Raw genomic sequence first — 57,671 nt, 5'->3', positions numbered from 1 at the left:
TCCATCCACCGGCGGCTGTCCCCCGCGAATGCTGGCTATCGTCGTTTTTAGTCCGGCATCTTCCAGTACTTTCAGCGGATGCGTAAGCTCGGCCAGGAAAAAACCGGTTGGTACACCGGATGCGCCTTTAATCGGATGGCTGGAAACGACACACAGCACGGGTTTATCTGCAGGTTTCATATCGGGCCTCACTCTTTATTTTTAAATTCAGCGGCGAAGAGATTTTCCCAGTTAATAAAGGAGCCAAGCGGGATGCACTCGAAGCTTAATAAACCTGCTTTTGCCAGCGGGAATTCAGCCATTACGTTCATCGCTTCCTCGACAGAGTCACATTCAAGAAAAATAGCAACACCAGGTCTATCCTGACGGAAGTAGATGTCGCGGATGAAGCCTGATTTATACAACCCCCAGGCGTGCAGCGCTTCAGCGTTAAGGTGTGGAGCATATTTTTCCAGCGATGCTCCAGGTGCGGGGATATCCAGACATAAAATTCGCATCATAGTCTCCTGAATTCAGGTCGTTGTAGAAAGAGATTAAAGTATAAGAGGCATATTTCAGGAAGATTAGAGGGGCATTGACTTAAGCATCTTTAGACTGTACTTAATAATCAGGCGGAGATTGCTAAAGGAACACATTATGAATAACGCCCTGTATAACCAGATACGCATCTTTCAGAGCATTGCACGTGAGGGCAATATTTCGGCAGCCGCAAGAAAACTGGAAATTACGCCTCCCTCCGTAAGTAATGCCCTAAAGCTGCTGGAAGAGCATATTGGCCATCCGCTTTTTGTGCGTACGACCCGCCGTATTGAGCTGACGGAAACCGGGCAGCTGTTGCTGGAACAGACCACTGCGGCGGTGGAGTCGCTGGAAAGTTCGCTTGAAAGCATACGCGACCAGAATCAGGAGCCCTCTGGTATCGTGCGAATCACGCTCTCGCGTTTTGCCTATCTGTTAATTCTTAAGCCTGTAATGGCGAGATTCTGTCAGCAATATCCGGGTATACAGCTGGAAATATCGCTTTACGACGGTACCGTTAATATTATTGAAGAGCGTTTTGATCTTGGGATCCGTTTTGGCGATATCCTCGAAGGTGGGGTGGTGGCTCGACCGTTAATGAAACCCTTTCGTGAAGGGTTATATGCATCCTCAGCATATATCAGCGAGCATGGAATGCCTGAGGTGCCGTCAGACCTCAGTCAACATAAGCTGATTGGGTACCGTTTTATCACCAACAACCGCATCCTTCCGTTGATCCTGAACGATCGCGGAGAGCAGTTGACGGTTGAGATGCCCGGGCAGTTAATCAGTAACGATATTGACGTTATGGCTGACGGGATCCGTAACGGGATGGGAATTGGACGTTTGTTTGAACCCATCTGGCAGTTACAGCCCGACAGGGAGCTCTTTATACCCGTGATGGAGAGCTACTGGAAAACCTACCCGCCAGTGTATCTCTATTACCCCAAAAACGCGGGTAAAACGAAAAGAATGAAGGTCCTGATTGATTTTTTGATAGCCACTTCAATGGGGTGACTCACAGGCTTACCCTGACGTCCGCCTCTCGCTCTTGAGGGACAACCATACTCAAATCTCCCACACTGCTGGAGATTTGAGTATGAACACGTCACCGTGGAACAAAGACCGTATCATCGGCCAAAAAAGACCGCTTCAGATATCTCATATCTAAGGGATCCGAATCAGACTTGAACTGGAGGGGAAAACGCGCGATCTGGCCCTGTTCAACATGGCTTTGGACAGTAAGCTACGTGGCTGTGATCTAGTTAAACTCAAAGTATCAGATGTTGCATATGGCAGTTCTGTTTCAAGCAGAGCGACGGTGTTGCAACAGAAGACCGGTAGCCCAGTGCAATTTGAGTTAACTAAAGGGACAAGAGAAGCTGTTGCCGCATTGATAAAGCTTGGCAATCTGCACAGTAAAGACTACTTATTCAAATCCCGGGTCGGTTCTTGCCAACATATATCAACCCGGCAATACAACCGAATTTTTCATGGGTGGGTAGCAAAGCTTGGTCTCGAAGATTCGCTGTACAGCACACATTCCATTAGAAGAACAAAACCTTACCTGATCTACAAGAAAACCAAGAATCTTCGTGTGATACAACTCCTGCTAGGTCATAAGAAACTGGAAAGCACAGTCCGATATTTGGGCATTGAAGTCGATGATGCGTTAGAGATCTCTGAGTCGATTGAAGTTTAAGATTGTCGGGGCTGCAACAGCAGCCCTGTGCCAGAAGCGGACACTGAATTTTCAGCGGCCTTTCTCGTTCACCGTCATGGTAAACACGGCCACGCCAGCGTCGTTGTTCATGTAGGCATGCGGCGCATCCGTTCTCGCAACGGCTGCACTTCCCTGGTTAATCACGTAAGTAGTGTCGCCGACGACGAGTGTCAGGATCCCTTTTGCGACATGGAGCAGTTCGCTGGTGCCTTCTGGATGTCCGGGAGATTCAAAGTTTTCCCCTGGGTAAAGCGTCCACTCCCAAAGTTCGACCATGTCCGGTCCGCTGGTACCGGCCAGCAATCGCGCACTGCCACCCTTTTCTCCTTTCCAGAGCACCGGGATATCACGAGAATCAATAAGATGAACGGCGGGCTTACCGGCGACATTAACAAAATCGGCCACCGATACGTTCATAGCAGACGCCAGGCGGCAGAGTAGTGCAATGCTGGGGTTGGCCCTACATCCTTCTATCTCTACCAGCATTCCCTTACTAACGCCTGAACGGCGGGAAAGCTCATCAAGCGACATTTTTTTCTGGCTGCGGTAGAGCTTTACGTGCGCGGAAACGGCCTTGTTTACCCTGGCTGCATCGGCGTCGGTCGTTATGTTGACTTTTTTGGTCATCGGTCATTATCATGTAATAAATCAGTCATTACAGGATTATCATATGCCAGCCGTGTCAACGTCAATCAGCTCCGAAATTTACCGCATCGCACCAGGATTTCGTGCACTTAGTATCAGCGTGGAAGCTACACCCGTGGCTGATGAACGGGTTGGAGAAGTCGCGCTGCGGGAAGCCTGCGAGTCAGTTCAGGCAGGGCAGCCTGCCTGGGCAGAGGCGCACCTGAACGCATGGGCGGAGGTATTTCGCGCCTTTGGGGCAAAACCAAAACGAACACCCTGTTCAGCGGAAGCTTTGCGCAAGCGGGTTCTTAAAGATGGCACGATGGCCTCTCTCGATCCGGTGGTCGATCTGTATAACGCCGTCAGCATCCGATATGCCGTTCCGGTTGGCGGAGAAAACGTTGCGGCATACACAGGAAGGCCACGGCTGGTGGTTGCAGAAGGTACAGAAATCTTTGACACCATGAAGGACGGCCAGCCGGGAAGCGAGTCACCGGACGCGGGTGAAGTTATCTGGCGTGATGATACTGGCGTAACTTGCCGCCGGTGGAACTGGCGACAGGGCATTCGGACACGCCTGAGCGTGGCAGATAGCAGAATGTGGTTCATCCTTGAGAGTCTGCCGCAAATGCCGCTGGAAGATCTGCATGCTGCCGGCAGGATGCTGACTGATGGCCTGGAAAAAATGATGCCGGGTGCGCATTGTCATACTGTTCTCATCAGCGAGCAGCTCTGAAATCGCCAGAACTGATTTGCGTGCCTGACTGGTTTTTGAAGTCTGTCTGACTCCGCAAGTTGGGAATAGAATTCATGTAGTTAAAGGGTAACAGGAGAGCGCTGAGGTGCTCTTTTCCATTTGCACGCTCCAACTTTGTTCACCATTTCAGATTACAAGTCACGACGTCCGCTTTTCGCTCTTAGCTGCTGTACGAGTTCCTCTAGTGGACAGCACTGTGCCAGGAGCGGACTTCAAACACCTTAGCCGCCCTGAGGGCGGCTCTCAGTCCAACTCATTTCTCAGAGTGAAAGGCCCAGTCAGCTGCTGTCGCGAGCGACACAAACGGGCCAGCTAGTGTGACGTTATGGTGGCTGATGATTTCATTTGCGGACAGGTAATTGTTATCCATTGTCGTGTGCGCATCTGAAATCAGCACGGTACTGAATCCCAGTTCCGGTGCTGCGCGGCAGGTAGTGTCCACACAGAATTCTGTTTTCATCCCGGCGATAACCAGTTCCTTAATGCCTCGCTGGCTGAGCTGATGCTGCAGGTTCGTACCCCGGAAACAGTTGGGGTGCTTTTTGATAAACACGACATCGTGCTCAGCGTACACATTCATTTCGGGTATCAGTTGCGTCAACGGACTTTGCTCAGAGAAGTGAGAATCATCAGGTCCGGTGTGGCGGGCAAAAAATACGGGCACCTTAGCCTGCCTCGCTTTTTCAATCAGCAAGCAGATGTTAGACAGAACCCTGTCTGCAAAATACGGTGAGGCGGGGCCACGGAAAAGTCCCTGCTGCATATCGATAACTAAAAGCGCATTTTCAGATGAAATCATGATGTATCTCCATTCAGTAAGTCATGAACGGAGAAATTTTCTTCCCCGTCCGGTTTGGCGGGGAGTCAGAGTCTGTTTTGTCAGGAGCCAGTCACAGATACGCCCACGCCGCCGAAAGTTCCGGTGGTGGTAACGGTTGTCGCTGTATGAACTGACTTAATCATTTTCTGACTTTCTCTTATGGGTTGGGTATCGGGAACAGGAAACACAACGAATCGTAAAAAACTTCTCTTTTGTTTTAGCACTGAGATTTACCGGATTCAACAAAATTGTTACCTGAATGTTGCCGAGCTTTGTTGGCACCCCCGACCCGCAAAGGAAAGCAATTTGGCTTCCGCTTTTCGCTGTCAGCAGACCTTCAGCGTCAGGTGTTTGTCTGCTGTGTGCCATAAGCGGACTTTGCAAACATCACTGTTTTATTAAGAAGGTAACGGGTCATAACATGTGGACTTCATTGACTGCGTTCCATCAACTCAAGCGTCTGACCATCGGGGCTTTGTAAATATATTACTCTGGTTCCCTGCATGGGTCCTGACAAGACTGTCTGAGGTTTACCCGGCGTCTTCCAGCCGTAGTCCGATACTTTGCTCAAGAGCGTATCAAGATCCTCTACATTAAACGCAAGGTGAGCGTAGCCAGGGATGTAGGGTGCTGAAGGCTCTTCTGGCTGTTCAATGTTATTGTATTGCAGTAATTCAATTTTAATACCAGCCAGTTCAAGCAAAGCCATTCGTACATCAGCTCCCCTTGCGCCTGTCACTTCATCAATAATAGGTCCAGACATTTTCCCTTCGCGTAATAACTCCCCTCCAAGAATATGAGTCCAGAAAAATAATGAGTCTTCAATATTTTTAACTGAAAAACCGACGTGATTAACACTTAAGATCATGAGATTACCTGCTGGGTTTTGAAAATTTAGCATCCAACTTTCTAAAATACCTGTTTTATTTCTTCACGATAAGTGCGATGGGATTTTTTCAGGAAAAAAAGCACAATTAAGTGCGGTCTGAAAAATATATTTACGATTCATTCACAGCGACAGCTGTACAGGTTACCTGCTCCCTGTTGATAAATACGCGACTGCGTTACAAGCCTGTATCTATTGTAGGAAAACTGCAATGTCCGCTCCTCGCTCACAGCCGACATTTTCCATGGTTAGTGCCAGAAGCGGACATCACCAGTATTAAGACTCTGGTCACTCCAAATCTGACTCTTAACCGTCCAGGAAAATAGGGCATCTTCATTAGAAGTTTTCTGGAATTTGTCGAGATAAATGAGGGTGCTTCGCCGTACTCGCTACTCCGGCTGCATTTTTCTGTTCCATCCAAAAGTGTCGGCGCAGGGCGCTAACCATTGACGGATTTTGGAATTGCACGACAGCGCCTCGGGTTCGAGCAAGCGCGCTCCGAAATTGGCATGCCGCAGGAAGCGCATATCCAGGCATTGCTCAAGTTGCCCAGCCAGCAGGGGAAAATCCATGAGGCTGTATAGTCGGGGCCATTTGATCAATTTTCGGTAGCGCAGTTGCTCCGACTCGATGCGCAAGTCATCATTTTGATATGGAAAGGCCAAACGGCAAAATCTATTCATCGAGCAATGCTTTAATATTAGCGGACGTTATTGCCGTAAGTTTTCGTGTAATTTGTTCTACAGGCCAGTCCCACCACGCCAATTTTTCCAGAGCTAGAATAATATCATCAGTAAAACGTTTCTTAATTACTCTTGCGGGATTGCCGCCCACAACTGTATATGGAGGGACATCTGAAGTAACCACGGAACGCGTTGAAATTATAGCTCCATTGCCGATCTTAACGCCTGGCATAATCATCGCCTGATAACCTATCCATACATCATTACCAATCACCGTATCACCTTTGTAGGGTAAATCACCGGGTTGAGGCATGCTTTTTTCCCATCCGTTTCCGAAGATATAAAACGGAAAAGTAGAGAAGCCACCAATTTTGTGATTAGCCCCATTCATAATGAACTGAACACCTTTTGCTATCGCGCAAAACTTACCGATGATCAGCTTGTCACCAATAAACGGAAAGTGATAGAGAACATTACGCTCGAAGTTTTGCGTGTCCTCTGGGTCATCATAATAAGTAAAATCACCGATAATGATGTTGGGATTTTTCACGGTGTTTTTGATGAAACAAACCTGTGGAAAACCCTGCATTGGATGTGTATCAGCGGGATCCGGTCCGTACATAATTTCTCCCAAAAAGTCGTTATATTGCTTTAACGTAAATATAGCATGAAGCCAGTAACCCTTTAAGCGTAGGCATAATGTCCCCTTTACGCGCATAGCTGCCGGTTAGATACCGCAGACACGGGGTGAACAGCTCAGGCATGTATTAAAAGTTCTGGTTAAAGATTTTTTTGTGAGGGCGGTCAGCCTGTATTGAACAGACGGAGGGTTGTGTCCAGATAGTGCGAGAATTTAATGGCAGGCAATAAAAAATGCCGCTTGCGCGGCTATATTGTACATAGCTGCACAATTAACTGGATCGTAAACTCTCAATTGCACTGTTGCTAAGCGTGAGAACCGATTTAACGCTGACGCTGATCCTATCGATAATGGCCTGCCGGGGGCCAAGACGCCATTCTTCACTGTTGTAAAAAATTCCTGAGAGGATTTGAGCTGGGAGAGGCTGTTATAAGCTCTGATCAGATAGTATGCGTCGTTGTCATGTGCGGATATACCAAAAGAAATAATATCCATACCCGCGGAACGGTGAAGCGGAGCACTCTCCTCCGTCATGATTCTGTGGAAGTCTTTCCCGGTGCCGGGTTTTAGGGTGTACAGCAGAAATTCAACTGTTTTCATCTTCGATATCCTTTTCATTTTTCTGATCATGCTGAGCCTGAGCGTCTCCCGAGTGCCAAAAGCGAACGTTAAGGACATTGCGAGGCGTTATGTGATAACGAGTCGGTTAACTTGCCTTCAAGAATGTTACGGATCAAATCCAATGGGAAGATTGTTTCATCGGTACATCTGAGTTCTTCTATTGTCCACCAATGATGATCGCGAATGACCTTCTTTTCGTTACTACTCCACCCAGATCTGTCGATATCTGATTCATCTGTATTGATAATAAAGAAACGCTCTTCTGCAAGAACAGTCTCACCACTGGGCAAAACCATTGTAAAGGTTCTGGATGCTATTTGCGGTCCCGTAGTATTTCTTTTCAGACCTGTTTCTTCAAGTAACTCACGCAAAGCAGCCTGCTCGAAAGATTCATTGTGTTCAAGCCCACCACCTGGGGTTGCCCAGTAGGATCTCCCACTCAGAGCATCATCTTTATGAACGAAGTTAAAGAGCAGCACGTGATTTTCAGGCGAGAGTATTATTAATCGCGATGATGGACGAATGCGCACAAAGTCACCTCAAAAGAGTTTAAAACCCTATTTAGAATTAGATATAAAAATAAATTAATGTATGAACAATCATTAAGCCTGAATGTTTTTCAGCTTTAACATAACTCAAATGTCCGCTCCTCGCTCAAAGCGGACCATTTACGCCCGCATTTGTGCTTCGTGCCAGAAGCGGACGTTTTCTTTGAGCCAGAACTGCCAAATTTCTATCAGTATCAAAACCATTAAAATGTGTGTGCCGCAAAGCGGTTTTCAGGTAATCCGGGACGGAGATCAGATTTAGCTTTGAGCAATGCACCGTCATATTCAGACAGCGCAGTGAGTCCCACTGTAGCCGTGGTGCAATAGAGACGGTTAAAACCCTCACCGGCGAGTGTCGGACAGGTGCTCTGGATTCCAGGTGACGTCAGAATAGCGTCTGTGGTCCCATCCGGGCGGTAACGGACAACACGGTTCCCCCCCATTCAGCATTCCATAGATAGCCCATCTCATCCACGCAGGAGCCGTCAGGCGCGCCGCTGCCTTCGCTTTCGGCGAACACGTGCTGGTTCTGCAGCGAGGGGTAATCACAGCACATTATCCGACCCTGCATCGAGTCACAGTAATAGAACGTGAAACCATCGGGGCTGAAACAGATGCTGTTCGGTATAGCGACATCGGGCAGTGCAAGCGTCTCAACAGTCAGCGTTGCCGCGTTGAGTCGATGAAACTTACCGATGACTTTAACGGGATAACCGTCATCCATCGTCCCGAAGACAAAATTACCGGCACGGTCACATCGTCCATCACCTATGCGGGTACCGGTGTCTCCTGGTGAAGCGGCCACAGGGGTAATTAACCCGCCGTTGAGATCATAGAAAGCCAGCCTTGACGCGAATCCCATCAGCAGAATATGACTTTGTTCAGTCAGTACAAAGGAGCCAAGGCGTTCAGGCAGCGACCAGCGCATCACAGCATCATTGCCTTCTTCTATGGCGAGCAGTTCACTGGCTTCAATGTCAGTCCAGTAGAGCCTGCGGGTTCTTTCACACCACAGCGGGCACTCTCCGAGCGTATTCCTGACCTCAGTTGCAATTGAAAACATGATAATCCTCCGGATATAAAAGGTCGTACTGCACGATGGTAAAAGTGGATAACGCAGTTACTGCAGAAAACGTGCAGAGAGCCGATCGCCGAAAAGCATGACGGCAAGTCCGATCAGCATGACAACCATTCCCCCCAGCCTGAATAACGAAACCGGACGCCGCACCGCGCCCAGCAAGCCAAAATGATCAATCATCTGCGAGGAAAGTAACTGTCCGACAATCGCCAGCCCGAGCAGAGCTGAAAACCCGATTTTCGGCGCAAGCACGACATAGCTGAACAGGGCACATGCGCCTATCATTCCGCCCGCCAGACTCCAGAGGGGTTGCGACGGGATCGCCGCCAGCGATGTCATCAACCCACCCCGCAGCAGCGCGTAAATCCCCAGACTGAACGCGCCCGCCGTAAATGAAAACAGCGCCGCAGTGACCGGGTCGCCGCCCAGTCCCTTTGCCAGCTGGCTGTTCAGGGTCGTCTGCAGGGTGATCCCCAGGCCTGCGGCAAAAGCGATTACGTAATAGATCATACCCATGCTTTTCATCCTGGTCAGTCGGCCTGCACCAGCGGCAGGAAGGTGTCAGCAAACATGTCAGGCTGGTAGCCAGAGGCTGCAAAAAGGTGCTCACGCGACTCATCAATCGCCGCATGTAGTCGCGCGCTGTCTACGCCCAGCACCTTACCGTTCTGTTTAACGATGCGTCCGCCGATCATGACGGTGTCGGTGTTGCTGCGCTCGGCGGCATGAACCACCGTGCCAAAGGCATTGCCGGATGGGTAAAGATTGAGATCACTGACGCTAATCAGCACCAGGTCGGCTTGTTTGCCTGGCGTCAGGCTGCCGACTTTGTCCTGCAGCCCTGCACAGGCAGCGCCATCAAGAGTCGCGGCTTTAAGGAGCTGCGCCGCCGGAAGCGTTTTCAGCGCATGTTCAGAATCGCAGCACTGCTGCTGATGCATGCCCATCACGCGCTGCAGGTAAAAGGCGACGCGCATCTCCATAAACATGTCGGTGCTGTACGACGTTTCATTGTCTACGCTCAGGCCAGGGTTGATGCCATGACGCTGCGCGGCCTCAATGGCGAACATCCCGCTTTCGATGCCATAGTGCGAATCTGAGCGCGGGCAGACGTTCACCCGGACACCGGCCTCCCGCAGAATTTTCCATCCCCGGTCGGGCAGCGCCGTGCAGTGATTGAAAATATTGTCCGGACCCAGCAGCCCCTGCTGATGCAGCGACTCAAGTTCAGACCCCATCTCAGCACCAAAGAACTCAGTGACAATCGACAGTCCCAGCCTGCGGGCCTCGGCCCACAACTCCGGCTCCAGCTGGGCCATGACGGCGAGAGAGACCAGGCTTTCAGGGTTGTCGGTGAAATACTTATCCTGCAGACGCTGCCAGTTTCCCGGCCAGTGCGCTTTATCCCATTCGCCAGCTATCGGTGCGCCGGAAGCATGAATGGCACGAATGCCGGTATCAAGCAGGGCCTCCACGGCGGCATCGGAATGCGCTGCGGTTCGGCTGTTGTGCGAGTTATCGATCATCGTGGTGATACCCGCGTCAATAGCGCCCAGCGCCGTCAGCAGGTTGCCAACATAGATATCGGCAGGACGGTAATATTTAGCGAAGGAGAAGTGAGTGGCGTTGCTGTAGTCGTCCAGGCAGGTGGCGTTTGGGTTAATTCGGCGCAGCTGTCCTTCCCATGCGTGACGATGAGAATCGACCATTCCCGGCATGGCGATCATGTTGGTGGCATCAATGACATGCGCACCCGGCACATCCAGGTTCTGGCCGACGGCGGTAATCGTTGAGCCGTTGATGAGAATATCACCGCGCTCAATGTTACCGACGCTCCCGTCCATGCTCAGTATCGTCGCGCCACGAATCAACGTAGCCTGTGAAGTGACATTCTGATTGTTAACAATATTTCGGATGTAGTCGGTCATTAAACCTGCCTCTTTCCTGATTAATGGGGAAACGATACGCCACGTCATTAGCCAGAAAAAGATGCTTAAAGCGTTTTCATAATTCATAATTCGCGAATAATCAGACTCACTTTTACCCCGGAGCAGGACGATGGATCGGATTCAGGCTATGCAGGTTTTTATTAGGGTTGCTGAAGCCGGAAGCTTTGTGCGTGCGGCAGAGACACTGTCACTGCCAGCTTCCACCGTCACCAGCACGATTAAAAATCTGGAGAAATACCTGCAGGTGCGTCTGCTTAACCGGACGACGAGGCGGGTCAGACTCACTCCTGAAGGCCTGCAGTATCTTGCGCAGTGCCGGGAAATCCTTTCACTGATTGAACACACGGAATCCAGCCTGATCGATTCCGTGAGGCGGCCCCAGGGGCGACTGCGGATAGATATGCCCGGTGCGATCGCCCATTTTATCGTCATGCCGAATCTGAAAGATTTTTACCGGCTCTATCCGGATATTTATCTGATGATCGGCGTCAGCGACCGGCAGGTTGATCTTGTTCAGGAAGGTGTGGATTGCGTCATCAGAACCGGGGAATTAACCGACTCCACGCTGGTTGCCCGTCCCCTTGGCCGGTTTCGTTGGGTGACCTGTGCCTCGCCGGACTATCTTAGGGAGTACGGTATCCCTGAGACGCCTGAAGCGTTGTCGCAGCATCGGGCAATCCATTACTTTTCCGGTTCGGGAAGACGGACCAATGAACTGCGTTTTACGCGTGGCACTGAGATGCTTTCCGTTCCGGTAGAAGGGGACGCAGCCGTTAACGAAACGGGACTCTATATCAGACTCTGTCTTGAGGGTTTTGGGCTGGCGCAGCTTGCTGAGAATGTGATTTCGGAGAATCTACAGCAAGGCAAGCTGGTCGAGGTTCTGGCGGAATGGCAGCCACCTTCAGTGCCGGTGACGATGCTCTATCCGCATCAGCGTTTTCTCTCTCCCGCAGTGCGTGCTTTTGCTGACTGGGTCGCCGGGCTTTTTAACGATGACGCAGGTCAAAAACGGTCTTCTCTGTAAAAGGTCGCCTTAAGTAGCAGGGATATTTATCGTAACGATAATGGAGAGTATCCGCAGCAGGAGAACAGAGCGCTCTCCTGATGCGTCGGCAAATTCAGCCCGGCTGCTGTGCCGATTCCAGGTGTGCATTTCGTCCGGCAGCCATTCCTGTGCAGGCACCAGCGACCGCGATTGCTGCGGTCATCAGTAATGGCAATGTCCAGCCTCCGGACAACTCCTGTACTTTGCCCAGCAGCAGCGGACCCATCGCCGCCATCAGATAACCGACGCTCTGCGCCATGCCTGACAGCGCGGCGGCGTCACCGGCATTTTTGGTACGAAGCCCGATGAAGGTCAGGCCCAGCATCATACTGGCACCCGAGCCGAAGCCGAGAAGAGCAGCCCACAGCATCGCCAGACTCGGCAGGTACAGGATGCCGATAAAGGACGCAGCGGTTAACAGGCTGACGCCGACAGCGGCTGCTTTCTGATCGTTGAGGCGACGCAGCGTGGCCGCCAGAATCAGGCCTGGAATGGCGGTGGTCAGCTGAAGAATGCCGTGTACTTCACCGGCCTGGGCTGAGGATAGTCCACTGTCCGTTAGAATGGCGGGGAGCCAGCCGACAGCAACATAAAACGGCATCGCATTCAGGCCCATAAACAAGGTGACCTGCCATGCCAGAGGCGAGCGCCAGACCGCGACGGTCGCCGTTGTTTTCTCACCCGCTGCTGGCAACTGATGCTTCATCTTTAACTGGGGCAACCATAAAAGCAACGCAAGCAGCGGTGCAATAACCAACATGGCTAACGCGATGTTCCAGCCCCAGCTCTGCGTCAGAGGAATGACAACGGCTGAACCAATAGCACCAGCCGCGCCCATGGTGATGGAATATGCCCCCGTCACGGAAGCCACGTTGCCAGAAAAGTCGCGTTTGATAAGGCCAGGCAACAGGACATTGCCGAGCGCAATCCCGATACCTATCAATATGGTCCCGCCATAAAGCGCCCAGACACTGCCTGTGGAGCGAAGCAGGATGCCCGCTGAAATCACGACCAGGGCACCAAAAAGGGTGCGTTCAAGACCGTACTTGTGTGAGATGGATGCGCTCAGCGGTGAAAAGGCGGCAAAGGCCAGTAAAGGCAGCGAGTTAAGCAACCCAACGGCAGTAATACTTAGCCCAAAATCATGGCGAATAGACTCTAAAACGGGTGCGATAGCGGTAAAAGGAACACGCAGGTTGATAGCTATAAAAAGGATGCCGGTCACAAGTATGATTGAAGACCACTTGTTCGTAGTGTGGGACATAAATTTTGCTTTCTCTGGTAAAAAGAGAGACTTTAAAGGACGCATGAGTTACAGAATATAGATAACCTGACAACATATAACTAAATCATGCCAGTTAATAAAAAACCGGTGACCTCACCGGATGAGTTTAATGCCGATGCTTTCAGTCAGGCTGCTATCGCGCTGCATGTATCATCGTCAGGCGAGTATGCAGGTCAGAGTCCGCACGCTCACCGTAAGGGACAACTTATTATCTCTTTGCGCGGTGCAGTGAGCTGTGAGGTTGAGGATGCGCTGTGGCTTGTTCCACCCGGACATGCTGTCTGGGTTCCGGGTGAAATATCCCACAGTTGCCGGGTCACGAAGAATGCAGATACCTGCTTTCTGTTTATCGAACCCGGCGCGGCAGCGATGCCGGAAATCTGCTGTACCCTGGCGATTACTTCTCTGGTCCGCGAGCTTGTTCTGTATCTGGCAGAGCAGGGACAGGCTTATTCACCTGACAGTAAAACCGCCAGGCTCGCAGCGGTGCTGCTGGAGCATATTCCGGATGTGCCGGTTGAAGCGCTCCATCTTCCCGTATCCGATCATCCTAAAATCCGGAATATGGCTGAGGCACTTTTTAATGAGCCTGATGATCGGCGAACGTTAAAGCAGTGGGCTGCACATCTGGTCACCAGCGAACGATCGCTGGCCAGGCTGATAAAAGAGGCGACAGGAATGAGCTTTGGTCGCTGGCGTCAGCAACTGCATTTGATGATTGCCCTGAGCCATCTGGCTGAAGGTCAGTCCGTGCAGCGCGTAGCCGGAACGCTGGGATATGATTCGGTCAGCGCATTTATTACGATGTTCAGAAAAGCGCTGGGTAAATCACCGACGCAATATTTTTCGTCTCTAAACTAATGCAAAACAACACAAACCGAATTTTTATAAAGAACGCCAACGTCCGCTCTTCGCTCTCAGCAGACGTTGCCCAGTACGCAGGTCGGCTCCGTGCCTGGATCAGACGTTGTTAGCATCGCTGATGCCCTATTCATATGGGGCAGCTAAAGGAATATAATATGTTTGCTACTATAGGAAATAATGGATACATAGATAGAGCCAATTTGCGAGGTGTAGAAAAATGAAAGAAATAAAGTTAATGGCTGATTATCATTGCCATCCATTATGGGGAGGAGAGCCGGATGATTTTGGGGATATATCTCCAGAAGGATTACCAATATCTTCAGATTTACAAAATAGTCTTGCGGATTGGGCCAAGCGATATGATGCCATACTCAATATAGATGATCCGGCATTATCTGATTTTAGCAGCTTGGAAGCGAAAAAATTATTTATTGAGGATGGTTATAAATTAGCTGAACGTCTTCAGAAAGAATTGGGAAGTACATACAAAATCATATATTACTCGAACTACTAAATCATACTCAATGCTCGATCAGGGTGACTATTTCCCCAGGTTCTAACGCACATCTACTCTATCTGGGCTGTCAGGGATGATGAAGTAATGATTTGGCCTTATTACTCTGCTCTCTTCCCTGAAAGCAGTGCCAGCTAAACGCAAACGTGATGGCTTGTAAAAGAGTTACTGACGTAGCGGTGAATCATCAATGCTGGCGGATCATTTGCAGGAGGAACGTTTACTGCTCCAAACCAGACAGGATTAGCCGGGCAGACAGAGCCACAAATGTAAGCAGGTACGCCCGCAAACATACCCGCTATTGGTCTGTGGACATGGCCTGTAGAAATGGCGAGTAGTCTGGCAGGGGCGCGTCTAATCAAATCTTCCATTTCTGTTAGACCTCTGCACATCGTTTCATCAAGCGTCGGTATACCAGATGCAAAAACGTGATGGTGCATAAACAGCAATGACGGAGGGCCGCCTGTGTCGCTAAGTTGATTATCCAACCATTCCAGATGGTCAGTCACACTGCCGTAATCCTTGTAATCAATCGTGGAATCCAGACCAATCAGGCGAATGCCACCGGTGTTATGAATGAAGTGCAGGGCCTCTCCTTGGGCATCGTGCGCCCATCTGTGCTCATCCCAAACAGAACGCATCAGACTGCGGTCGTCTGAGTTACCCGGCAGGATCAACGAAGGGTAATTTTGCTGATTCAGGCGGTCAGCTATCTGTTTATAACCTTCCTGCCAATGCCCATCCGTTAGATCACCTGTAAGTACCAGTACGTCCGGTTGCAGATGCGCAAGCCAGTTCAGTACCTGGTCGAACCGAAGCAGGTGATCATTTTCGGGTGAGGCGTGAATGTCTGAAACCTGCGCTATCAGCATAAAGACCTCATACGATTACTTTGAGGGGAACAAGACCGTGATTTATGGCCATGAATCCGGTTTCTAACATCATGTTTTTTCATTACTACGGAACCAATGGACAGATTAATTAGGATCAGTAATTCAAAAGTTACGGTGAATCAGGCTGGCAACAAAGGCGGTGGGGAACTCACTCTGCCCCGTAAAGGGCGTGAATAACTTCGTGATAATTGTCTATGTTTCTATCTGCCGTTCCGCGAGAACATGTTTAGCTGCGCTTGATGCCCATTCATCAGATTGATCAAGGTGTTCAATCTCTGACTCTGCTATCGGCGTTACGCGGATCAGCGGAACGGAACCGAAAGGCAAATTATCAATCCTACGGCCATCACGGCTGAGGATGATTCGGGTCATTGGGTTATATTCGTCTGTAAGAGTGCAAAACAGGATTGCGCCATATTTTTCAACATCGGCAGCAACCTGATACCCATCGGCAACGAGATCACCCAGGTTAATCAAGAGATGAGCCAAGTCATCAATCTGGTGGATGATGATATTCGAAGCGTCAAATTCCATGAAAAGTTCGCATCCTACGCCATTTTCCGGGTCTGCAATGCCAGCCCAGGGCGTCGAAAGGCCATCAGTGGCCAGCGTTAATTTGGTATTGCTCTTAGTGTTGAGCACTCGACGATGGGGCCCGAACCATTTTGTCTGGTTGTGTACGTTTGCGTCATCTCGTTCAGCCATAAAGCCATCTGAGACGCTGCCATACCTTTCCCAAAAGGCTCGCCTTGCTACAAAAGCTGCCTCATAAATCGGGTCTTGAGGACCGCGCGGCACAATGGTCTCATCGAATAGTGTGTCAACAGTAACGCGCCCCCGTATTAACGGTATTTTAGACCTTGTCCAGTGAACGATAACCTTATTAAAGGGCTGTATCCGTGATGCTTCAAGTTTCTCGACAACCTCCCGGACCTTCTGAAAGGAGTGGTTACCCCCTGCAACGTGACTCCCGTCTGCATACATGTAGCCTCCGGTTTGTGAGGAGACTCCAGCCTGTTCGGTGATAAAGAACCATTCTCCGTTCATTGCGCCAGCGGGTGCCTTGTCTAAGGCCGAGCGTAAATCCTTTGCCGCATCAGAGTTTGAATATGCTGTCATATCTGTCCTTTAGCTTCACGTCTTATGCATCATACTTAGTTTAACTTTTTCAAAATTATAGTATTAATTATCTTTCGGCCAGACAAACTGAAAAACGTCTACCGGGATCAGCTACCCTCTGCCTGCAGACGAGGCCAGCCACTCAACTTTCTCTAATGACGCAGCACCTTACGTACACATTCCCGGTTTTGCGCGCATAAGCGCAAACGTCTGCTTTTCGCTCTCAGAGGACAGTCCGTCCGCGTCGGGCTGTTTCTGTTTCCCAAGCGGCCCCTAAGAGAGTGAGATCATATGTGTGTGAATAGAATGCAGATATTATTATTCATGGGCCTACAAGGATTGACCTGCATTTTAGGGGAGTAAAACGATGAAAGCCTTGGAAAGTGGTGTATTGCAGCACCTGAACTACGGCGCTCTCCTACCAGACTGAACAATACCTGACATCATCAGGAATAATAGCAAGGCTTTAATATGCCACACCGCCATGTGGTAATCAGTACATGCATGGAGCCTAATGACAGATGTCCTAACGCGTTCTGTATAGTTAAAATACCCCCGACCTCATGTAACAAATTTTTTTATAGGTTATTGAGACAGTTAATATCCGCATGGATGCCCATGCCAGATGCCGTAAAGCAAAGGTGGTTTTTTTAAAGTTCTACTTGATGGTGCCGATATATGCATGTCATTGGCAGGTGAGTTTATAAGGGTACGGATCAACATAAGAAGTCACCTCAAATACAGACTCCCGGCCACCATCAAAGTTAGATAACTTACTCTAAAGGAACTCATGAGACTAAAATACACCGCACTGTTACTCGCCATTGCGCTTGCAGGTTGTGACAACAATAAAGAAGTGATTGGCTGCTCTTCTGAGATGACCAAGACTGCTTTCCTAGATTTGATCAAGAAAATTGCTTATGAAGGCCTGTCAGAGCAAGTTGATAAATATCAGGACGTAACCAGTCAGACCAAAAGAAGTGCCTTAGACAAAATTAAGCTGGTGCTTTCTGAGATTTCGACCACCTCGAATGACTCAGCCAGCACCATGAAAACATGTGAAGCGACGGTGTCTATGACGCTGCCTGCTGAGGAATACACTCAGCTCTCTGAAGCTTACCGTAAGAACTTCAACCGCAATCTGGACAAGCAACTGGAAGGTCTGTCGCTTGAGAACAGCGCGAACGTTTTTTCTAAGCGCATCAGCTACACCGCCCAGGCAACTGACGATCAAAAAAACGTGTTCGTAAAAGTGCAAACTGAAAACCCTGTCTCCGCGGGAACAAGTCTGATAACTGCACTTTCTATCATCAATCCCATTGTTGAACAGCAGAAAATTCAACAGGCTAAGGATGTCCAGCAACGCCAGATTGAGGCCCAGCAGCAGGCTCAGCTTCAAGCCCAGCAACAGGCGCAGTTTGTAGCAGACCAGCAAATCCAGAGGCAGGCACAGCTTCAGGCGCGGGAGAACGCTGATATGGCGGCTCAACAGCTACAACAGCAGACCTCACAACAATCCTATCAACAGCAGAGTTCTGGAAGCCTTGCGCAATCTCGGATTCAATTCGCGAACGTCGACTCTGATCTGAATACCGCCTGGGGCTCGTTAACACCTGCAAAGAAAAAAGAGTTACTTCCTTCCCAGCGACAGTGGATTAAAACTAAAGACGCTATGTGCGGCAAAGTCTCAATGCAGGGCAGTGATTTCGAGCTGAAAAAGATGGTCGATTGTCAGGCACAGATGACTGTATCGAGAACCGACTTTATTAAAAACCAGTAACCCAAGTAATACAGCAAAGTTTCACCCTGTATGAGTTGTTAATGCCGTTGCCACAGCTCCCTGCAGCTATGCTCGAACCACATCCTTTTGCTGTTCAATAAAACATACCCGCTTGCCGTTTCAAAAAAGGCAATTTTGAGGAAATGGTTAGCGGTAATCCGCCGCTAACCTTCAAGATGGTAATTGTAAGATTTTTGCTGTAATCCGAACCATTCATTTTTAGATAGCTTCCGAAAACGAGTTATATATTTTGGAGGCGCAATTTGCGCTGTATGCTCAAAGCTAACCCACCACCACTCTCAGTCTCATAGCCACACGCAAGACAGTTGCCTGAAGCCGACACGGCTTCAGCCGTTGCTGATCAGTGCTTTCAGAAAACGTTATTGAGTGGATTCCAGACGCTCGTCCAGGTTGACCATGGAAAAAATATTATTAATATCGTTCGGGGTTATCAGGCTGACTGTGTGGAGGGGAAGGTGTTTAGTTGGAAATTACTCTTGGCTCTGCTGACAGTAACGGTTGTTGGCTTCGCACTCTTTGGCTTCATTTTTTCACTCAAGCAGCTGGGGTAAACGACCGTCATTCTTTACTGCTGTTGGAGTATTTACAGTGCCTTAAAATGAAAAAACCCGCTCATGGCGGGTTTTTTATCACTTTCACTTATCTGCTCAGGCTGTTGCCTTCATCGCTACCGTAAATGTTAGTGCAATTATCGGCAATTACAGCGCGATAACATTTGCAGCTGAAGGGCCTTTCGCGCCGTTCTCGATAGAGAACTCCACTTTTTGGCCTTCGTCTAAGGTTTTAAAATCGCTGCTCTGAATGGCGGAGAAGTGTACGAACACGTCCTTGCTGCCGTCTTCAGGAGTGATGAAGCCGAAACCTTTTTCAGGGTTAAACCATTTTACTAAACCAGTCATTTTGTTAGACATAGATACTTCCTTTCGTTTTTGAGCCGCTTATGCAGCGAAGATGGCCTGTTTTGCAGAGTTTTACTTATTGGGCACTTAGGAGGAGGCTCATGAAGAAGGGTATCTAGGATAACGCTTAAATGAGGACTGCTTTACTAAAACTGCTTTCATAAGGTCTGTGTTCCAAACCGATGCCATCATAATAGACCTGGTTTGATTTTTTATGCAAGGATTAATTTTCGGTGAATAATTAAGCTGTCGAAGCACTGAAACAGGATGAGGGCAGGGGGAATCCATTATTGATGCATAAACAATAAAAGCCCTGACTGTACGAGTCAGGGCTTTTAAGGTACTGCTAACTTAAGATTTAACATTAATATACTTCGTTACTTTTTACTGCTATTTGGTACTGCTTTAAATGCACAAGTTACTACAGATAACATTGGGTACTGAAAACTATAACTCCCTCCTTTATCGATTTAAAACCACCTGACAACTTACACGAACACAAAACCAAGTCAGGCCAAACTACTTCAACTCGTACATTTCCCCTTCGCGATATACACTCTTTGATGCGTGGCTTTACTTCCTTCGCGATAGTTAAACTACTGACACTCATTGCTTTCGCGAACTCATAGTCAATAAAAAACAAAGCCTTACATCATCGCGTTTGTACTAACACTTATTACACTTGCCTACAACTATTACTACAATTAACACAACTACATGTATTTCAGACTGTACATCAGGTACATCTACTTACATTTAATACTACAACTTACGTTAACCAAGATTAATTATTAAACTAACGTATTCAATCTTTCTAAAACTAACAGAAATACACTTTCGTATCGCTGTTGAAGCCTAATTTACGGATTTTTAGTACCGTGTCAACACTGTTTTTAATAACATGTTTTTATTAACAGGGTGCGTCAGTTTGCGGATTTAAGAAGCTTCTGATTCCTTTATCTTCTGCATCTGTTTGAGCTGTATTTGCCTGTTGATCACTTTCACGGTGAAACACCTCAATAAAACTGTACTAACCCTTTATTGCGTTCGGTTCACCTGTTCGCTTCATTTCCCCTTGAATGTTGAAGCTGGCAACCCGCGTACTGTCACAAGTACAGACATTTATGGCACGTTTAAATGACATCCCTGCCGGGATAATAATTTCGAGCTTAGTATCTTTATTACCCAGGTGCTCTACCCTAAGGGTAGCGCTGAGTTATTTAGCGCTAATATGTACTGATGTTTTTGCAAATGCAGACCGGCCAGTGAGCCGTTTTTTTTGTGGAAGTATCTGGAAATGTGGCACCAAAAATATTAACTTGCCCGCGGCTGCCCAAACAGTAGCCGGCCCGCCAGGGCCGTGACTCTGCCTGCTGATGGCCCGCTGGCAAAAGGTTTTTTTACCCAGAATTACACAAGACAGTTGCTCGCAGCTGTTCTGTCTGTTGAAAAGGCATTACGCGCTTATGCGCCTGCGCACATTGATTCACTTTTGAAAGAAGAGCCCGATGATGATCAAGATAAACATGCTTCCCCTCTGCGCGCTGGCCGCGCTGGGCCTGACGGGGTGTCAGAGCCATCAGGATGATGTAAAGAATGAACGTGCGAAAAACGCCGCCACCGTGCAGCAGCCGGACACCTGCGGCGCGGGTTCCTTCAGTTATCTGATTGGCAAACCGGCCTCGGCACTCGATACGCTGCGGTTCGCGCAGCCGATGAGACACATCACACCAGACACGGCGGTAACGATGGATTACCGCGCCGAACGTCTGAATATTGAGTCTGATGAGAAAGGTGTGATCACCCGTTTGTACTGTTCCTAACCGATCTGCTTGTTTATTAAACAGCTCGGGCGGGTCGCTGTGATTATTCTTAGAAACCTCATCGGAAATTAAGGTTTAGATCACAGATTTCAGTACATTTTTTAATATTAAGAACGTCGATTAACCCTGTACTAAAATACAGTGTTGACACGCAGTTTATAACGAGTAGATTAGAACTTAACGCTGGAGAGGAGATGGTTAAGAGATTTATTATCCGGCGTGTATTACCGAGTAGTGAGTACCAAAGTTATTGAGCTGTAAATAAATGCGATGAAGGCCACGATGTATTTAGTATGGGTTCTTCAACACCGGGCTGAAATACCAAGCCACGTGAGAAGAGGATGTCAGGCCTTGAAGTAGAATACTGTAATCGCATCATGTGGACCATAACGCGATGATGTAAGGCCTTGTTATGAAGAGTAATGTTCGCGATTTGGGTACGTAAGTATGAAATCGAGAATGTCGCGAAGAAAGTAAGGCAACGCATCAAAGAGTCTATATCGCGAGGGCGATGTACTCATTAAGACAAATCTTAAGGATATGCCTTAATGAAATTAGCAGGATGAACGCTTATTCCATAAAACTCTAGGAGGACAGCAGTAAAGCAGTAACAAATATATCCTGTGAAAATATGTGCATCATGAGAAGTAGAGTTAAGTAATTAAGTTGATGAATGTTAAATATTAATTTGGTAGTACCCTGAAAGCCCCGGTGATTCCTTACTGGGGCTTTCTCTATTTAGGGGTTGTGATAATTAAAAGTCCGGGGATATCTCTGAATCCCAAAATCCTGTGATTATATAATCCACATGATTTTTATGTTCCGCTGATGGTTCCCGCCAGGCTGGCTTCTGCCCCGAGCAACACCAAAAAACAGACCAGCGTCGATTCACGGCTGGCTTTTGCCACCGGCAGGCCGCTCGCGACATCACTGATCGCGTCACCTTTCTCAAGCCGGTACTCATCAAGAGTAATTTCACCGTCCATGACATACAGCCACTGGGCAAAACCCGGATGTGACGGGATCGCGGTGGTGGAATCTTTCTCCAGCCGGATATCATAGACATACACCGCCTGATGAATTTCCAGCGGCGAATTGATCCCTTCCGGCGCAGCCAGCATGGTCCAGTGATCCACCCCGATGCCCTCCGGACGTTCCATAAACTGAACGCGGCTTTCTAAATCGGCTTTGCGCGGCCGGATAAAAATTTGCAACATTTCCGTCGCGACGAGCGGGGTGGATTCCTCATGCCAGATGCTTTTACCGGCATTCATCATCATCAGTTTTTTCGGCGAAAGTGCCACGCGGTGCCCTGCGGCGTCTTCATGGACCATCGAACCGCGCCACAGGTAGCTGAGAATTTCATCATTGTTGTGTTCGTGCAGGGTGACCATTGTGCCCACGTCCAGCGTGGCGTGGTCGATGACGCTGAGCGGGCCGAATGCCTCATCACCCGCGTCCGGCAGAATAAGCCCTGGCCGCATACGTCTTATTTTGAAAGGGCCGTATTCGAATGTTGTTTTAGGCGCGGCGCGCAGTACGTTAAACATAATCTCTCCGGCTGATTTTCAGGCTGACAGGTTTTTTTAGCACACAATCTTCTCTAAAGCGCACCGTCCTGACAAAAACGGACGAATACACCAGAAATAAAGGCCGCGTCCTTGCGGCACTGGGGTCGTCAGGTCAAATCCAGCAGGGCGTTCAGCTCGGCGATTTGCTGCTGCCAGCGGCTTTGCAACTCTGGTTTCTGATGTTTCGGCTTCCGCGCACGGTCTTCCTCCAGCTTACTTTCCAGATCCAGCAGCATCGCCAGCAGGCGTTCCTCTTCTGTTTCCTGCACCGAAATTGCGGATGTCTGCTTCACGACTGCCAACGCAACCGGCGGCGGCCCGCCTGCTAACATTGTGTAAACCGGTTTGAGGTCATGCCACTCCTCCAGCCGCTGTTTGTCGATAAGCCAGAACCGGTTGCAGCTTTGTTCAATCAACCGCCGGTCGTGCGACACCAGCAGCACTGCGCCACTGAAGGTTTTCAGCGTTTCCGCCAGCTCTTCTTTGCCTTCCATATCCAGATGGTTGGTCGGTTCATCGAGCAGTAACAGCGAGTAGTTCGCCAGCGTCAGGCCGATAAACAGCAGGCGTGAACGCTCACCCCCGCTCAGCGTGCAGACCTTTTGCTGATGGCGGATGTACGGGAATCCGGCGCCGATCAACGCCATTTTTCGTTGTTCCTCCAGCAACGGAGCAAACTGTGCCAGCGCATCGCTCAGGCTGTCGTCGTCACGCAGCTGTTGCAGGCTCTGATCGTAATAACCCGTACGCACGCGGGGGTGAAAAATCACGCCGGGAACCGCTGGATTCGGGTGGATAAACGCCTGCCACAGCGTATGTAAAAGTGATGATTTCCCGCAGCCATTGCGCCCGACCAGCGCAATACGGTCGCCACTTTTCACCCGCATCTCTTCCAGATTAAACAGCACCGGTGCCTCCGGCGCGGGGCGTACCTGCAAACCGGACATCGCCAGCACGCGGTCAGCCGGTAAGGCTTCACCGTTAAGCCGCAATTTCCACAGATTACCGGCTGTCACCTCGGTTTGATCGTCCTTCAGCCGTTCTGCCTGTTTTTCCATCTGCTTGGCCTTGCGCGCCAGCCCTTCGTTGTCATACACGCTGCCCCACACCGCCAGCCGTTTGGCGCTTTTTTCCACGCGGTCGATCTCCTTCTGCTCAGATTTGCGGCGCAAAGCGTCAGCGCAGTCTTTTTCCTCCAGCGCCAGACGGGCTTGCGTACAAGGCAAACGGATAAATTGCAGGGTTTTATCGCGCAGGATCCAGGTGGCATTAGTGACGTTATCCAGCAGGCTGCGGTCATGGGAAACGAGCACAAAGCTGCCGTTCCAATTTTTCAGAAACTGCTCAAGCCACAGCAGGGTGGGGAGATCCAGATGGTTGCTCGGCTCATCGAGCAGCAGCAAATCCGGCTGGCGGATCAGCGCCCGCGCCAGCAGCAGGCGGGTGTGCTGGCCGCCGCTGAGCGTGCCGGCGGTCAGATCCCAGGCCGGTTCATCAAACCCCAGCGTGGCAAGCAGCACTTCTGCCTGCCAGCGTTCCGGCTGATGCAGACTTTCCGGCAGATGATTCAGCACGGCGTCAATCAGCGAACCCCCGGCGAGCGCCGCCGGCAGATGCTGTTCAATACGCGCCATCAGACACTGGCCGGAGAGCGTCACCGTGCCGGAAGACGCGGCCAGATCGCCACTGAGAATTTTCAGCAGGGTACTTTTACCGCAGCCGTTATGGCCGATAAGCCCGATGCGGTCGCCTTTTTTCAGGCCGAAGGAAATCTCAGCCAGCAGCGGGCCGAAAGTGTTATCAAAGGATAAGGATTGTGCAGACAATAATGTTGTCATGTTGCTTACTCAGGTTTTCAGGCATAGCTATGCCCGTCGTCAGAAACGCCGACGATAACCGGTAAGCCGGAGGGAAGTTCTCAGGTTGTCAGTTAGCTTCGCTCAGGCGGGTTATCGCGGCACGGTGCCGGAAATACCTGAGCAGTGACGATCGCTAAGGACGAGTGAAATTAAAAAAACTTCACGGGTCAGCATGGCAATCCTCCTTATATAACGTTGGTGAATGAATGAGTTGAGTATATTGGGGATTTTGGATTTGTTCCAGTGACGAAAATCCCCGCCATACATTTATGCGGCAATCACTTCGTTTTCCAGCTTCTGCCGTTTGCGCAGGCCGGGGAACCAGGTCATCCATAAGCCGACCACGATCAGCGTACCCACACCGCCGATGGCGGCGGCAGGCACTGCGCCGAGCCAGGCCGCCATCAGGCCGGATTCAAACTCGCCGAGCTGATTTGAAGTGTTGATGAAGATGGAATTGACTGCGCTGACGCGGCCGCGCATATCGTCAGGCGTGTCGAGCTGCACCAGTGCGCCACGGATCACCATGCTCACCATATCGAATCCGCCGAGGGCGAACAGCGCCAGGATGGATAACCACAGCGAGGTGGAAAATGCGAAGACCAGCGTCGCGGCACCGAAACCGGCGACGGCGGCAAACATGATTTTCCCGACGTTGCGGTTAAGCGCCCGGTGGCTGAGCCAGAAACCGACAATCAATCCACCGACCGCAGGCGCGCCGCGCAACAAACCTAATCCCCACGGCCCCGTATGCAGAATATCGTGCGCGAAAATGGGCAGCAGGGCGGTGGCGCCGCCGAGCAGCACGGCAAACAGATCCAGAGAAATCACGCCCAGCACGTCGGGGCGGTTGCGGATAAACCCGATCCCGGCGAACAGCGTTTTGAACGTCGCGGGTACGCGGCGCGGTGGCGTATGTTCGTAACGTAAACGGCTCACCATCACAATCGACAACAGATACAACGCGGCACACACCGCGTAAGCGACACCGGCGCCCGCGACATACAAAAAGCCGCCGAGCGCAGGGCCGACCATCGCCGCAGCCTGACCGGAAACGCTGTTCGCCGCCATGGCGCGTGCCAGCAAATGCGGCGGCACCAGCGCAGGCAACATCGATTGCAGGGAAGGCGCTTCCATCGCTTTGGCCGTGGAAATCATGAAAATCAAACTGAGGATCACCACTTCATTTACGTGATGCGTCAGTGTCAGCCAGGCCAGCGCGGCGATAGCGACCCACTCGGCAATTTGCCCGAGCAGCACCACGCGGCGACGGTCGAACTGATCGGCAACGTGGCCGGCGACCAGCGCCAGCAACACCGACGGCAGAAATTGCACCAGACCAATCAGCCCGAGGTCGAACGCCCGGCCGGTCATCGAGTAAATCTGCCAGCTCACCACAATGGAAAGCATCTGGAAACCGAAGCTGGAAGCCGCACGGGCGATCCAGAAAGCGACAAACGAGCGGTGCTGTAACAGTGAGTCCGACTGGCCGGAGAGAGCAGACATGACAAATCCCTGAAGAAAATGAAAGATGCCGGGTCTGCGGTCGGAGACGACTCGTTAGCCCGGCAATTATTGTGTATACAAATAATTAACAAACAAGGTGAGTCGTATATTTATCACAAAACCTTCGGCAAATCTTTAACCCGCAGAGTGAACAACGTTGTCGTGCGCGGTCTGGCGGTGCAGCCTGCGGATTGCCACCATGCAAAACGGCCTCCGCAGAGGCCGTTATTTAGCGTTTTAAACAGGTGGGAGCCTTTACCAGCGCAGTTCGCGGCCGGAATATTCCACAAAATGATGGCCGCCTTTGCCGCGCCATTTTTCGAACACATCAGCAATGCCGTTGGTGCTTTCAGAGATGGTCAGCGTGGCATTTTCACCACCCATATCAGTCTGCACCCAGCCCGGATGCACGGACAACAGCGTCTGACCCTGCTTGTCGGTTTCTTCTTTCAGCGGACGCGTCAGCATATTCAAAGCCGCTTTGCTGGCGGAATACAGCGGGTAGGTGGCGACAGCGTTTTCATTCAGGCTGGCCAGTTCAGACGTCATCAGCGCGATGACACCGGTTTTCGCTTTCAGCAAAGGCAGCAATTCTGTTGCGCAACGCACCGGGGAAAACGTGTTGGTCATAAACAGCCTGACGATCTCTTCATCATCTGCCTGATTGACGTCCTGATGATCCGGGCCGAATGCCCCTGCGTTAACAAAAATCAGGTCGAACGTACTGTCTGAAAGCGCATCTTTCACTGCGTTGCGTTCATCAGCTTTATTGATGTCCAGCTTCAGCCACTCTGCAGAGGACGGGCTGCCGGCAGGAACCGCATCACGCGTCGTCGCAGTGACCTGCCAGCCGCGTTCTGCCAGAACATTTACCACACCTAAACCGATACCGCGCGAGGCGCCAATGATCAATGCTTTCTGAGAATTAGTCATATTCATCCTTTTTTCAATGGGTTATATCAGATATTCGTTTTCAGCCTTTCGTCATGTTACCGGCAGTATGCGGCAGAGCCCGCGGGGCGGCAATGGCTCGCTGTCCCATTTTCCCGGTGTGCGGTTGACGTCTTCACGTTTTACGCACCGACCGGTTTTATAAAATAATTAAAATAGTTTCATTGCGAACAGGTAATGATTTTTAATGAGTTTTTGACGAATTTGACTTAAACGGACGTTGAATTCGCGGTGCGACAGAGGCAATTTCCCGTTTTATGGCTAATCTTATTTAAGCTGCTGTCAGGTTTATATATTTAATATGGCCTTTTGCGGTGGTTCTCAGGAGTTTAACGTACCTTATTTGCTTTTTTTAAATGAAAAGTATGGTAACCAATGGAGATATCAAAATGATTGAAAACCCTAACCCTGCACCAGGGCATTACAATAATACGCTGGTTGAACCGGTAAATTCTGTTCCCCTTAAACGTATTTCATGGAGTGCGGTATTCGCGGGTGTCATTATTTCAATGGTGGTTTATCTGCTGTTGTCCATATTAGGTACCGCGGTCGGAGCCAGTACCATTGATCCGCTGAAAGAACAAAATCCGCTGGACGGTCTGGGTATGGGCGCGGCCATCTGGACCGGTGCCAGTATGTTGATCTCCATCGCGGCCGGTGCCTACGCAAGCGGCCGTCTGGCCCAGCGCGAAGGGGCGCTGCATGGTCTGTTAATGTTTGGCGTCAATACGCTGATTTGCGCCTGGTTCCTGCTGGTGGTGGTGAATAATGCCATGAGCGGTGCGATGAGCGTGGTGGGTTCCGGGTTGCAAACGTTAGGCAGCGGAATATCCGCCGCCGCGCCGCCGGTGACTCAGATGGTAAAAGATAAACTGGGCGAGAATAATATTAACCTCGACAGTTTACAGAATGAACTTGAAACCACGTTGCGTCAGACGGGTAAACCGGAATTACAGCCGGAGAACTTGCAAAATAAAGCGGAAGGTGAAGTCAATAATGCACAGGCGCAGGCCGGTGACACCGCAAACCATCCGCAAACTGCCGACACTGATTTGACCAACTTTATTAAGGGCCTTATTTCCCGTAATGAAGCGACATTCCAGGCGGCTGACCGCGAAGCGCTGAAAAATATCATCAAAGCGCGTACCGGTAAAAGCGATCAGGAAGTGGATCAGATTGTCAGCCAGGCTGAGAAAACCTATCAGCAGGCGCGGGCAAAATACGAAGAACTGAAACAGCAGGCGGAGCAGAAAGCCCGTGAAGCTGGCGAGAAAGCGGCCGCCGCCACGGCGAAAGCCAGCTGGTTCGCCTTCTTTATGTTAATCGTTGAAGCCGTACTGGCCGGTGCGATGGGCATGTTGGGTCGCCGCACTCAGCCTGAGCCGGTGTTTACACATCAGCGTCATTAACGGCTAAGTCAGTTGTCATTTATACCCGGAGGGAGATAGCGATATCTCCCTCTTTTTATGTGCAGATTTCCCCCGCGCCGCCGCGCATCCCGCAACATTCCCGTACCCCCCTCCCGCCTGAACGCCCGCAAATGCTATGCGTTATTGCCACCCTCCGGCGCAGTGCGTAATGTGGAGGTTTCGAACAATTCTCTCAGGTGAAAAAAGCATGATCACCCTTAAATGGTTTAGCCTCGTCTTTGTCTGTGTTTTGCTGCTGTCATTTGGATACAGCTATGCCAAAGCGACCCAGACCAAAGAAGAACCCGTGCAAAACTGGTCAACGGCACGCCGTGATTCCGCCGGGATTGCACCCGATCCGGTTAAGCTCAAAGACACCGCGATTGTGCAGATTTACGTTGCGCCCACTTACGGATGGCGCGGGCTGGTCGCCGTCCACCCGTGGATTATTTTCAAACGTGAAGGGGAAACCGCCTTTACCCGTTACGACGTGGTCAGCTGGGGCAGCGACAACGTCGTTCGCCGCAATTACGCCATACCTGACGGCTACTGGTTTGGTTCAAGGCCAAGAAAGCTGGTCGATCACCGGGGCGCGTCAGCGCAGGCGCTGATCCCGCAGATCGAAGCGGCCATCAAAAATTACCCTTATCCGCATACCTATCACGCCTGGCCGGGCCCGAACAGTAACACCTTTATGGCGCATATTGGCCGTGAAGTGCCGGATCTCAAGCTAGATATGCCGTCGAATGCCATCGGTAAAGACTATCGCGGCATCACTAATCCGATCGGTTTACCGCCGTCGGGGCGTGGCGTTCAGGTATCGGTGCTGGGGCTTCTGGGCGTCACGATGGGTGTGGAAGAGGGCGTGGAGGTCAATGTGTTAGGGCTAAATCTCGGCATTGATATTAAGTCTCCGGCGCTGCGTTTACCCTTCATCGGGCGTGTGGGTTTTGATAATCCCGGCAATGCCGAACTCTGAGCAGATACCCCTTCAACACATCAGTTTCATTAATCAATTCCGCCGTTTTTTATTCTGCTGATTTTTCACCTTTGCCTGAAGTGATTCAGGCAAAATACCCTAAGGAATTATTCAGAATAATCGTTCGCTTTTCTCTCATTTCACCCTTCTGCCACGCTGTATAAGACAAATTCTGGTGATTTTCTTTGTAAGGATTTCGCAAATATTCCTAGGATTTGCCTGACTTTTGTAAAGCTTTTCCGACGATTGTGAACGAATCCCCTGATTTCAGTGTGCTTTTTGTCACTTCACGACATCTTTTTGTGAGAAAAATAACACCCTGATATCACAGGCAAATTCATTCATCCGATGAATGCAAAACTTAGGATTTTTCGCACCGCGTGAATGTGTCCTCCGATTGTTTCAGAGCGTTCCGACGGTTTTCAGCCACTATTTCTGAGTGAGGAACATTGCAATAATGATGCCGTAAGTGAAAAGGAAGAGATGTTTCGGAAACAGTGCGACAGCGGCACGAGGATGTTTCCGACAGGATATCGACAGGAGCGTCAGATGAAAAAAATGCTTAAGAGTGTCGTAACAAAGTGCAGCGTGCTCACTCTGTTTCTGACGCTGCCGTTTATCACACAGGCCGCCGTTTCAGAAACAGCGCCACAGTGGGCCACAGCGCCGTCGATGAAAGGCATGGATTCGGTGGATCTGAAAACCGCCATTTTGCAGGCGTTTTCCCGCAGCCCGTCCGTTACCCAGCAGGCGTATCAGATGGGGATTGGTCAGGCGCAAATCCGCGAAGCGCAAAGTGCGTGGTATCCGCAAATCGGGCTGACCGCCAATACCGGTAACTCGACGCAGCAGGACTCCTTCAACAGTCTGAACAATGCGGCGGCTTACGGCCTGACGCTCTCACAGCTGGTTTACGATTTCGGCAAAACCAACGCCAGTATTCACCAGCAAAAATCTGCGCAGGAAAGCTATCGCTACAAACTGCTGGCGACACTGTCTGACGTCGCCGAACAAACGGCAACGGCGTATCTCGATGTGCTGAAATATCAGGATCTGACCCAGGCGGTGCAGGATAATATTAATGCGCTCGAAGAAGTCCGGCGAATGTCCTCTTTGCGCGCCGATGCCGGATTAAGTACCCGCTCGGATGTGTTGCAGGCGCAATCACGTATTTCCGGGATGCGTTCAACACTGAAACAATATCAGGCGAGCTTATCTGCGGCGAAAGCCCAATTAGCATCGCTGACCGGTGTGAAAGCAAATCATTACCTGCCCGTGTCCGGTGTGAATTTAGATCCGCCGGTCATGCCGGATAATATTAATTATTCGCGGGTGCCGTCCGTGTTATATGCGCAGGCGCAACAAGAATCCGCCTCATTTGAAGTGAATAAAGCCAAGTCTGATTATTTACCGACCCTGAGTTTACAGGCCAGTCGAACCCGTTACGAAACAACCAATAACCCTTACTGGAATAATCAGATCCAGCTGCACGTGAATGCTCCGCTCTACCAGGGAGGCGCGGTTTCCGCCCGCGTCAGCCAGGCGGAAGGGCATAAAAACATTGCCGCCACGCTGGTCGATCAGGCCAAGCTGGATGTACTGCAAAAAGCTTCTGTGGCTTATGCCAACTGGGCTGGCGCCCAAGGGCAGTTGCAGGCCAGTGCGGATCAGTTGCAGGATTCTGTCCGCTCGCGTGATGTGTACAAAAACGAATATAAGCTCAATCAGCGCACCCTGAATGACTTACTCAGCGTGGAACAGGATGTATTCCAGGCGCAGTTTTCACAGGTCAGCGCCCGATACGACAGCTGGTATTCGCAAATAAATTACGCCACGGCGATGAATGATTTATTGCCACAACTCGGTATTAACCAGGGCGTGAGTCAGTCACTGCCTGATTTAAAGTAACCTGCAGTTCCGACAGAAAAAAAATGCCAGGTTAATGGCGTTGTAATAACACCTATTGGGTATATAAAAGGAATGGACACAATATCATGAGCAAAACCATGGATATTATCTCTCGTAAAACGTCATTGAAAAATGTTTTCACCGCAGAAGGAAATACATCCGTCGCGATGAATGAATCCGGTGTGGTCGTTATTCATGACGCAGTGAAAAATGTCGCCAGCTATGAACGCAGCGGCAATGATCTGATTATTCATATGCAGGATGGTTCGGTTATTCGCTGTGTAGGATATTTCGAGAATATAGGTGATAAAGACGAGAATAAACTGGTCTTTCAGGATGAAAATCAGCAGATGACCGAGGTGAATTTCACCGACGCCACTGCCCCTCATGATACGCCGGTATTTACCCTCACCGCGGTGGAAACCCCGCTGGCGGACATGAGCAGCCTAATGCTCAGCACGGCAGAAGTGACCGTGGAATGGCCGTACCTGCTGGCCGGCGTGCTGGGCGCGGGCGCGGCGGGCGCGTTGCTGGGTCACAGCGGCGGCACCGACGAAAAAACCAAAGTCATCGATAACACCAAAGATGTCGAAGTGGCACAGCCGACGTTCCTCGTGACCGACACGCAGGGCGACAGCCAGGGCATTCTGGCGAATCAGGCGGTGACCGACGACACGCGTCCGACCTTCACCGGCACCGGGTATCCGGGGGCGGATATCGCCATTGTGGATGCCAGCGGTAACATCATCGCCACCACCGTGGTTGACGCAAACGGGCAGTGGACGGCACAACTGGCTGCGCAGTCTGCCGGTTCGCATACCTACATGGTGGTACAGGAAAGCAACGGTTCCACCACCAGCGCAGGCTCCATCACCCTGACCATTGTCACGGCCAAAGCCTCCCTGAGCATCGACACCATGGCGGGCGATAACGTGCTCAACGCTGCCGAAGCAGGCAGCGACGTGACGCTTTCCGGTAAAAGCGAAAACCTGGCGGCGGGCACCGCGGTGACCGTTTCCCTCAACGGTTCAAGCTGGCAGACCACCGTGGGTGCAGACGGCTCCTGGTCCGTGCAGGTGCCGGCGGCAGACGCGCAGGCTCTGGCTGACGGTGTTCACACCGTGCAGGTCAGCGGCGTGGATCGCGCCGGTAACAACATCACCTCCACCTCAACGCTGACGGTGGATACGCACCCTCCGTCGCTGACCATCGGCACGCTGGCGGGCGATGACATTCTTAATGCGGCGGAAGCGGGCAGCGACCTGATCCTCAGCGGCACCTCGGATGCCGGTGCCGGTCAGACCGTCACTCTCAACCTGAACGGCCAGACCTACACCACGACCGTTGGCGCAGACGGCAACTGGTCCGTGAGCGTTCCGGCCGCGCAGGCAGGCGCACTGGCGAACGGCAACGTCACCCTCAGCGCCAGCGTCAGCGATGCGGCGGGTAACAGCACTTCCACCACGCATGATTTCCGCGTAGACACCACCGTGCCGGTCGTCACCATCGATACCATCGCCGGTGACAACATCCTCAACAGCACGGAGCAAATGCAGGCGCACATCGTCAGCGGCACCAGCACCGGCGGGGAAGCGGGCGACACCGTCACGCTGGTCATCAACGGCCAGACCTACACCACAACGCTGGCGGCGGATGGCTCATGGAGCATCGGTTTACCGGCGTCCGTGTTCAGTTCACTGGCGGACGGCAGCCACGATGTCAGCGTCAGCATCACCGACAAAGCAGGCAATACCGGCAGCCAGACCTCGACCCTCGTACTGTCTTCCGATTTGCCGGAACTGACCATTGATACCGTCGCGATTGAAAACGTGATCAACGCCGAAGCCAAAGGCGCAGCGCTGGCCGTCACCGGCACCAGCAGCAGCCCGGATGGCACCTCCGTCACCCTGACGCTCAACGGTGTGGATTACACCACCCGCGTCAGCGGCGGCCAATGGTCAGTCAGCATTCCGGCGTCCGATGTGGCGAAACTCGGTGAAGCCCATTACACCCTGACCGTCGTCAGCACCGACGCGGCCGGCAACACCGGTAGCGCATCGCATCAGGTGCAGGTGGATTCCGTGCTGCCGCAGGTCACGGTGAACGTCACCGCAGGCGATGACATCATCAACGCCACAGAAATCACCGCTGACCAGATCCTCAGCGGGAAAGTCACCCATGCGGCGGCGGGCGATACCGTGCTCGTCACCTTGGGCGGCCACACTTATCAGACCACCGTCGCAGACGACCTGAGCTGGAGCGTCAGCGTGCCAGCGGCAGACTGGCAGGCGCTTGGCGACGGAAATCTTACCGTCAGCGCGTCAGTGACCAACCAGCACGGCAACACCGGCAACGGCGAGCGCGAAATCATCATCGACGCCAGTCTGCCGGGCTTGCGCATAGATACCGTTGCGGGCGATGACATCGTCAACAGCATCGAAATTCAGCAAAACCAGATCATCAGCGGCACCAGCACCGGCATTGCCGAAGGCAGTACGGTGATCGTGACGGTCAACGGCGTGGAGTATCGGGCGAATGTGAGCGCCAGCGGCAGCTGGTCAGCGGCCATTCCGGCGGCAGACGTGGCGAACTGGCCTGCGGGCGAGCTGAACATCAGCGTGACCGGCTCCAGCACGTCGGGCAACAGCGTCAGCATTGCCAACAACATCACCGTTGATCTCAGCAGCGTGGCGATTGCCATCGACACCATCGCGCTGGACAACATCCTCAATGCCGCGGAAAAAGCGGCAGATGTCACGCTGAGCGGCACCACGCAAAATGTCGAAGCCGGTCAGCAGGTGACGGTGAATTTCGCGGGCGGCACCTATCAGACGACGGTGCAGGCGGACGGCAGCTGGAGCGTCACCGTTGCGGCGGCGGACATCAGAAATCTGAAAGATGGCGACACTAACGTGAGCGTCAGCGTGACCAACGTCGCGGGCAATAACGCCAGCGCGGCGCAGGAACTGACGGTAGACACCGCCGCGCCAACGCTGAGCCTTAACGTGACCGCCGGTGACAACGTACTGAACAGAGCCGAAGCGGGCGCAGACGTGGTAGTGAGCGGCACGACAAACGCCGAAGCCGGTCAGCAGGTGACGATTACCCTTAACGGCAAAACCTACACCGCGGAAGTCGCGGCAGACGGCACCTGGCGCACCACGGTGCCGGCGGCAGACGCGGGGGCGATCACAGACGGCACTTACACCGTCAGCGCCAGCGTCAGCGACATTGCCGGTAATACCACCGACGCGACTGGCTCGCTGCTGGTGGACGTGACCGCGCCAACCCTGACCATCAACACCGTGGCCGCCGACGACGTGATCAACGCGCAGGAGCATCAGCAAAACCTGATGATCACCGGCGGCAGCACCGGCGTGCCTGCGGGCGGGCTGGTGACGGTTGAGATCGACGGCCACAGCTACACCGCCGCGGTGGATGCGTCGGGCAACTGGAGCGTCGGCGTTCCGGCCTCAGTGGTCAGCACCCTGAACGATACCGGCTACACCATTACTGCCAGCGCGAAAGACGCGGCAGGCAATCCGGGTTCCGTCACGCACGGCGTGACGGTAGATACCGTTTCTCCGGTACTGACCATCAACACCGTGGCATCCGACGACGTGATCAACGCCATTGAAAAAGGCGAAGCCCTCACCGTCAGCGGCGCCAGCGACGGCGCGGACGGTTCAACCGTTACCCTGACTCTCAACGGCAAAGCGTACAGCACCCAGGTCAGCGGCGGCGTCTGGACGCTGGACGTTCCTGCGGGCGACGTGGCAAACCTCGGCGAAGCGAACTATACCCTCAGCGCCTCCAGCACTGACGCGGCGGGCAACACCGGCAGCGCCACGCACAACGTGCTGGTGGACAGCTCGCTGCCATCCATGATCATCAATGCGGTGGCGGGTGACGATGTGATCAACGCCGCCGAAGCAGCGGCGGATCAGACCCTGAGCGGCCGCGTCACCAATGCGGCAGAGGGTGACACTGTCACCATCACGCTCGGCGGCAAAACGTATGAAGCTAAAGTGCAGGCCGATCTGAGCTGGAGCGTCAGCGTGCCATCGGCTGACCTGCAAGGGTTCGGCGACGGCGACCTGACCGTCAGCGCCAGCGTGACCAACCAGCACGGCAACACCGGCAACGGTGAGCGCGATATCGCCATCGACGCCAACCTGCCGGGCCTGCGTCTGGATACCGTGGCCGGTGACGACATCGTCAACAGCATCGAAATCCAGCAAAACCAGATCATCAGCGGCACCAGCACCGATCTCGAACCGAACAGCACTGTGACGGTGACCGTGAACGGCGTGGATTACTCCGCAAGCGTACAGGCCAACGGCAGCTGGTCGGCGGCAATCCCTGCTGCGGACGTGGCGAACTGGCCTGCGGGCCCGCTTGCCATCACCGTCAGCGGCGCGGACGCTTCCGGCAATCCGGTGAGCATTACGCAAAACATCATCGTTGATCTGAGCAGCGTGGCGATCACCGTCGATACCATCGCGGTAGACGACATCATCAACGCTGGGGAAAAAGCGGCAGACCTGACGCTGAACGGCACGACGCAAAACGTCGAAGCCGGTCGCGACGTGACCGTTAACTTTGCCGGTCACATTTACACGGCCAAAGTGGCCGACGACGGCAGCTGGAGCGTCACCGTTCCGGCAACGGACATGGCCGCGCTGAAAGACGGCGACGCCACGGCCACCGCCAGCGTGACCAACGCGGCAGGTAACAGCGCCAGCGCGGCGAATACCGCAGAAGTGGATGCTTCCGCGCCAACGCTGACCATCGACACCCTCGCCGGTGACAACGTACTGAACAGCGCCGAAGCGGGCGCAGACGTGGTAGTGAGCGGGACGACCAACGCCGAAGCCGGTCAGCAGGTGACCGTGACACTTAACGGTAAAACCTACACCGCGGAAGTCGCGGCAGACGGCACCTGGAACACCACGGTACCGGCGGCAGACGCAGGCGCCATCACTGACGGCACTTACACCGTCAGCGCCAGCGTCAGCGATATCGCCGGTAACACCACCGGCGCGACGGGCTCGCTGCTGGTGGACGTGACCGCGCCAACGCTGACCATTAACACCGTGGCAGCCGACGACGTGATCAACGCGCAGGAGCATCAGCAAAACCTGATGATCACCGGCGGCAGCACCGGCGTGCCTGCGGGCGGGCTGGTCACGGTTGAAATTGACGGCCACAGCTACACCGCCGCGGTGGATGCGTCGGGCAACTGGAGCGTCGGCGTTCCGGCCTCTGTCGTCAGCACCCTGAACGATACCGGCTACACCATTACCGCCAGCGCGCAAGACGCGGCGGGCAATCCGGGTTCCGTCACGCACGATGTGACGGTAGATACCGCTGCGCCGGTACTGACCATCAACACCGTGGCCTCTGACGACGTGATCAACGCCATTGAAAAAGGCGAAGCCCTCACCGTCAGCGGCACCAGCGACGGCGCGGACGGCTCAACCGTCACCCTGACTCTCAACGGCAAAGAGTACAGCACCCAGGTCAGCGGCGGCGTCTGGACGCTCGACGTTCCGGCAACTGATGTCGCAAACCTTGGCGAAGCAAACTACACGCTGAACGCCTCCAGCACCGACGCGGCGGGCAACACCGGCGGCACCACGCACAACGTGCTGGTCGATACCTCGCTGCCATCCGTGATCATCAATGCGGTGGCGGGCGACGATATCATCAACGCCGCCGAAGCAGCGGCAGACCAGACCCTGAGCGGCCGCGTCACCAACGCGGCAGAGGGTGACACTGTCACTATCACGCTCGGCGGCAAAACGTATGAAGCTAAAGTCCAGGCAGATCTGAGCTGGAGCGTCAGCGTGCCATCGGCTGACCTGCAAGGGTTCGGCGACGGCGACCTGACCGTCAGCGCCAGCGTGACCAACCAGCACGGCAACGCCGGCAACGGTGAGCGCGATATCGCCATCGACGCCAACCTGCCGGGCCTGCGTCTGGATACCGTGGCCGGTGACGACATCGTCAACAGCATCGAAATTACCCAAAACCAGATCATCAGCGGCACCAGCACCGATCTCGAACCGAACAGCACTGTGACGGTGACCGTGAACGGCGTGGATTATTCCGCCAGCGTGAAGGCTAACGGCAACTGGTCGGCGGCCATTCCGGCAGCGGACGTGGCGAACTGGCCTGCGGGCCCGCTGGCGATCACCGTCAGCGGCGCGGACGCCTCCGGCAACCCGGTGAGCATCACGCAAAACATCACCGTTGATCTGAGCAGCGTGGCGATCACCGTCGATACCATCGCGGTGGACGACATTATCAACGCGGCGGAAAAAGCGGCAGACCTGACCCTGAGCGGCACAACGCAAAACGTTGAGGCCGGTCGCGACGTGACCGTTAACTTTGCCGGTCACATTTACACGGCCAAAGTGGCAGACGACGGCAGCTGGAGTGTGAACGTTCCGGCGGCAGACATGGCGGCGCTGAAAGATGGCGACGCCACGGCGACCGTCAGCGTGACCAACGCGGCGGGCAACAGCGCCAGTGCGGCGAATACCGCTGAAGTGGATGCTTCCGTGCCGGTGGTGACCATTAATACCGTCACCAGCAGCGACGTGCTGACCGCGGTTTCGGGCAATGCAGACGTCACGCTGACCGGCACCAGCACCGCTGAAACCGGGCAGACCGTCACCATTACGCTCGGCGGCAATACCTATCTTGCGCAGGTTGCCGCAGACGGCACCTGGACTACCACCGTACCGGGCACTGTGTTCTCCGGCCTGGGCGATGGCAGCTACACCATGAATGCCTCGGTCAGCGATATCGCGGGCAACCCGGCATCGGCAACAGGCACCGCGCAGGTAGATCTCACCGCGCCGGTCGTGACCATCAACACCGTCGCGGGCGATAACGTCATTAACAGCAGCGAACATGCACAGGCGCAGGTGATCAGCGGCACCGTCTCCGGCGTGGAGGCAGGCAGCGTTGTCATCGTCACCGTCAATAACGTCGATTACCGTACGGTCAGCGACGCCAGCGGCAACTGGAGCGTCGGCGTTGCGGCGGACGTGATCAGCGGCCTGAACGACGGCAGCTACACCATCACCGCACAGGCGACGGACGTGGCCGGGAACACGGGTTCTGCAAACCGCGATGTGACCGTCGAAACGACCGCGCCGGTGTTTACCATCAATGACATGGCCGGTGGCGACAACATCCTTAATGCCACCGAAGCGCTCACCACCCTGACCATCACCGGTACGGTGACCGGTCTGGCGGATGGCACCCAGGTTATCGTCACGCTTAACGGTCTGGACTATCAGGGCACCGTCACCAACGGCGCATGGAGTGCGGACGTTCCGGCCAGCGATCTGGCGAACCTCGGACAGGCGTTGTATCAGGTGAGCGTGCGTGGCACCGACGAGTACGGCAACAGCGGTTCAGTCAGCAAAGGCCTGCAAACCTCTTCTGACAGCCCGGCCGTGACCATCAACGTGGTGGCCGGTGATGACGTGATCAACGCCAGCGAAGTGACCGCCGATCAGGTGATCAGCGGCAGCGTGCTCCATGCGGAAGCGGGGCAACAGGTGGTGGTCACCGTGGGCGGCAAGACGTATCACGCCGAGGTACAAAATGACCTGACCTGGAGCCTGACCGTTCCGGCGGCCGATCTCGCCGCAATGGGCGACGGCGCGCTGACGGTTTCCGCAACGGTGACCAATCTCAGCGGCAACACCGGTTCCGGTGAGCGTGATATTGCCATCGACGCGGCGATCCCCGGTTTACGCATTGATACCATTGCCGGTGACGACATCGTCAACAGCATTGAAATTACCCAAAACCAGATCATCAGCGGCACCAGCACCGGCATTGCCGAAGGCAGCACGGTGATCGTGACGGTCAACGGCGTGGAGTATCGGGCGAATGTGAGCGCCAGCGGCAGCTGGTCAGCGGCCGTTCCGGCGGCAGACGTGGCAAACTGGCCTGCGGGCGCACTGACGGTTTCCGTCAGCGGCACCAGCTCAGCCGGAAACAATGTCACCATTTCTGACAACATCACGGTGGATCTGACCGGTGTGGCGATCGCCATCGACACCGTCACCACCGACAACATCATCAACGCGGCGGAAAAAGCGGCAGATCTGACCCTGAACGGCACAACGCAAAACGTTGAAGCCGGTCAGAATGTCACGGTGATTTTCGCCGGTCATACCTACACCGCCAAAGTGGCCGACGACGGCAGCTGGAGCGTGACCGTTCCGGCGGCAGACATGGCGGCGCTGAAAGACGGCGACGCTACCGTTTCCGTGAGCGTCACCAATCTGGCAGGCAACAGCGCCAGCGCGGCGAATACTGTGGAAGTAGACACCGCCGCGCCAACGCTGAGCCTTAACGTGATCGCCGGTGACAACGTGCTCAACAGCGCCGAAGCGGGCGCCGACGTGGTGGTGAGCGGCACGACAAACGCGGAAGCCGGTCAGCAGGTGACCGTGACGCTTAACGGCAAAACCTACACCGCCGACGTGGCGGCAGACGGCACCTGGCGCACCACGGTGCCAGCGGCGGACGCGGGGGCGATCACCGACGGTACTTACACCGTCAGCGCCAGCGTCAGCGATATCGCTGGTAACACCACCGGCGCAACCGGCTCGCTGCTGGTGGACGTCACTGCACCAACCCTGACTATCAATACCGTGGCCGCCGACGACGTGATCAACGCGCAGGAGCATCAGCAAAACCTGATGATCACCGGCGGCAGCACCGGCGTGCCTGCGGGCGGGCTGGTGACGGTTGAGATCGACGGCCAAAGCTACACCGCCGCGGTGGATGCGTCGGGCAACTGGAGCATCGGCGTTCCGGCGTCCGTCGTCAGCACCCTGAACGATACCGGCTACACCATCACTGCCAGCGCGAAAGACGCGGCGGGTAATCCGGGCTCCGTCACGCACGATGTCACGGTGGATACCGCTGCACCGGCGCTGACCATCAACACCGTCGCCTCTGACGACGTGATCAACGCCATCGAAAAAGGCGAAGCGCTGACCGTCAGCGGCACCAGCGACGGTGCGGACGGCTCAACCGTCACCCTGACTCTCAACGGCAAAGAGTACAGCACCCAGGTCAGCGGCGGCGTCTGGACGCTCGACGTTCCGGCAACTGATGTCGCAAACCTCGGCGAAGCGAACTACACGCTGAACGCCTCCAGCACCGACGCGGCGGGCAACACCGGCAGCACCACGCACAACGTGCTGGTGGACAGCTCGCTGCCATCCGTCACTATCAATGCGGTGGCGGGCGACGACGTGATCAACGCCGCCGAAGCGGCGGCGGATCAGACCCTCAGCGGCCGCTCCACCAACGCGGCAGAGGGTGACACTGTCACTATCACGCTCGGCGGCAAGACCTACGAAGCCAAAGTCCAGGCCGATCTGAGCTGGAGCGTCAGCGTGCCATCGGCTGACCTGAAAGGGTTCGGCGACGGCGACCTGACCGTCAGCGCCAGCGTGACCAACCAGCACGGCAACACCGGCTCGAATGAGCGTGATATCGCCATCGACGCCAACCTGCCGGGCCTGCGTCTGGATACCGTGGCCGGTGACGACATCGTCAACAGCATCGAAATTACCCAAAACCAGATCATCAGCGGCACCAGCACCGATCTCGAACCGAACAGCACTGTGACGGTGACCGTGAACGGCGTGGATTATTCAGCCAGCGTGAAGGCCAACGGCAGCTGGTCGGCGGCAATTCCTGCTGCGGACGTGGCGAACTGGCCTGCGGGCCCGCTGGCGATCACCGTCAGCGGCGCGGACGCCTCAGGTAACCCGGTGAGCATCACCCAAAACATCACCGTTGATCTGAGCAGCGTGGCGATCACCGTTGATACCATCGCGGTGGACGACATCATCAACGCCGCGGAGAAAGCGGCAGACCTGACGCTGAGCGGCACCACGCAAAACGTCGAGGCCGGTCGCGACGTGACCGTTAACTTTGCCGGTCACATTTACACGGCCAAAGTGGCCGACGACGGCAGCTGGAGTGTGAACGTTCCGGCGGCAGACATGGCGGCGCTGAAAGACGGCGACGCCACGGCCACCGTCAGCGTGACCAACGCGGCGGGCAACAGTGCGAGCGCGGCGAATACCGCAGAAGTGGATGCTTCCGCGCCAACGCTGACCATCGACACCCTCGCCGGTGACAACGTGCTCAACAGCGCGGAAGCGGGTGCAGACGTGGTGCTGAGCGGCATGACAAACGCCGAAGCCGGTCAGCAGGTGACGGTGACACTTAACGGTAAAACCTACACCGCCGACGTCGCGGCAGACGGCACCTGGCGCACCACGGTACCGGCGGCAGACGCGGGGGCGATCACCGACGGCACTTACACCGTCAGCGCCAGCGTCAGCGATATCGCCGGTAACACCACCGGCGCAACTGGCTCGCTGCTGGTGGACGTTACTGCGCCGGTGGTGACCATCAACACTATCGCCGGTGACGATGTCATTAACCTCAGCGAACATGCTCAGGCGCAGGTGATCAGCGGCGGCAGCACCGGCACGGTCAGCGGTAACACCGTGACAGTGGTGATTGACGGCAACACCTACACCACCGTGGTGGACGCCAGCGGCAACTGGAGCGTCGGCGTACCGGCCAGCGTGATCAGCGGGATTTCTGACGGCACTTACACCGTCAGCGTCAGCATCACCGACAGCGCAGGCAACACCGGTTCTCAGACGCATGATGTCACCGTCGACACCGGCCTGCCGGGCCTGAGCATTGATGCGATTTCGCAGGACAACGTGCTGAATGCCATTGAAAAAGGTGAAGACCTGACGATTTCCGGCACCGGCACCAACCTGAGCGAAGGCACGCAGGTTACCGTGACGCTGAACGGCGTGACCTATACCGCGCAGATTGCGGCGGGCGTCTGGAGCCTGACGGTTCCGGCCAGCGCACTGGCGGCACTGGGCGAAGCGAACTACAGCGTGACCGCCAGCGCCAACAGCGATATCGGCAACAACATCACCGAAAGCGCTAACCTGCTGGTCGATACCTCGCTGCCATCCGTGATCATCAATGCGGTGGCGGGCGACGACGTGATCAACGCTGCCGAAGCGGCGGCAGACCAGACCCTGAGCGGCCGCGTCACCAACGCGGCAGAGGGCGACACAGTCACCATCACGCTCGGCGGCAAGACCTATGAAGCCAAAGTGCAGGCCGATCTGAGCTGGAGCGTCAGCGTGCCATCGGCTGACCTGCAAGGGTTCGGCGACGGCGACCTGACCGTCAGCGCCAGCGTGACCAACCAGCACGGCAACACCGGTAACGGTGAGCGCGAAATCGCCATCGACGCCAACCTGCCGGGCCTGCGTCTGGATACCGTGGCCGGTGACGACATCGTCAACAGCATCGAAGTCCAGCAAAACCAGATCATCAGCGGCACCAGCACCGATCTCGAACCGAACAGCACTGTGACGGTGACCGTGAACGGTGTGGAATATTCCGCAAGCGTACAGGCCAACGGCAGCTGGTCGGCGGCAATCCCTGCTGCTGACGTGGCGAACTGGCCTGCGGGCGAGCTTGCCATCACCGTCAGCGGCGCGGATGCCTCCGGTAACCCGGTGAGCATCACGCAAAACATCACCGTTGATCTGAGCAGCGTGGCGATCACCGTCGATACCATCGCTGTGGACGACATCATCAACGCGGCGGAAAAGGCGGCAGATCTGACCCTGAGCGGCAAGACGCAAAACGTTGAAGCCGGTCGCGACGTGACCGTCAACTTTGCCGGTCATACCTACACCGCCAAAGTGGGCGACGACGGCAGCTGGAGCGTGAACGTTCCGGCAGCGGACATGGTTGCGCTGAAAGACGGCGACGCCACGGCGACCGTCAGCGTGACCAACGCGGCGGGCAACAGTGCGAGCGCGGCGAATACCGCAGAAGTGGATGCTTCCGCGCCAACGCTGACCATCAACACCCTCGCCGGTGACAACGTACTGAACAGCGCGGAAGCGGGCGCAGACGTGGTAGTGAGCGGGACGACAAATGCGGAAGCCGGTCAGCAGGTGACGATTACCCTTAACGGTAAAACCTACACCGCCGACGTCGCGGCAGACGGCACCTGGAACACCACGGTACCGGCGGCAGATGCGGGCGCGATCACAGACGGCACTTACACCGTCAGCGCCAGCGTCAGCGATATCGCCGGTAACAGCACCCGCACCGACAGCGCCCTGCTGGTGGATGTCACTGCGCCGGTGGTCACCGTCAACACCGTCGCCGGTGACGATGTGCTGAACACCGCAGAACATGCGCAGGCGCAGGTGATCACCGGTGGCAGCACCGGGACGCAGGCGGGCAATCTGGTGACGCTGGTGATTGACGGCAACACCTACACCACCGTGGTGGATGCCAGCGGCAACTGGAGCGTCGGCGTACCGGCGAGCGTGATCAGCGCGCTGGCCTCCGGCGAAACGACCTTCACGGTGAGCATCACCGACAGCGCGGGCAATACCGGCAGCACCGGCCATCTGATCACCGTCAATACCGATGCGGTCAGCCTGAGCATCGATGCGATTGCGCAGGATGACATCATCAATGCGGCGGAGCACGGCAACAGCCTGACGCTTTCCGGCAGCAGTGAAAAACTGATTTCCGGCACAGAAGTCGCCGTTGTGCTGAACGGCAAAACCTACACCGCACAGGTGGATGTCAACGGTGACTGGACGCTGAGCGTTCCGGCGACCGATGTCGCCAGCCTGACGGACGGTAACTACACCGTGACCGCCAGCGCCCGGGATGCGGCGGGTAATCCGGCCAGCGCCAGCCATGACGTGCTGGTGGATACCACCGCACCGGCGCTGTTGATCAACCCGATCACCGCCGACGGCATGCTGAACGCGGCGGAGCTGGAGCAGCCATTAACCCTGAGCGGCACCTCCACGGCGCAGGCCGGTCAGACGGTGAGCGTGACGCTCAACAGTGTCACCTATACCACGCGGGTTAACGCCGACGGCACCTGGTCGGTGCAGGTTCCGCAGGACGACGTGGCAGCCTTGCAGGATGGCACCCTGACGGTCAACGCCAGCACCACGGACGTGGCGGGCAACCCGGCCTCGGCGAGCGCATCAGTGATTGTCGATACCCTTGCGCCGACGCTGACCATCAGCACCATTGCCGGTGATGACATCATCAACACCACCGAGCAGCAGGCGGGTCAGACCATCAGCGGCACCACGTCGGCAGAAGCCGGTCAGACGGTCACCGTGACCTTCAACAACCGCGAATACCACGGCACCGTCACCGCAGAAGGGACGTGGAGCGTGAATGTGCCTGCGGCAGATTTCAACGGTGTGGCCGACGGCAGTTATACCGTCAGCGCGTCCGTGACGGATGTGGCGGGCAACCCGGCAGCGGCGGATTCTTCTGTCAGCCTCAGCGGTGTGGTGCCTGAAGTCACCATCAACACCTTCGCGCAGGACGACGTGATAAGCGCGGCGGAACACGCCGGGCCGCTGGCGATTACCGGCACCTCAACGGCACCGGCAGGTTCCATCGTGACGGTGACGCTGAACGGCCAGAGCTACACCACGCAGGTCGGCAACGACCAGAACTGGACGCTGAATCTCAGCGCCAATGCGGTGAACGCGCTGGCGGATGGTGAGAATTACACCATCACCGCGTCGGTCACCAACAGCATCGGCAACGTCGGTGCGGCCAGTCACGACATTGCGGTAGACACCACCGCGCCATCGATGACCATTACCCTGGATTCGATCAGCGATGATACCGGCCGCAGCAACAGCGATTTCGTGACCAGCGACAACACCATCACGCTTAACGGCACGCTGTCTGCGGCATTGGGCAACAACGAATTCGCGCAAATCAGCCTGGATGGCGGGGTGACCTGGACTGACTTAACCGTGACCGGCACGACCTGGCGCTATGCGCAGGGGAGCGCGCTGGCGGATGGCAGTTACACCTATAACGTGCGGGTGATTGATGCGGCAGGCAACGTCGGTTCTACGGCGTCGCAGACCGTGGTGATTGATACCCTGGCACCGGACGCCAGCCAGACCATCAGTATCGATGCGATTTCGCAGGATACCGGCCTGAGCAGCAGCGACTTTATCACCAGCGACACCACCATTAACCTGCGCGGCACGCTTGGCGCGGCGCTGGGGGCGGATGAGTATGCCCAAATCAGCCTCGACGGTGGCACTACCTGGCAAGACGTCAGCATCAGCGGCCTGACCTGGACCTACATCGATGGCCGTACGCTGACCGACGGGGATTACAACTACCAGATGCGCGTGGTCGATCTGGCCGGTAACGTCGGCGCGACCGCCAGCCAGGTGGTCACGATCGATACCACGGCACCGGACAGCAGCAAAACCGTCAGTATTGATGCAATAAGTCCGGATACCGGTCTGAGCAGCACCGACTTTGTGACCAGCAGCACCGCGCTGACCGTCACCGGTAAGCTCGGCGCGGCGCTGGCTGCCGACGAGTTCGTGCAGGTCAGTCTCGATGGCGGTGTGACCTGGTCGAACGCGACCACCATCGGCACCGGCTGGACATTTGTGGATGGCCGCACGCTGACGGACGGTGATTACACCTATAACGTCCGCGTGGTGGACACGGCGGGTAACGTCGGCAGCGTGACCTCAAAAGTGGTTACCGTTGATACCGTTGCGCCGGACAGCACTAAAACCGTGACCATCGACAGCATCAGCACGGACACCGGTATTTCAGACAGCGACTTCGTGACCAGCGATACCTCGCTGACGGTCACCGGTTCGATTGGCGCGGAACTTGGCGCAGGCGAAGTGGTGCAAATCAGTGTTGATAACGGCGCGACCTGGACCACCGTGACGCTGCAGGGCAGCACCTGGCGCTACGTGGATGGCCGCACGCTGACCGACGGCCAGACGCTGTATCAGGTTCGCGTGGTGGATCAGGCCGGTAACGTCGGCCAGACCGCGCAGCAGGTGGTGACCATTGACACCACCGCGCCGACGCAACTCATCACCATTGGCGCGATCAGCACTGACACCGGCGATTCGGCCAGTGACTTTATTACCAGCGACAATACCCTGACGTTCACCGGAAGGCTGAGCGCGACGCTGGCGACCGACGAAAGGGCGCAAATCAGCCTCGACGGCGGCAACACCTGGACGGATGTGATCGTTAACGGCCAGTCATGGAGCTATGACGCCACCGGCACCGTGCTGACCGACGGCAATCATAACGTGCAGGTCCGGGTTATCGATCAGGCAGGCAACATCGGCACGATCGGCAGTCAAACCGTGGTCATCGACACGCTGAACCCGGAAGCGGTCGCGACCATCGTTCAGTATTCGGATGATGAAGGCGACCGTCAGGGATCCTTCGGTTCAGGCACTTACACCGATGAAACCGCACCGACGCTGAGCGGCACGCTGAGCAAGGCGCTGGCCGATGGCGAAGTGCTGAAAATCTACCGCAACGGCGTGTTTGTTGGCGTCGCGACGGTGGTTGGTCTGGCCTGGACCTTCTCGGATTCGGCGCTGGCTGACGGCACCTATGTTTACGTCGCGACTTCGCAGGATCTGGCGGGGAACACCACGTCATCCACCGATTTTACATTGACCGTGGATACGTCAATTCCGACCACCATTGCCACCGTGACAGCGGAATCTACGCAGGACACCACGCCGATCATCAGCGGGACCTTGTCCGAAGCGCTGGGCGAAGGCATGTATGTGCAGGTGGTGGTCAACGGCGTGACCTACACGTCGGAAGCTGGCGGTGCCGTGGTCGTCGATCCGCTCAACAATACCTGGTATTTGCAGGTGCCGGGCGCTCTGGGGCTGGCAAGTTATGACGTGACCGCGCAGGTAAGAAGCAGCGCCGGTAACGGTAACGATGCGGGCATCAGCACCAGCGCGATCATCGTGTATGCCGAAACCGCCGTGGACACCAGCTGGGCCACTACCGCAGGGGCAACAACCACCAACGCGATGGCGTTCAGCGTGAACGCTAACGGTTTGTGGAACATTGTCACCGGTATCTCCGATTACACCAGTACCGACCTGAACAGTTATACCGGCACCACGCTGACCAACTCCCGCGGCAACATTGTGGTGAGTTATACGCTGGCGGATACCGACCGTAACGGCACGTCAGACATTTATGCGACGGAAACCAACTACGGCGGCAGCATCCAGGGTAAATGGACGGCGAACCCGGACGGCACTTACACCTACGGCCAGCAGGCTGTCGGCACGCTGATCTGGTACGGCGGCGTGATTGCTTACGACAAAACTGGCGATGGCTGGGTGGATCTGGCCTACGGCGATGCGGGCGGCGACTCCCGTACGTATCTGGTCAATAACAACGGCGTACTTTCCGCGGACGGTACCAACGGCGCGGCAGGGCTGGCGGGGGTGACATACCGTGAAATCTCCGGCGTGGATATCAACAACGACGGTACCGTGGACATCGTTCAGCACACCAACCGCAACGGCGCGTATGCGCTGACGGTGGTGAGCAACAACGGAACCGGCACGCTGACAGAAACCCAAAATATCGCCAACGTCTTTGTGCCGAATGCGGCCAACACCACCACGGCGGCGTCGATGACATGGGCGGACTTCAACGGCGACGGCCTGATGGATTTGTACATTTCCTCCGGTCTGAATCCGAACGGCACGTACAACTATGGCGGCGCGATTTATTACAACAGCGGGCAGGGCACCCTGCTGACCACGCCAACGGCGGTGGGCGCGGCGACGACCAATGCGGCGTCAGCCGGGTATCTCTCTGCCGCCGTGGACTGGGACGGTGACGGTGATATGGACATCATCAAGTTCAGCACCTATTCCGGCAGCCAGACCGCCACGCTGTTTATGAATGACGGCACCGGTAACAACTGGAGCAGCAGCACGCTGGCCACCGCACTGGTCAACGTCACGGGGATTGCCACCCTCGATTACGACTGGAACGGAACACAGGATCTGCTGGTGTCGCAGGCTAACGGCAAAGTGGTGTACATCGCCAACAACAGCACCATTGCCGACGGCACGGCGATCCACCTGCGCATTCTCGACGGCGAAGGGATGAACGTGTTCTACGGCAATACCGTTCAGCTGTACAACTCAGCCGGTGAACTGGTGGCCTCGCAGATCATCAACGCCCAGTCAGGTATCGGGATTAACGACGCCTCGGCGCTGGTGAACTTCTACGGGCTGGATCCGAATGAAACCTATTCGGCGGTGCTGGTGCGCAACATCAACGGTGTGTCGTCCAATGCCACCTGGACTGACCTGACCGCAGGCGATGGCACCAGCAGCTACTCGGTAACGGCGGATGCCGCCACCGGCGGACAAAGCGGCACCCTTACCGGCACCGGCTACAACGATACGTTTATCGCGGAAAGCGGCACCTATATCTACAACGGTTCCGGCGGCTGGAGCACCACGTCAGACCATGCGACATGGAGCGCCACCGGGGGTCAGGACATCGTCGATTACCGCAATGCCACCAGCGGAGTCACCGTGGATCTGAGCAACACCAATGCCCAGAACACCGGATTCAACACGTCAACCTTCAAAGATATCGAAGGCATTGCCGGGTCGAACTTTGACGATGTGTTCACCGGCAGCGCGGGCGATAACGTGTTCGAAGGGCGCGGCGGCAACGACACCTTCAACCTGGGCAACGGCGGGCACGACACGCTGCTGTACAAGTTGCTCGACAGTGCTGACGCCACCGGCGGTAACGGTGCCGATACCATCAACGGCTTTACGGTCGGCACATGGGAAGGTACGGCGAACACCGATCGTCTTGATCTGAGCGATCTGTTGCAGTCGAGCGGTTACACCGGTACGGCAGATGCCAGCTACGTGAACGGCGTCGCCACTCTGGGCGCTGGCGTCGGCAATCTGGCGGAGTACCTGAGCGTCAGCACTGAAGGCAACGACACCGTCATTAAGGTCGATCTGGATGGCAGCGGCACAGCGCAGTCGATGACCACCATCGCCACGCTGACCAACGTTCACACCGATCTGGCGACGCTGCTGGCGAACCATCAGTTAGTGGTTGGCTAACGGCAACCGGAAAGCGGCGGGGCAGAGGGATGATCCTCTGCTCCGCTTCTCCCGCTCAATATTCATGTTCTGGAATGAACGTGAAGGAACAATGAATTAGGGAACAATGCAGATGAATAAAGAGATCATGTCAGAGAAAAGCAGTACCGCACCGGAGGCCGTGGCGTTCGATGGCCGCGCCGCGCAGGCGGAGAAACAAAAGGGGTATAGCGCGTGGCTGAGCGCCATGCTGGATGTCGCCCGCCACTATCGTCTGGATTATTCAGAAGAGCATGTGAAAGCCACGCTCGCCTGGGAGATGGGCGCACCGCAAGACAACGTGCTTGATGAGATGGCGCACAAACTCGGGCTGGCGCGCGTGACCCGCTCATTCCATCCTGCCGATCTGGACCCGATGTCCGTGCCGTTTATTTTGACGCTGGACAATGGCCGTCTGGGCGTGGTGACGCATCTGGACGCCAGCGGCCAGTGCGCCGTGCAGTTTACCGAGGATCAGGGGCTGGAAACCACGCTCACCCCTGAACAGCTTTTATCGCGGGTGCAGAGCATCACTCTGCTGCGCCCTTTGCAGGCCCTGCCGGATGCGCGCGTTGATAACTACATCAAGCCGTACAAAAAGAACTGGTTCTGGGATCTGGCCCTTAAAGACTGGCGTCGCTACGGCGACATTATGGTGGCGGCGATGATCGCCAACGTGCTGGCGCTGGCCGGTATGTTGTTTTCCATGCAGGTGTACGACCGCGTAGTGCCCTCGCAGTCGGTGCCGACGCTGTGGGTGTTATTCGGCGGCGTGATGATCGCCATTGTGTTTGAATTCGTGATGCGCATGGTGCGCGTCCATATTTCTGACGTGGTGGGGAAACGCGCCGATCTGCGCATTTCCGACCGCGTTTTTGGCCGCGCGCTGCGCATTAAAAACGGCGCCCGCTCCAAATCCACCGGTTCTTTTATTTCGCAAATCCGCGAGCTGGAATCGGTGCGTGAACTGATCACCTCGACCACCATCAGCGTGATTTCTGACCTGCCTTTCTTCCTGTTATTCACGGTCATTCTGTGGATGATTGGCGGCCCGCTGGTGTTTGTGGTGCTGCTGGCGATCCCGCTTTTGCTGATCCCAGGGTTACTGATCCAGAAACCGCTGGCGAAACTGGCGAACGAAGGCATGCGCGAATCCGCAGTGCGAAACGCCTCACTGGTGGAAGCGGTGGAATCGCTGGAAGACATCAAACTGATGCGCGCTGAACAGCGCTTTCAGAATCAGTGGAACCACTGCAACGAAGTCTCCGCCGACATCAGTATGCGTCAGCGTTTTCTCACCAGCCTGCTGATGACCTGGACGCAGGAAGTGCAGTCGATTGTTTACGCCATCGTGCTGCTGGTGGGCTGTTATCTGGTGATGAACGGCGACATGACCACCGGTGCGCTGGTGGGAACCACCATCCTCGCCTCCCGCACTATCGCGCCGCTGGCGCAGATCTCCGGCGTGCTCTCCCGCTGGCAGCAGGCCAAGGTGGCGCGTAAAGGGCTGGATGAACTGATGCAGCGGCCTGTCGATCAGGAAGACGGGCAGAAAATGGTGCATAAGGCGCAGATCGCCGGTGAATACCAGGTGCACGATGCGGTGTTCTATTACGACGAAGAAGAGAAAGTGGCCAATCTGGCGCTGAACAACCTGCACATCAGGCCGGGCGAGAAGATCGCCGTGCTGGGTAAAAACGGTGCCGGTAAATCGACGCTGTTGCAGGTGCTGGCCGGTATGCAGCAGGTGCAACAGGGGCAGGTGGTGCTGGATAACGTCAACATCAAACAGATCGATCCGGCGGATTTACGCCGTGACGTGGCGCTGCACAATCAGCACGCCAGACTGTTTTTCGGCTCGGTGCGCGACAACATCACCATGGGCAGACCGCAGGCCACGGACGACGAAATCCATCAGGCGCTGGTGTTAAGCGGGGCGTTGACCTTTGTGCAGCAAAAAGAGAATGGCCTGAATTTCCTGATCCACGAAGGCGGCGTTGGCCTCTCCGGCGGCCAGCGTCAGGCGCTGTTATTAGCGCGTCACATCATCATGCAGCCGCAGGTGTTGCTGCTTGATGAACCGAGCGCGTGGCTGGATGAAATCTCCGAGGCGAATCTGATCACTCACCTGGCCGCCTGGGGTAAAGGCAAAACGCTGGTGGTCGCCACCCACCGTCTGGCGCTATTGCAGCTGGTGGACAGGATTATCGTGATGGACAACGGACGCATCACGCTCGACGGCAGCAAAGACGAGATCCTCAGTAAACATTTCAGACCGAAAGGGCAGCCAGCCCAGGCCGCGAAAGCCGTCAATAAGGAGATGACATCATGAATGGAAACCAACGCCATCACCGGCCACTGAGTGAAAAAACGTTGCCGCGTTCGACCCTGCTGGTATGGAGCCTGGCGCTGATGCTGTTGTGCTTCACGCTGTGGGCGAATTTCTACACGCTCGACGAAGTCACCACCGGCACCGGCAAAGTCATCCCTTCGGCGCACGAACAGATCGTGCAATCGCTGGAAGGCGGTATCGTTCACAGTATTGACGTGCGCGAAGGCGAAGTGGTGGAGCGCGGCCAGCGTCTGGCGCAGCTCGACCGCACCAAAACCGAGTCCGGCGTGCAGGAAAGCCAGTCACGCCTGCACGCCGCGCTGGCGACGGCGGCACGCCTGACCGCTCAGATCAACGGCACACCGCTGACCTTTCCGGCCGATCTTGACGATGAACCGGAGCTGGTGAAATCCGAAACTGAACTCTACAACTCCAGCCGTAACAGCCTGGAGAAGCAGCTTTCCGGCCTGAAGCAGGGCGTGGCGCTGATCCGCCGCGAGCTGAGCATGACCGTGCCGCTGGTGAAACAGGGCGCGGCCAGCGACGTGGAAGTGCTGCGTCTGCAACGTCAGATCAACGAAATGGAAAGCAAAGCCACCGATCTGGAAACCCAGTATCACGTGCGTGCGGGCGAGGAGCTGGCGAAAGCCAATGCGGAAATCGAAACCCAGCGCTCGGTGGTTTTAGGCCGTAAAGATTCCCTGAACCGTCTGGAGTTTTTCTCCCCGGTAAAAGGCATTGTGAAGAATATTGACGTCAACACCGTCGGCGGCGTGATCCCGCCGAATGGCAAACTGATGACGCTGGTGCCGATTGACGATCAGATGCTGGTGGAGGCACAAATTTCACCGCGCGACGTGGCGTTTATTCACCCCGGCCAGAAAGCCAAAGTGAAAATCACCGCCTACGACTATTCGATTTACGGCAGTTTTGACGGAGAAGTGACCACGATTTCGCCCGACACTATTCAGGACGAGGTCCGCCGTGACGTCTATTATTACCGCGTGAACATCAAGACCAACGCCAATTATCTGGAAAATAAGCATCATGAAAAGTTTTATATTTTCCCCGGCATGATCGCGACAGTGGATATCAAAACCGGCAACAAAAGCATTCTTGATTATCTGCTGAAACCGCTGAACAAAATGAACGAAGCCATGCGTGAGCGTTAAGCCTGACGGCGGCATGACACAGAAAAGGGCGCGTTACCTGAGGTAGCGCGCCCTTTTTGCATAACCGGCAATCGTATTACTGGAAGTAGATATCGCCGGATTCGGCTTTGAGAATTTTGCCGTCGGTGTCGGTGATCATCGCGTAATTGCCCGCGATGTAGGTCCAGTGGCTGCCTGCGTCAGGGGCGGGCAGGTGGCGCTGTTGCCAGTCAACAATTTCATAAGGCTTGGTGCGGTATAAACCGGGCACGGTGTCGCCCAGTTTGTATTCGGTCGAGTCATCAAAGAACGATTTGATCTCATGGGAAGGGGTCGCCGCAGACGCAGTGTGCGACAGCGTCATCACGGAGGAGAAAACCAGAGCTGACAACATCATCATTTTTGAGTAACGCATAATATATCCCGTTAAAAACTATCAATATAACGTCCGTCGTCAGTCCTTTGTCGTCGCAACGAAGCCTGTACTTTCAGTCTGGTCAGGATAATAACGAGAAACAGGCCGTAAGGCGGGGCGAATAATTGTGTCGAAATGCAAATGAGTGAAAGGGTTTCCCCTGCGGCGGGCAAGGGCTGCCTCAGACTCAGAAATATCCTTAATGACACATGGGCTGGCATATCTGTTCTACCTTTAGGGTTCCTTCATTCGTTTTTATACAAGGAGCCTGTGTATGAACAACAACAAAACGATCCCCGTTTCCCTTAACGATCCGCATGTGGACACTTTCCCAAAACCGCCGTTTGAACAGCAAAAGCAGCCGTTCCCCGGTCTGGTCAGCAAGATGATCCCGGTGCCCGATCACGGTGAAACCTCTTATAAAGGCAGTTCACGTCTGAAGGGGCGTAAAGCGCTGGTGACCGGCGGTGACTCGGGTATCGGCAGGGCGGTGGCGATAGCCTTTGCCCGTGAAGGGGCCGATGTCGCGATAAACTATCTGCCCGATGAAGAGCCGGATGCGCAAGATGTGGTGGCGTTGCTGCGCAAGGAAGGGGTGAAAATCGTCACGATTCCGGGCGATATCCGTGAGGAAAAATTCTGTCAGACGCTGGTGAAAGAGGCGGCTGAGCAGCTTGGCGGGCTTGATCTGCTGGTCAACAATGCGGGGCGTCAGCAGTTCTGCAATTCGATCAAAGACCTGACCACCGAAGCTTTTGACGCCACGTTCAAAACGAACGTCTATGCCATGTTTTGGATCACCAAAGCCGCGCTGGACTATATGCCGCGTGGCAGCGCAATCATCAATACGTCTTCGGTTCAGGCATTTTTACCGAGCGATAATCTGCTCGATTATTCGCAGACCAAAGCGTCGATTGTCGCCTTCACCAAAGGTCTGGCGAAGCAACTGGCCGCAGACGGTATTCGCGTTAATGCCGTTGCACCCGGCCCGTACTGGACCGTTCTGCAAACCTCCGGCGGCCAGCCGCAGGAAAAGGTCGAGAAATTTGGTGAGCAGTCACCGCTTGGCAGACCGGGGCAGCCCGCTGAGATTGCCGGCATGTACGTGGCGTTAGCCTCCAGCGAAAGCAGCTACACCTCCGGACAGGTGTGGTGTTCGGATGGCGGTACCGGCACGGTCTGACCGACATTTCCTCTCAGAAACAACAAAGGCGCCCTCAGCAGGCGCCTTTTTTTTGGCAAGGCAGGGTTAACGGCTCATCTCGTTGAGTTTCGCCATCACCTCATCCGACAAGGTCAGCCGCGCGCTGGCCAGGTTTTCCTGCAAATGCTGCGAAGATGAGGTGCCGGGGATCAGCAAGATATTAGGAGAACGCCTGAGTAACCATGCCAGCGCCACCTGCATCGGCGTCGCCTGTAATTCAGCGGCCACCTCATTAAGCTGTGTTGACTGCAAAGGCGAGAACCCCCCGAGCGGGAAGAACGGCACCCAGGCGATCCCCTGTTCAGCCAGCTCATCCACCAGCGCGTCGTCGTTGCGGTTGGCGAGATTGTACATGTTCTGCACGCAGGCGATCGGCGTGAGTTTGCGGGCATCGGCCACTTGTCTGGCAGTCACATTGCTCAGCCCGATGTGGCGGATCAGCCCCCGCTCTTTTAACGCCATCAGCGCCTCCAGCTGCGGTTCCAGCGAACCTTCCGCGGGCTTATACACGTCCAGCATACTGCGCAGGTTAACGACGTCCATTGTCTCAAGCCCCAGATTGCGCAGATTATCTTCCACCGCGCGGGTCAGCTCCGGTGCCGAAAACGCGGGTAACCAGCCCCCCTTTTCATCACGCCGCGCACCGACTTTGGTGACGATGCACAGGTCATCGGGATAAGGATGCAAAGCCTTTTTGATCAGCCGGTTGGTTTCATGCGGGCCGTAAAAGTCGCTGGTGTCGATGTGATTGACGCCCGATGCAACCGCGTCTTTCAACACCTGAATCGCCCGCGCTTCATCTTTTACCGGACCAAAAACACCGGGGCCTGCCAGTTGCATTGCGCCGTAACCTAAGCGTCCAACTTCACGGTCGCCGAGGCGATAAGTCATTGAGGGTTGTGACATGGGGGTTCTCCTGTGTGTGTTCATTTATTGTATCGGGCAACCGGCTGTGCAACTATCCGGTGAAATCAGGACAAACTGTACGAGGTTACGCACAATGCCAATGGACATCGCTCTGCTGCACGCCGTGGTGGAAGTGGCGAAAGCCGGGGGATTTCGGGAAGCGGCGCGGGTCACCGGCAGCAATGCCTCCCGGCTGAGTGATGCCGTGCGCCGTGCGGAACAGCAACTCGGCATCCGCCTGTTTCATCGCACCACGCGCACCGTCGTGCTGACCGAAGCAGGCCGGGCGCTGATGGAACGTCTGTTACCGGCCATGAATGAGGTCGATGCCGCGCTGGACGCCATCAATCGTTATCGCAACACGCCGGGCGGCACGCTGCGGCTGAACGTGCCGGTCAGCGCCACGCGCCTGATTCTTCCGGCGCTGGTGCCGGCGTTTTTACAACGTTATCCGGATATCCAGCTGGAGATCATCGCCGAAAGCAATGTGCAGGATGTGTTTCGCGACGGTTGCGATGCGGGTATCCGCTATGACGAATGTCTCGAACAGGACGTGGTGGCGATCCCCATCGGCCCGCGCCGTCAGCGTTTTGCCGCTGCTGCGTCTGCGGATTATCTCGATCGCCATGGCAGACCCGCACACCCGCGTGATCTGATGAAGCACGCCTGCCTGCGTGGCCGTTATGCCAGCGGCATCATGACTGCCTGGGAGTTTGAGCGGGAGGGGGAAAATCTCAGCGTACAGGTCAGCGGCCCGCTGGTGGTCAGCGTCGGCGGCGCGGTGGATCTGGCGGTGGATACCGCGAAAGCGGGCGGCGGCATTCTCTATCTGTTTGAAGACTGGCTGCAACCCGCCTTTGCCAGCGGTGAGCTGGAACCCATCTTACAGCCTTGGTGGCTGTCGTTTTCCGGGCCCTATCTTTACTACAACGATCGCCGTCTGATCCCTGCACCGTTGCGGGCATTTATCGATTTTGTGCAGGAGGAAAACCTCCGTTGTCAGCGCTGACCCCACGTCAGCGGTGCGTGCCTTCAGGGCAGGTCGTGCTGCCAGCTTTTGTAGACAAATTCCAGGGTATAGCCGTCAGGATCGACCACACCGGCGGCGTAATAGCGCGGATCGTAATAAAGACGTGCGCCCGGCGCGCCGTTATCCTTCGCCCCGGCGTTGATTGCGGCGGCGTACGCCTCATCCACCATGGCCTTACTGCTGGCGACAAAGCCGATATGCGAGGCATCGCCGGTGGCTTTTGCCTGCCGCAGCCAGAAAAATATCCGGCCATGTGCGCCAAAACCGGTGAGATCAGGGTGCCCCGGCGGCCCGTCTTTGCCGTCGTAATCGACCCGCGAGGTGATGCCAAGCGGTGCCAGCGCAGCGGTGTAAAACCTGACCGAACGGTCAACATCACGCACTGAAACAAAAATGTGATCGAGCATAGAATCTCCGTCAGTCTTAAATGTGGTAGCCACCGGCGACTTCAATGGACTGCGCATTGATCCAGCGGCTGTCATCCGAAATCAGCCCTGCGATCGCCTTTCCTACATCGTCCGGTTCGCCGACGCGGCCCAGTGCGGTTTGTGACGCCAGCAATGTTTCCAGCTCATCGTTGAGGCCACCGCCCAGCCCGGTCCGGATTGCGCCGGGCGAAACCGAATTTGCGCGAATGCGACGCGGGCCAAACTCTTTTGCCATATAACGCGTCAGTACCTCAAGCCCGCCTTTGAAGGCGGCATAAGGCGCAACGCCGGACGTCGTGACGCGGGTGGTGGCGCTGGTCACATTGACAATGTGGCCGCCATCAGTGAGCAACGGCAACAGTGTCTGCGTCAGGAAGAACGGGCCTTTCAGATGGACGTTAAACAGGTTGTCGAACTCATTTTCAGTCACGGTTTCAATCGGGTTAAACAGGCCGAAACCGGCGTTATTGATCAGCACATCAAAATCACGGCGTTGCCAGAAATCTTCCAGTACTTCAGCAAGTTGTGTACGAAAGGCAGCAAACGTCTGTGTACGGGAAACATCAAGCTGCATTGCCACCGCTTTGCCTCCGGCGGCGTCGATTTGCCTGACCACCTCGTCAGCCGCTTCCGGGTGGCGATGCCAGGTCAGTATCACGCCCATTCCTTTTGCTGCGCACTCAATTGCTGTACTTGCCCCGATGCCGGTGCTTCCGCCTGTGATAAGAATGACTTTCATGATGTTGACTCTCGTTGTGTGGGTGTGCAGTAAGACTAAAGAAAGGCACCGGCTGAGGCTTCTGCGTTCCTGCTCGATTCTTGCC

General features: G+C 55.0%; 36 protein-coding genes and 4 pseudogenes (1 of these 40 running past the window's edge). 17 read left to right on the top strand and 23 right to left on the bottom strand.

All coding sequences use genetic code 11. The features are described 5' to 3' along the window. Positions 1–180: pseudogene (locus ABSH60_RS20760) on the bottom strand (type 1 glutamine amidotransferase domain-containing protein); its annotated part reaches 504 nt to the left of the window's first position; the annotation flags it as partial. An 8-nt stretch (positions 181–188) separates the two neighbouring features. Further along, complete coding sequence (locus tag ABSH60_RS20755; RefSeq protein ID WP_056774970.1) at positions 189–497, bottom strand: hypothetical protein; 309 nt, start codon at positions 495–497, stop codon at positions 189–191. A 139-nt stretch (positions 498–636) separates the two neighbouring features. Here ABSH60_RS20755 and ABSH60_RS20750 point away from each other — a divergent pair, with 139 nt between their 5' ends. Further along, positions 637–1,536: a LysR family transcriptional regulator gene (locus ABSH60_RS20750; protein WP_056774967.1), complete on the top strand. Its 900-nt coding sequence runs from the start codon at positions 637–639 to the stop codon at positions 1,534–1,536. An 82-nt stretch (positions 1,537–1,618) separates the two neighbouring features. Next, positions 1,619–2,221: pseudogene (locus ABSH60_RS20745) on the top strand (site-specific integrase). Between the two features lie 51 nt (positions 2,222–2,272). Here the strand turns inward: ABSH60_RS20745 and ABSH60_RS20740 are convergent. Continuing rightward, on the bottom strand, positions 2,273–2,869 hold the full coding sequence (locus ABSH60_RS20740) for a helix-turn-helix domain-containing protein (RefSeq protein ID WP_217204311.1): 597 nt from the start codon (positions 2,867–2,869) through the stop codon (positions 2,273–2,275). A 43-nt stretch (positions 2,870–2,912) separates the two neighbouring features. Between ABSH60_RS20740 and ABSH60_RS20735 the strand changes: the two genes are divergently transcribed. Next, positions 2,913–3,605 carry a B3/4 domain-containing protein gene (locus tag ABSH60_RS20735; protein WP_217204310.1) on the top strand — a complete coding sequence of 231 codons (693 nt, stop codon included), beginning with the start codon at positions 2,913–2,915 and terminating at the stop codon, positions 3,603–3,605. Positions 3,606–3,879: 274 nt separating this feature from the next. On the opposite strand, the gene ABSH60_RS20730 is transcribed toward ABSH60_RS20735, so the two are convergent. The 8 genes and pseudogenes from ABSH60_RS20730 to ABSH60_RS20695 all read right to left on the bottom strand — a co-directional run bounded on the left by ABSH60_RS20730 (position 3,880) and on the right by ABSH60_RS20695 (position 10,830). Further along, on the bottom strand, positions 3,880–4,425 hold the full coding sequence (locus ABSH60_RS20730; RefSeq protein ID WP_390975907.1) for an isochorismatase family protein: 546 nt from the start codon (positions 4,423–4,425) through the stop codon (positions 3,880–3,882). A gap of 451 nt (positions 4,426–4,876) precedes the next feature. Then, complete coding sequence (locus ABSH60_RS20725; protein WP_390975905.1) at positions 4,877–5,314, bottom strand: VOC family protein; 438 nt, start codon at positions 5,312–5,314, stop codon at positions 4,877–4,879. Positions 5,315–6,007: 693 nt separating this feature from the next. Continuing rightward, positions 6,008–6,637 (bottom strand): Vat family streptogramin A O-acetyltransferase, encoded by a 630-nt coding sequence (locus tag ABSH60_RS20720; RefSeq protein WP_390975903.1) that lies wholly within the window; start codon positions 6,635–6,637, stop codon positions 6,008–6,010. Positions 6,638–6,926: 289 nt separating this feature from the next. Then, positions 6,927–7,255: pseudogene (locus ABSH60_RS20715) on the bottom strand (NIPSNAP family protein). 68 nt (positions 7,256–7,323) lie between these two features. After that, positions 7,324–7,806, bottom strand: a complete 483-nt coding sequence (locus ABSH60_RS20710) for an NUDIX domain-containing protein (RefSeq protein WP_390975901.1) — start codon at positions 7,804–7,806, stop codon at positions 7,324–7,326. 221 nt (positions 7,807–8,027) lie between these two features. After that, positions 8,028–8,887 (bottom strand): annotated as a pseudogene (locus tag ABSH60_RS20705) (SMP-30/gluconolactonase/LRE family protein). A gap of 57 nt (positions 8,888–8,944) precedes the next feature. After that, entirely contained in the window at positions 8,945–9,418 is a 474-nt protein-coding gene (locus ABSH60_RS20700) for a DMT family transporter (protein ID WP_390975899.1), read from the bottom strand. Positions 9,419–9,432: 14 nt separating this feature from the next. Next, the gene (locus ABSH60_RS20695; protein ID WP_390975897.1) at positions 9,433–10,830 is read right to left on the bottom strand and encodes an amidohydrolase family protein; all 1,398 of its coding nucleotides are present in this window, start codon (positions 10,828–10,830) and stop codon (positions 9,433–9,435) included. A gap of 130 nt (positions 10,831–10,960) precedes the next feature. On the opposite strand from ABSH60_RS20695, the gene ABSH60_RS20690 reads away from it, so the two are divergent. Continuing rightward, a complete protein-coding gene (locus tag ABSH60_RS20690) occupies positions 10,961–11,878 on the top strand; it encodes a LysR substrate-binding domain-containing protein (RefSeq protein WP_390975895.1) in 918 nt (305 codons plus the stop codon). A gap of 94 nt (positions 11,879–11,972) precedes the next feature. On the opposite strand, the gene ABSH60_RS20685 is transcribed toward ABSH60_RS20690, so the two are convergent. Beyond that, entirely contained in the window at positions 11,973–13,163 is a 1,191-nt protein-coding gene (locus tag ABSH60_RS20685) for an MFS transporter (protein WP_390975893.1), read from the bottom strand. A gap of 87 nt (positions 13,164–13,250) precedes the next feature. Here ABSH60_RS20685 and ABSH60_RS20680 point away from each other — a divergent pair, with 87 nt between their 5' ends. After that, on the top strand, positions 13,251–14,045 hold the full coding sequence (locus ABSH60_RS20680; protein ID WP_129639815.1) for a helix-turn-helix domain-containing protein: 795 nt from the start codon (positions 13,251–13,253) through the stop codon (positions 14,043–14,045). 220 nt (positions 14,046–14,265) lie between these two features. Then, on the top strand, positions 14,266–14,562 hold the full coding sequence (locus ABSH60_RS20675) for a hypothetical protein (protein ID WP_390975891.1): 297 nt from the start codon (positions 14,266–14,268) through the stop codon (positions 14,560–14,562). A gap of 134 nt (positions 14,563–14,696) precedes the next feature. On the opposite strand, the gene ABSH60_RS20670 is transcribed toward ABSH60_RS20675, so the two are convergent. After that, positions 14,697–15,434: a metallophosphoesterase gene (locus ABSH60_RS20670; protein WP_390975889.1), complete on the bottom strand. Its 738-nt coding sequence runs from the start codon at positions 15,432–15,434 to the stop codon at positions 14,697–14,699. A gap of 213 nt (positions 15,435–15,647) precedes the next feature. Beyond that, the gene (locus ABSH60_RS20665; protein ID WP_390975887.1) at positions 15,648–16,574 is read right to left on the bottom strand and encodes a hypothetical protein; all 927 of its coding nucleotides are present in this window, start codon (positions 16,572–16,574) and stop codon (positions 15,648–15,650) included. Positions 16,575–17,364: 790 nt separating this feature from the next. Between ABSH60_RS20665 and ABSH60_RS20660 the strand changes: the two genes are divergently transcribed. Further along, positions 17,365–18,354, top strand: coding sequence for a lysozyme inhibitor LprI family protein (locus ABSH60_RS20660; RefSeq protein ID WP_136377267.1), 990 nt, complete (start codon positions 17,365–17,367; stop codon positions 18,352–18,354). A 326-nt stretch (positions 18,355–18,680) separates the two neighbouring features. After that, entirely contained in the window at positions 18,681–18,926 is a 246-nt protein-coding gene (locus ABSH60_RS20655; protein WP_390975885.1) for a hypothetical protein, read from the top strand. Positions 18,927–19,073: 147 nt separating this feature from the next. Here the strand turns inward: ABSH60_RS20655 and cspE are convergent, their stop codons facing one another. Continuing rightward, complete coding sequence (gene cspE / locus ABSH60_RS20650; protein WP_056779359.1) at positions 19,074–19,286, bottom strand: transcription antiterminator/RNA stability regulator CspE; 213 nt, start codon at positions 19,284–19,286, stop codon at positions 19,074–19,076. Between the two features lie 1,496 nt (positions 19,287–20,782). Here cspE and ABSH60_RS20645 point away from each other — a divergent pair. Next, complete coding sequence (locus ABSH60_RS20645; RefSeq protein WP_390975883.1) at positions 20,783–21,097, top strand: I78 family peptidase inhibitor; 315 nt, start codon at positions 20,783–20,785, stop codon at positions 21,095–21,097. A gap of 815 nt (positions 21,098–21,912) precedes the next feature. Here ABSH60_RS20645 and ABSH60_RS20640 read toward each other — a convergent pair. From ABSH60_RS20640 to ABSH60_RS20625, 4 genes are all read right to left on the bottom strand, one after another. Continuing rightward, positions 21,913–22,647 (bottom strand): pirin family protein, encoded by a 735-nt coding sequence (locus ABSH60_RS20640; RefSeq protein ID WP_056779363.1) that lies wholly within the window; start codon positions 22,645–22,647, stop codon positions 21,913–21,915. A gap of 128 nt (positions 22,648–22,775) precedes the next feature. Continuing rightward, a complete protein-coding gene (locus ABSH60_RS20635) occupies positions 22,776–24,506 on the bottom strand; it encodes an ATP-binding cassette domain-containing protein (RefSeq protein ID WP_390975881.1) in 1,731 nt (576 codons plus the stop codon). 288 nt (positions 24,507–24,794) lie between these two features. Further along, positions 24,795–26,033 (bottom strand): MFS transporter, encoded by a 1,239-nt coding sequence (locus tag ABSH60_RS20630; RefSeq protein WP_122096593.1) that lies wholly within the window; start codon positions 26,031–26,033, stop codon positions 24,795–24,797. A gap of 255 nt (positions 26,034–26,288) precedes the next feature. Beyond that, the gene (locus ABSH60_RS20625; protein WP_390975879.1) at positions 26,289–26,966 is read right to left on the bottom strand and encodes an SDR family oxidoreductase; all 678 of its coding nucleotides are present in this window, start codon (positions 26,964–26,966) and stop codon (positions 26,289–26,291) included. A gap of 407 nt (positions 26,967–27,373) precedes the next feature. Here ABSH60_RS20625 and ABSH60_RS20620 point away from each other — a divergent pair, with 407 nt between their 5' ends. From ABSH60_RS20620 to ABSH60_RS20595, 6 genes are all read left to right on the top strand, one after another. Next, positions 27,374–28,393, top strand: a complete 1,020-nt coding sequence (locus tag ABSH60_RS20620) for a hypothetical protein (protein ID WP_235533401.1) — start codon at positions 27,374–27,376, stop codon at positions 28,391–28,393. Positions 28,394–28,601: 208 nt separating this feature from the next. Further along, positions 28,602–29,372 (top strand): DUF3750 domain-containing protein, encoded by a 771-nt coding sequence (locus ABSH60_RS20615; protein ID WP_056772644.1) that lies wholly within the window; start codon positions 28,602–28,604, stop codon positions 29,370–29,372. Between the two features lie 549 nt (positions 29,373–29,921). After that, positions 29,922–31,280, top strand: coding sequence for a TolC family outer membrane protein (locus tag ABSH60_RS20610; RefSeq protein WP_082465701.1), 1,359 nt, complete (start codon positions 29,922–29,924; stop codon positions 31,278–31,280). Positions 31,281–31,366: 86 nt separating this feature from the next. After that, positions 31,367–49,363, top strand: a complete 17,997-nt coding sequence (locus tag ABSH60_RS20605) for an Ig-like domain-containing protein (RefSeq protein ID WP_390975876.1) — start codon at positions 31,367–31,369, stop codon at positions 49,361–49,363. A 112-nt stretch (positions 49,364–49,475) separates the two neighbouring features. Beyond that, positions 49,476–51,713 carry a type I secretion system permease/ATPase gene (locus tag ABSH60_RS20600; RefSeq protein ID WP_390975874.1) on the top strand — a complete coding sequence of 746 codons (2,238 nt, stop codon included), beginning with the start codon at positions 49,476–49,478 and terminating at the stop codon, positions 51,711–51,713. Continuing rightward, positions 51,710–52,885 (top strand): HlyD family type I secretion periplasmic adaptor subunit, encoded by a 1,176-nt coding sequence (locus tag ABSH60_RS20595; RefSeq protein ID WP_390975872.1) that lies wholly within the window; start codon positions 51,710–51,712, stop codon positions 52,883–52,885. Before ABSH60_RS20600 ends, ABSH60_RS20595 begins: the two co-directional genes overlap by 4 nt. A gap of 76 nt (positions 52,886–52,961) precedes the next feature. On the opposite strand, the gene ABSH60_RS20590 is transcribed toward ABSH60_RS20595, so the two are convergent. Beyond that, entirely contained in the window at positions 52,962–53,279 is a 318-nt protein-coding gene (locus ABSH60_RS20590; protein WP_056772628.1) for an RcnB family protein, read from the bottom strand. Between the two features lie 274 nt (positions 53,280–53,553). Between ABSH60_RS20590 and ABSH60_RS20585 the strand changes: the two genes are divergently transcribed. Beyond that, on the top strand, positions 53,554–54,462 hold the full coding sequence (locus ABSH60_RS20585; RefSeq protein ID WP_122096597.1) for an SDR family oxidoreductase: 909 nt from the start codon (positions 53,554–53,556) through the stop codon (positions 54,460–54,462). Positions 54,463–54,528: 66 nt separating this feature from the next. Here the strand turns inward: ABSH60_RS20585 and ABSH60_RS20580 are convergent, their stop codons facing one another. Next, positions 54,529–55,389 (bottom strand): oxidoreductase, encoded by an 861-nt coding sequence (locus tag ABSH60_RS20580; protein WP_390975869.1) that lies wholly within the window; start codon positions 55,387–55,389, stop codon positions 54,529–54,531. A gap of 94 nt (positions 55,390–55,483) precedes the next feature. On the opposite strand from ABSH60_RS20580, the gene ABSH60_RS20575 reads away from it, so the two are divergent. Then, on the top strand, positions 55,484–56,398 hold the full coding sequence (locus ABSH60_RS20575) for a LysR substrate-binding domain-containing protein (RefSeq protein WP_390975867.1): 915 nt from the start codon (positions 55,484–55,486) through the stop codon (positions 56,396–56,398). A 23-nt stretch (positions 56,399–56,421) separates the two neighbouring features. On the opposite strand, the gene ABSH60_RS20570 is transcribed toward ABSH60_RS20575, so the two are convergent. Then, positions 56,422–56,826 carry a VOC family protein gene (locus ABSH60_RS20570; RefSeq protein ID WP_056772611.1) on the bottom strand — a complete coding sequence of 135 codons (405 nt, stop codon included), beginning with the start codon at positions 56,824–56,826 and terminating at the stop codon, positions 56,422–56,424. A 16-nt stretch (positions 56,827–56,842) separates the two neighbouring features. Next, positions 56,843–57,586, bottom strand: a complete 744-nt coding sequence (locus ABSH60_RS20565; protein ID WP_056772608.1) for an SDR family NAD(P)-dependent oxidoreductase — start codon at positions 57,584–57,586, stop codon at positions 56,843–56,845. Positions 57,587–57,671: the final 85 nt, after the last annotated feature.

Source organism: Rahnella sp. R3(2024) (assembly GCF_042920125.1).
Lineage (GTDB): Bacteria > Pseudomonadota > Gammaproteobacteria > Enterobacterales > Enterobacteriaceae > Rahnella > Rahnella rivi.
Note: the sequence above shows the minus strand (reverse complement) of the source record. Positions and strands in the feature narration are given on the sequence as shown.

Excerpts from the sequence above, each read along its gene's own strand:
- ABSH60_RS20660 (WP_136377267.1), top strand. The coding sequence starts at position 17,365 with ATGAGACTAAAATACACCGCACTGTTACTCGCCATTGCGCTTGCAGGT.
- ABSH60_RS20675 (WP_390975891.1), top strand. The coding sequence starts at position 14,266 with ATGAAAGAAATAAAGTTAATGGCTGATTATCATTGCCATCCATTATGG.
- ABSH60_RS20590 (WP_056772628.1), bottom strand. The coding sequence starts at position 53,279 with ATGCGTTACTCAAAAATGATGATGTTGTCAGCTCTGGTTTTCTCCTCC.
- ABSH60_RS20670 (WP_390975889.1), bottom strand. The coding sequence starts at position 15,434 with ATGCTGATAGCGCAGGTTTCAGACATTCACGCCTCACCCGAAAATGAT.
- ABSH60_RS20605 (WP_390975876.1), top strand. The coding sequence starts at position 31,367 with ATGAGCAAAACCATGGATATTATCTCTCGTAAAACGTCATTGAAAAAT.
- ABSH60_RS20740 (WP_217204311.1), bottom strand. The coding sequence starts at position 2,869 with ATGACCAAAAAAGTCAACATAACGACCGACGCCGATGCAGCCAGGGTA.
- ABSH60_RS20570 (WP_056772611.1), bottom strand. The coding sequence starts at position 56,826 with ATGCTCGATCACATTTTTGTTTCAGTGCGTGATGTTGACCGTTCGGTC.
- ABSH60_RS20630 (WP_122096593.1), bottom strand. The coding sequence starts at position 26,033 with ATGTCTGCTCTCTCCGGCCAGTCGGACTCACTGTTACAGCACCGCTCG.
- ABSH60_RS20725 (WP_390975905.1), bottom strand. The coding sequence starts at position 5,314 with ATGATCTTAAGTGTTAATCACGTCGGTTTTTCAGTTAAAAATATTGAA.
- ABSH60_RS20625 (WP_390975879.1), bottom strand. The coding sequence starts at position 26,966 with ATGACTAATTCTCAGAAAGCATTGATCATTGGCGCCTCGCGCGGTATC.
- ABSH60_RS20595 (WP_390975872.1), top strand. The coding sequence starts at position 51,710 with ATGAATGGAAACCAACGCCATCACCGGCCACTGAGTGAAAAAACGTTG.
- ABSH60_RS20615 (WP_056772644.1), top strand. The coding sequence starts at position 28,602 with ATGATCACCCTTAAATGGTTTAGCCTCGTCTTTGTCTGTGTTTTGCTG.
- ABSH60_RS20600 (WP_390975874.1), top strand. The coding sequence starts at position 49,476 with ATGAATAAAGAGATCATGTCAGAGAAAAGCAGTACCGCACCGGAGGCC.
- ABSH60_RS20750 (WP_056774967.1), top strand. The coding sequence starts at position 637 with ATGAATAACGCCCTGTATAACCAGATACGCATCTTTCAGAGCATTGCA.
- ABSH60_RS20730 (WP_390975907.1), bottom strand. The coding sequence starts at position 4,425 with ATGATTTCATCTGAAAATGCGCTTTTAGTTATCGATATGCAGCAGGGA.
- ABSH60_RS20610 (WP_082465701.1), top strand. The coding sequence starts at position 29,922 with ATGAAAAAAATGCTTAAGAGTGTCGTAACAAAGTGCAGCGTGCTCACT.
- ABSH60_RS20720 (WP_390975903.1), bottom strand. The coding sequence starts at position 6,637 with ATGTACGGACCGGATCCCGCTGATACACATCCAATGCAGGGTTTTCCA.
- ABSH60_RS20700 (WP_390975899.1), bottom strand. The coding sequence starts at position 9,418 with ATGGGTATGATCTATTACGTAATCGCTTTTGCCGCAGGCCTGGGGATC.
- ABSH60_RS20735 (WP_217204310.1), top strand. The coding sequence starts at position 2,913 with ATGCCAGCCGTGTCAACGTCAATCAGCTCCGAAATTTACCGCATCGCA.
- ABSH60_RS20755 (WP_056774970.1), bottom strand. The coding sequence starts at position 497 with ATGCGAATTTTATGTCTGGATATCCCCGCACCTGGAGCATCGCTGGAA.
- ABSH60_RS20580 (WP_390975869.1), bottom strand. The coding sequence starts at position 55,389 with ATGTCACAACCCTCAATGACTTATCGCCTCGGCGACCGTGAAGTTGGA.
- ABSH60_RS20695 (WP_390975897.1), bottom strand. The coding sequence starts at position 10,830 with ATGACCGACTACATCCGAAATATTGTTAACAATCAGAATGTCACTTCA.
- ABSH60_RS20635 (WP_390975881.1), bottom strand. The coding sequence starts at position 24,506 with ATGACAACATTATTGTCTGCACAATCCTTATCCTTTGATAACACTTTC.
- ABSH60_RS20665 (WP_390975887.1), bottom strand. The coding sequence starts at position 16,574 with ATGACAGCATATTCAAACTCTGATGCGGCAAAGGATTTACGCTCGGCC.
- cspE (WP_056779359.1), bottom strand. The coding sequence starts at position 19,286 with ATGTCTAACAAAATGACTGGTTTAGTAAAATGGTTTAACCCTGAAAAA.
- ABSH60_RS20685 (WP_390975893.1), bottom strand. The coding sequence starts at position 13,163 with ATGTCCCACACTACGAACAAGTGGTCTTCAATCATACTTGTGACCGGC.
- ABSH60_RS20585 (WP_122096597.1), top strand. The coding sequence starts at position 53,554 with ATGAACAACAACAAAACGATCCCCGTTTCCCTTAACGATCCGCATGTG.
- ABSH60_RS20565 (WP_056772608.1), bottom strand. The coding sequence starts at position 57,586 with ATGAAAGTCATTCTTATCACAGGCGGAAGCACCGGCATCGGGGCAAGT.
- ABSH60_RS20690 (WP_390975895.1), top strand. The coding sequence starts at position 10,961 with ATGGATCGGATTCAGGCTATGCAGGTTTTTATTAGGGTTGCTGAAGCC.
- ABSH60_RS20640 (WP_056779363.1), bottom strand. The coding sequence starts at position 22,647 with ATGTTTAACGTACTGCGCGCCGCGCCTAAAACAACATTCGAATACGGC.
- ABSH60_RS20645 (WP_390975883.1), top strand. The coding sequence starts at position 20,783 with ATGATGATCAAGATAAACATGCTTCCCCTCTGCGCGCTGGCCGCGCTG.
- ABSH60_RS20575 (WP_390975867.1), top strand. The coding sequence starts at position 55,484 with ATGCCAATGGACATCGCTCTGCTGCACGCCGTGGTGGAAGTGGCGAAA.
- ABSH60_RS20680 (WP_129639815.1), top strand. The coding sequence starts at position 13,251 with ATGCCAGTTAATAAAAAACCGGTGACCTCACCGGATGAGTTTAATGCC.
- ABSH60_RS20620 (WP_235533401.1), top strand. The coding sequence starts at position 27,374 with ATGATTGAAAACCCTAACCCTGCACCAGGGCATTACAATAATACGCTG.